This window comes from Mesorhizobium sp. ESP6-5 (genome assembly GCF_020164695.1).
Classification (GTDB): domain Bacteria; phylum Pseudomonadota; class Alphaproteobacteria; order Rhizobiales; family Rhizobiaceae; genus Mesorhizobium; species Mesorhizobium australicum.
Map to the genome: position 1 here is coordinate 337617 of NZ_JAIUGR010000004.1, position 54524 is coordinate 392140.

Annotated in this window: 61 protein-coding genes (2 of these 61 cut by a window edge); 29 read left to right on the plus strand and 32 right to left on the minus strand. The window is 63.0% G+C overall.

Annotated elements, in window-relative coordinates; genetic code table 11:
- Together LB524_RS08560 and LB524_RS08565 are read left to right on the plus strand one after the other, a co-directional pair.
- Positions 1-227, plus strand: the end of a protein-coding gene (locus LB524_RS08560) for a MarR family winged helix-turn-helix transcriptional regulator (RefSeq protein WP_015314456.1). 235 nt of this gene lie to the left of the window's left edge; the window shows 227 of its 462 coding nt (coding positions 236-462); its start codon lies beyond the left edge, outside the window; its stop codon occupies positions 225-227.
- Positions 228-343: 116 nt separating this feature from the next.
- Positions 344-1195, plus strand: coding sequence for a three-Cys-motif partner protein TcmP (locus LB524_RS08565; protein ID WP_015314455.1), 852 nt, complete (start codon positions 344-346; stop codon positions 1193-1195).
- Here the strand turns inward: LB524_RS08565 and LB524_RS08570 are convergent.
- From LB524_RS08570 to LB524_RS08585, 4 genes are all read right to left on the minus strand, one after another.
- On the minus strand, positions 1192-1944 hold the full coding sequence (locus LB524_RS08570) for a DUF5131 family protein (protein WP_015314454.1): 753 nt from the start codon (positions 1942-1944) through the stop codon (positions 1192-1194). The genes LB524_RS08565 and LB524_RS08570 overlap by 4 nt on opposite strands.
- A gap of 160 nt (positions 1945-2104) precedes the next feature.
- Positions 2105-3073 (minus strand): substrate-binding domain-containing protein, encoded by a 969-nt coding sequence (locus LB524_RS08575; RefSeq protein ID WP_224525272.1) that lies wholly within the window; start codon positions 3071-3073, stop codon positions 2105-2107.
- On the minus strand, positions 3070-4383 hold the full coding sequence (locus LB524_RS08580) for an ABC transporter permease (protein WP_140660159.1): 1314 nt from the start codon (positions 4381-4383) through the stop codon (positions 3070-3072). Before LB524_RS08580 ends, LB524_RS08575 begins: the two co-directional genes overlap by 4 nt.
- Positions 4380-5966, minus strand: coding sequence for a sugar ABC transporter ATP-binding protein (locus LB524_RS08585; RefSeq protein ID WP_224525275.1), 1587 nt, complete (start codon positions 5964-5966; stop codon positions 4380-4382). The genes LB524_RS08580 and LB524_RS08585 overlap by 4 nt, the downstream gene beginning before the upstream one ends.
- 221 nt (positions 5967-6187) lie before the next feature.
- On the opposite strand from LB524_RS08585, the gene LB524_RS08590 reads away from it, so the two are divergent.
- On the plus strand, positions 6188-7207 hold the full coding sequence (locus LB524_RS08590; RefSeq protein WP_015314450.1) for a LacI family DNA-binding transcriptional regulator: 1020 nt from the start codon (positions 6188-6190) through the stop codon (positions 7205-7207).
- Positions 7208-7254: 47 nt separating this feature from the next.
- On the opposite strand, the gene LB524_RS08595 is transcribed toward LB524_RS08590, so the two are convergent.
- The 4 genes from LB524_RS08595 to LB524_RS08610 form a co-directional block, all read right to left on the minus strand.
- Entirely contained in the window at positions 7255-8049 is a 795-nt protein-coding gene (locus LB524_RS08595; protein ID WP_224525278.1) for an inositol monophosphatase family protein, read from the minus strand.
- Between the two features lie 76 nt (positions 8050-8125).
- Positions 8126-9127 carry an LLM class flavin-dependent oxidoreductase gene (locus tag LB524_RS08600; protein WP_224525281.1) on the minus strand — a complete coding sequence of 334 codons (1002 nt, stop codon included), beginning with the start codon at positions 9125-9127 and terminating at the stop codon, positions 8126-8128.
- Complete coding sequence (locus tag LB524_RS08605) at positions 9124-9957, minus strand: arylamine N-acetyltransferase family protein (protein ID WP_224525283.1); 834 nt, start codon at positions 9955-9957, stop codon at positions 9124-9126. The genes LB524_RS08600 and LB524_RS08605 overlap by 4 nt, the downstream gene beginning before the upstream one ends.
- A 70-nt stretch (positions 9958-10027) precedes the next feature.
- On the minus strand, positions 10028-11197 hold the full coding sequence (locus tag LB524_RS08610; protein ID WP_015314446.1) for an AI-2E family transporter: 1170 nt from the start codon (positions 11195-11197) through the stop codon (positions 10028-10030).
- Positions 11198-11499: 302 nt separating this feature from the next.
- Between LB524_RS08610 and LB524_RS08615 the strand changes: the two genes are divergently transcribed.
- Together LB524_RS08615 and LB524_RS08620 are read left to right on the plus strand one after the other, a co-directional pair.
- Complete coding sequence (locus LB524_RS08615; RefSeq protein WP_140789958.1) at positions 11500-12066, plus strand: carboxymuconolactone decarboxylase family protein; 567 nt, start codon at positions 11500-11502, stop codon at positions 12064-12066.
- 94 nt (positions 12067-12160) lie between these two features.
- Entirely contained in the window at positions 12161-12997 is an 837-nt protein-coding gene (locus LB524_RS08620) for a helix-turn-helix domain-containing protein (RefSeq protein WP_224525285.1), read from the plus strand.
- A 49-nt stretch (positions 12998-13046) separates the two neighbouring features.
- On the opposite strand, the gene LB524_RS08625 is transcribed toward LB524_RS08620, so the two are convergent.
- Positions 13047-14108 (minus strand): LLM class flavin-dependent oxidoreductase, encoded by a 1062-nt coding sequence (locus LB524_RS08625; RefSeq protein WP_140615242.1) that lies wholly within the window; start codon positions 14106-14108, stop codon positions 13047-13049.
- 338 nt (positions 14109-14446) lie between these two features.
- Here LB524_RS08625 and LB524_RS08630 point away from each other — a divergent pair, with 338 nt between their 5' ends.
- A complete protein-coding gene (locus LB524_RS08630) occupies positions 14447-14875 on the plus strand; it encodes a DUF6481 family protein (protein WP_015314444.1) in 429 nt (142 codons plus the stop codon).
- 157 nt (positions 14876-15032) lie between these two features.
- Here the strand turns inward: LB524_RS08630 and sugE are convergent, their stop codons facing one another.
- Complete coding sequence (gene sugE, locus LB524_RS08635) at positions 15033-15347, minus strand: quaternary ammonium compound efflux SMR transporter SugE (protein WP_140789954.1); 315 nt, start codon at positions 15345-15347, stop codon at positions 15033-15035.
- 198 nt (positions 15348-15545) lie between these two features.
- The gene (locus tag LB524_RS28815) at positions 15546-15671 is read right to left on the minus strand and encodes a hypothetical protein (protein ID WP_015314442.1); all 126 of its coding nucleotides are present in this window, start codon (positions 15669-15671) and stop codon (positions 15546-15548) included.
- 211 nt (positions 15672-15882) lie between these two features.
- On the opposite strand from LB524_RS28815, the gene LB524_RS08640 reads away from it, so the two are divergent.
- The 3 genes from LB524_RS08640 (at position 15883) to LB524_RS08650 (ending at position 18292) form a co-directional block, all read left to right on the plus strand.
- A complete protein-coding gene (locus tag LB524_RS08640) occupies positions 15883-16692 on the plus strand; it encodes a transglutaminase-like domain-containing protein (RefSeq protein WP_015314441.1) in 810 nt (269 codons plus the stop codon).
- A gap of 118 nt (positions 16693-16810) precedes the next feature.
- A complete protein-coding gene (locus LB524_RS08645; protein WP_224525289.1) occupies positions 16811-17764 on the plus strand; it encodes a cation diffusion facilitator family transporter in 954 nt (317 codons plus the stop codon).
- A gap of 123 nt (positions 17765-17887) precedes the next feature.
- A complete protein-coding gene (locus LB524_RS08650; RefSeq protein WP_224525291.1) occupies positions 17888-18292 on the plus strand; it encodes a GFA family protein in 405 nt (134 codons plus the stop codon).
- A gap of 3 nt (positions 18293-18295) precedes the next feature.
- Here the strand turns inward: LB524_RS08650 and LB524_RS08655 are convergent, their stop codons facing one another.
- On the minus strand, positions 18296-19552 hold the full coding sequence (locus LB524_RS08655) for a DNA recombination protein RmuC (protein ID WP_224525293.1): 1257 nt from the start codon (positions 19550-19552) through the stop codon (positions 18296-18298).
- Positions 19553-19655: 103 nt separating this feature from the next.
- Here LB524_RS08655 and def point away from each other — a divergent pair, with 103 nt between their 5' ends.
- Genes def through truA form a run of 4 tightly spaced genes read left to right on the plus strand, consistent with a single transcriptional unit; the run spans position 19656 to position 22423 of the window.
- Entirely contained in the window at positions 19656-20186 is a 531-nt protein-coding gene (def, locus tag LB524_RS08660; protein ID WP_015314437.1) for a peptide deformylase, read from the plus strand.
- Positions 20187-20190: 4 nt separating this feature from the next.
- Entirely contained in the window at positions 20191-21144 is a 954-nt protein-coding gene (gene fmt / locus LB524_RS08665; protein ID WP_140660150.1) for a methionyl-tRNA formyltransferase, read from the plus strand.
- Positions 21141-21647 carry a GNAT family N-acetyltransferase gene (locus LB524_RS08670; RefSeq protein ID WP_140875832.1) on the plus strand — a complete coding sequence of 169 codons (507 nt, stop codon included), beginning with the start codon at positions 21141-21143 and terminating at the stop codon, positions 21645-21647. The genes fmt and LB524_RS08670 overlap by 4 nt, the downstream gene beginning before the upstream one ends.
- A 23-nt stretch (positions 21648-21670) precedes the next feature.
- Entirely contained in the window at positions 21671-22423 is a 753-nt protein-coding gene (gene truA, locus LB524_RS08675) for a tRNA pseudouridine(38-40) synthase TruA (protein WP_224525294.1), read from the plus strand.
- Between the two features lie 31 nt (positions 22424-22454).
- On the opposite strand, the gene LB524_RS08680 is transcribed toward truA, so the two are convergent.
- Positions 22455-23087, minus strand: coding sequence for a transporter (locus LB524_RS08680; protein ID WP_140615228.1), 633 nt, complete (start codon positions 23085-23087; stop codon positions 22455-22457).
- Between the two features lie 5 nt (positions 23088-23092).
- Positions 23093-24286: a succinyl-diaminopimelate desuccinylase gene (dapE, locus tag LB524_RS08685; protein ID WP_224525296.1), complete on the minus strand. Its 1194-nt coding sequence runs from the start codon at positions 24284-24286 to the stop codon at positions 23093-23095.
- A gap of 125 nt (positions 24287-24411) precedes the next feature.
- Here dapE and LB524_RS08690 point away from each other — a divergent pair, with 125 nt between their 5' ends.
- Positions 24412-25455 carry a 2-dehydropantoate 2-reductase gene (locus LB524_RS08690; RefSeq protein ID WP_224525298.1) on the plus strand — a complete coding sequence of 348 codons (1044 nt, stop codon included), beginning with the start codon at positions 24412-24414 and terminating at the stop codon, positions 25453-25455.
- On the opposite strand, the gene LB524_RS08695 is transcribed toward LB524_RS08690, so the two are convergent.
- The 4 genes from LB524_RS08695 to dapD form a co-directional block, all read right to left on the minus strand.
- The gene (locus LB524_RS08695; RefSeq protein WP_140789933.1) at positions 25355-26131 is read right to left on the minus strand and encodes a hypothetical protein; all 777 of its coding nucleotides are present in this window, start codon (positions 26129-26131) and stop codon (positions 25355-25357) included. The genes LB524_RS08690 and LB524_RS08695 overlap by 101 nt on opposite strands.
- A 69-nt stretch (positions 26132-26200) precedes the next feature.
- The gene (locus LB524_RS08700) at positions 26201-26584 is read right to left on the minus strand and encodes a DUF805 domain-containing protein (RefSeq protein WP_027143826.1); all 384 of its coding nucleotides are present in this window, start codon (positions 26582-26584) and stop codon (positions 26201-26203) included.
- Entirely contained in the window at positions 26577-26939 is a 363-nt protein-coding gene (locus LB524_RS08705; protein WP_140789931.1) for a DUF805 domain-containing protein, read from the minus strand. The genes LB524_RS08700 and LB524_RS08705 overlap by 8 nt, the downstream gene beginning before the upstream one ends.
- A 71-nt stretch (positions 26940-27010) precedes the next feature.
- Positions 27011-27865 carry a 2,3,4,5-tetrahydropyridine-2,6-dicarboxylate N-succinyltransferase gene (gene dapD, locus LB524_RS08710; RefSeq protein WP_015314427.1) on the minus strand — a complete coding sequence of 285 codons (855 nt, stop codon included), beginning with the start codon at positions 27863-27865 and terminating at the stop codon, positions 27011-27013.
- A gap of 142 nt (positions 27866-28007) precedes the next feature.
- Here dapD and LB524_RS08715 point away from each other — a divergent pair, with 142 nt between their 5' ends.
- On the plus strand, positions 28008-28856 hold the full coding sequence (locus LB524_RS08715) for an LOG family protein (RefSeq protein WP_015314426.1): 849 nt from the start codon (positions 28008-28010) through the stop codon (positions 28854-28856).
- A gap of 119 nt (positions 28857-28975) precedes the next feature.
- On the opposite strand, the gene LB524_RS08720 is transcribed toward LB524_RS08715, so the two are convergent.
- The gene (locus tag LB524_RS08720) at positions 28976-29680 is read right to left on the minus strand and encodes a pyrimidine 5'-nucleotidase (protein WP_224525300.1); all 705 of its coding nucleotides are present in this window, start codon (positions 29678-29680) and stop codon (positions 28976-28978) included.
- A 162-nt stretch (positions 29681-29842) separates the two neighbouring features.
- Between LB524_RS08720 and LB524_RS08725 the strand changes: the two genes are divergently transcribed.
- The 3 genes from LB524_RS08725 (at position 29843) to LB524_RS08735 (ending at position 32410) form a co-directional block, all read left to right on the plus strand.
- The gene (locus LB524_RS08725; protein ID WP_140615443.1) at positions 29843-30604 is read left to right on the plus strand and encodes a GGDEF domain-containing protein; all 762 of its coding nucleotides are present in this window, start codon (positions 29843-29845) and stop codon (positions 30602-30604) included.
- Between the two features lie 184 nt (positions 30605-30788).
- Positions 30789-30974: a hypothetical protein gene (locus tag LB524_RS08730; protein WP_140711699.1), complete on the plus strand. Its 186-nt coding sequence runs from the start codon at positions 30789-30791 to the stop codon at positions 30972-30974.
- Positions 30971-32410 (plus strand): GMC oxidoreductase, encoded by a 1440-nt coding sequence (locus LB524_RS08735; RefSeq protein ID WP_224525303.1) that lies wholly within the window; start codon positions 30971-30973, stop codon positions 32408-32410. The genes LB524_RS08730 and LB524_RS08735 overlap by 4 nt, the downstream gene beginning before the upstream one ends.
- A 228-nt stretch (positions 32411-32638) precedes the next feature.
- Here the strand turns inward: LB524_RS08735 and LB524_RS08740 are convergent, their stop codons facing one another.
- The 3 genes from LB524_RS08740 to LB524_RS08750 form a co-directional block, all read right to left on the minus strand.
- Positions 32639-33607 (minus strand): amino acid ABC transporter permease, encoded by a 969-nt coding sequence (locus tag LB524_RS08740; protein WP_224525306.1) that lies wholly within the window; start codon positions 33605-33607, stop codon positions 32639-32641.
- Complete coding sequence (locus LB524_RS08745; protein WP_224525309.1) at positions 33604-34908, minus strand: NAD(P)/FAD-dependent oxidoreductase; 1305 nt, start codon at positions 34906-34908, stop codon at positions 33604-33606. The genes LB524_RS08740 and LB524_RS08745 overlap by 4 nt, the downstream gene beginning before the upstream one ends.
- A 77-nt stretch (positions 34909-34985) precedes the next feature.
- Complete coding sequence (locus tag LB524_RS08750) at positions 34986-35750, minus strand: transporter substrate-binding domain-containing protein (RefSeq protein WP_083883137.1); 765 nt, start codon at positions 35748-35750, stop codon at positions 34986-34988.
- Positions 35751-36171: 421 nt separating this feature from the next.
- Between LB524_RS08750 and LB524_RS08755 the strand changes: the two genes are divergently transcribed.
- Positions 36172-36618: an Lrp/AsnC family transcriptional regulator gene (locus tag LB524_RS08755; protein ID WP_224525312.1), complete on the plus strand. Its 447-nt coding sequence runs from the start codon at positions 36172-36174 to the stop codon at positions 36616-36618.
- A gap of 135 nt (positions 36619-36753) precedes the next feature.
- Here the strand turns inward: LB524_RS08755 and LB524_RS08760 are convergent, their stop codons facing one another.
- Positions 36754-37386, minus strand: coding sequence for a TetR/AcrR family transcriptional regulator (locus LB524_RS08760; RefSeq protein ID WP_015314415.1), 633 nt, complete (start codon positions 37384-37386; stop codon positions 36754-36756).
- 104 nt (positions 37387-37490) lie between these two features.
- Here LB524_RS08760 and LB524_RS08765 point away from each other — a divergent pair, with 104 nt between their 5' ends.
- Entirely contained in the window at positions 37491-37895 is a 405-nt protein-coding gene (locus LB524_RS08765) for a VOC family protein (protein ID WP_224525314.1), read from the plus strand.
- 66 nt (positions 37896-37961) lie between these two features.
- Here the strand turns inward: LB524_RS08765 and phhA are convergent, their stop codons facing one another.
- Positions 37962-38798, minus strand: coding sequence for a phenylalanine 4-monooxygenase (gene phhA, locus LB524_RS08770; RefSeq protein WP_224525317.1), 837 nt, complete (start codon positions 38796-38798; stop codon positions 37962-37964).
- A gap of 134 nt (positions 38799-38932) precedes the next feature.
- Between phhA and LB524_RS08775 the strand changes: the two genes are divergently transcribed.
- Together LB524_RS08775 and bchE are read left to right on the plus strand one after the other, a co-directional pair.
- Positions 38933-39409 (plus strand): Lrp/AsnC family transcriptional regulator, encoded by a 477-nt coding sequence (locus LB524_RS08775; protein WP_140719184.1) that lies wholly within the window; start codon positions 38933-38935, stop codon positions 39407-39409.
- 110 nt (positions 39410-39519) lie between these two features.
- Positions 39520-41085, plus strand: coding sequence for a magnesium-protoporphyrin IX monomethyl ester anaerobic oxidative cyclase (gene bchE / locus LB524_RS08780; RefSeq protein ID WP_224525321.1), 1566 nt, complete (start codon positions 39520-39522; stop codon positions 41083-41085).
- An 8-nt stretch (positions 41086-41093) separates the two neighbouring features.
- Here the strand turns inward: bchE and argB are convergent, their stop codons facing one another.
- From argB to LB524_RS08795, 3 genes are all read right to left on the minus strand, one after another.
- Positions 41094-41987 carry an acetylglutamate kinase gene (argB, locus tag LB524_RS08785; RefSeq protein WP_023772298.1) on the minus strand — a complete coding sequence of 298 codons (894 nt, stop codon included), beginning with the start codon at positions 41985-41987 and terminating at the stop codon, positions 41094-41096.
- A 155-nt stretch (positions 41988-42142) separates the two neighbouring features.
- Positions 42143-43642: an amidase gene (locus LB524_RS08790; protein WP_140789911.1), complete on the minus strand. Its 1500-nt coding sequence runs from the start codon at positions 43640-43642 to the stop codon at positions 42143-42145.
- 100 nt (positions 43643-43742) lie between these two features.
- Entirely contained in the window at positions 43743-44174 is a 432-nt protein-coding gene (locus LB524_RS08795; protein WP_224525325.1) for an SgcJ/EcaC family oxidoreductase, read from the minus strand.
- A 181-nt stretch (positions 44175-44355) separates the two neighbouring features.
- On the opposite strand from LB524_RS08795, the gene LB524_RS08800 reads away from it, so the two are divergent.
- The 4 genes from LB524_RS08800 (at position 44356) to msrB (ending at position 47122) form a co-directional block, all read left to right on the plus strand.
- On the plus strand, positions 44356-44895 hold the full coding sequence (locus tag LB524_RS08800; protein ID WP_224525328.1) for a sigma-70 family RNA polymerase sigma factor: 540 nt from the start codon (positions 44356-44358) through the stop codon (positions 44893-44895).
- Complete coding sequence (locus LB524_RS08805) at positions 44892-45614, plus strand: anti-sigma factor domain-containing protein (protein WP_224525468.1); 723 nt, start codon at positions 44892-44894, stop codon at positions 45612-45614. Before LB524_RS08800 ends, LB524_RS08805 begins: the two co-directional genes overlap by 4 nt.
- 221 nt (positions 45615-45835) lie before the next feature.
- Positions 45836-46393: a fasciclin domain-containing protein gene (locus tag LB524_RS08810; RefSeq protein ID WP_224525331.1), complete on the plus strand. Its 558-nt coding sequence runs from the start codon at positions 45836-45838 to the stop codon at positions 46391-46393.
- A 225-nt stretch (positions 46394-46618) separates the two neighbouring features.
- The gene (gene msrB, locus LB524_RS08815; protein WP_224525334.1) at positions 46619-47122 is read left to right on the plus strand and encodes a peptide-methionine (R)-S-oxide reductase MsrB; all 504 of its coding nucleotides are present in this window, start codon (positions 46619-46621) and stop codon (positions 47120-47122) included.
- A gap of 118 nt (positions 47123-47240) precedes the next feature.
- On the opposite strand, the gene LB524_RS08820 is transcribed toward msrB, so the two are convergent.
- Together LB524_RS08820 and LB524_RS08825 are read right to left on the minus strand one after the other, a co-directional pair.
- Positions 47241-48836 carry a DHA2 family efflux MFS transporter permease subunit gene (locus tag LB524_RS08820; RefSeq protein ID WP_140711678.1) on the minus strand — a complete coding sequence of 532 codons (1596 nt, stop codon included), beginning with the start codon at positions 48834-48836 and terminating at the stop codon, positions 47241-47243.
- A gap of 85 nt (positions 48837-48921) precedes the next feature.
- Entirely contained in the window at positions 48922-50109 is a 1188-nt protein-coding gene (locus LB524_RS08825) for an HlyD family secretion protein (protein ID WP_015314402.1), read from the minus strand.
- 127 nt (positions 50110-50236) lie between these two features.
- Between LB524_RS08825 and LB524_RS08830 the strand changes: the two genes are divergently transcribed.
- Positions 50237-50971 (plus strand): TetR/AcrR family transcriptional regulator, encoded by a 735-nt coding sequence (locus LB524_RS08830; RefSeq protein WP_140615188.1) that lies wholly within the window; start codon positions 50237-50239, stop codon positions 50969-50971.
- A 95-nt stretch (positions 50972-51066) separates the two neighbouring features.
- On the opposite strand, the gene yihA is transcribed toward LB524_RS08830, so the two are convergent.
- From yihA to LB524_RS08845, 3 genes are all read right to left on the minus strand, one after another.
- Complete coding sequence (yihA, locus tag LB524_RS08835) at positions 51067-51723, minus strand: ribosome biogenesis GTP-binding protein YihA/YsxC (RefSeq protein ID WP_140711676.1); 657 nt, start codon at positions 51721-51723, stop codon at positions 51067-51069.
- Positions 51720-52358 carry a CatB-related O-acetyltransferase gene (locus tag LB524_RS08840; RefSeq protein WP_181172867.1) on the minus strand — a complete coding sequence of 213 codons (639 nt, stop codon included), beginning with the start codon at positions 52356-52358 and terminating at the stop codon, positions 51720-51722. The genes yihA and LB524_RS08840 overlap by 4 nt, the downstream gene beginning before the upstream one ends.
- A gap of 122 nt (positions 52359-52480) precedes the next feature.
- A complete protein-coding gene (locus LB524_RS08845) occupies positions 52481-52855 on the minus strand; it encodes a hypothetical protein (protein WP_224525337.1) in 375 nt (124 codons plus the stop codon).
- A gap of 116 nt (positions 52856-52971) precedes the next feature.
- Here LB524_RS08845 and LB524_RS08850 point away from each other — a divergent pair, with 116 nt between their 5' ends.
- Positions 52972-53436, plus strand: coding sequence for a MarR family winged helix-turn-helix transcriptional regulator (locus tag LB524_RS08850; protein ID WP_140660130.1), 465 nt, complete (start codon positions 52972-52974; stop codon positions 53434-53436).
- Positions 53429-54524 carry the 5' portion of an HlyD family secretion protein gene (locus LB524_RS08855; RefSeq protein WP_224525340.1) on the plus strand. The gene runs 197 nt beyond the window's last position, so 1096 of the gene's 1293 nt are visible here — the first part of the coding sequence; its start codon is at positions 53429-53431; its stop codon lies beyond the right edge, outside the window. Before LB524_RS08850 ends, LB524_RS08855 begins: the two co-directional genes overlap by 8 nt.

A 54524-nucleotide genomic window follows, 5' to 3' on the forward strand; every position in this document is an offset into this window, starting at 1 on the left:
CCGCGACGGTGAAGGGCGTCATCGACCGGCTGAAGGCGCGTGGCCTGGTCGAGCTGTCCCGGCATGAGGTCGACAAAAGGCGGCTGCTGGTCAATCTGACGGCCGAGGGTCGCGACGCGATCGAGCGGCTGATCCCGCTTGCCCACGAGATCACCAGGGAAACACTGGCGCCGCTCTCGGCCAAGGAGATCGCCACCTTCACGAAGCTGCTGGCGAAGCTGGCATAGGGCGATCCTGCCGCGAGGATGGCCCGGCTAGCAAGGTTTTATGTAATATAGCGATAGGAGAGGAGGTCGCCTCCGGAGAATGTGGTTGGCTCGCCACTTGTCGATTGACACTAAAGATGGTTGGATCGATCAAAACGGGGGTGCTGGTGGGACAACTTATTCAAGGCGACGATGGATCGCCTGTAGAGGAGGTCGGCGCCTGGGCCAAAACCAAACACGAATATCTATGTCGTTATGTCGACATCAGTCGTGGTGTCCGATCGAAATGGCTCGATCACGGAAAGGCCGGAGCAACTCTGATTGATCCGTTCTGTGGACCGGGCAGATGCAAGATTCGCGGCACCAATGAGTTCATCGATGGCGGAGTTGTTGCTGCCTGGAAGAAGAGTGCAGACGGCCAAACGCCATTCTCTGCGGTATATATCGGAGACATCGAAGCCGAGCGGGTTGAGGCTTGCGAGAAACGGCTACGTGCGCTGAACGCCCCAGTCGTAGCTTTCACAGGTAATGCTGTGGCCACCATCAAGACGGTCGTCAGCGTTGTGAACCCTCATAGCCTGAACTTCGCGTACCTGGATCCATACAACCTGGAGACACTGAATTTTGAGATGATCAGGACGCTGTCAGGCCTTCGGTACGTCGACATGCTTGTACATGTCAGCCAGATGGACCTGCAGCGGAACCTCGACAAATATTCGTCGGGCGACTCAACGGTGTTCGATGCCTTCATTCCTGGCTGGCGTGACACCATCAAAGCGGGGAACGTCAGCGCAACACGTCAGGCAATTCTGCGTTATTGGTCCGAGCTTGTTGGACGACTAGGCGTGTGGCCCTCCTTGGAACCCAAACTAGTAACCGGGCCGGGCAACCAGCCGCTATATTGGCTTCTGCTGGCCGCCAAGCATGAGCTCGCTCTAGCGTTTTGGAAGGTGGCTGCCAACAAGCAGAGGCAAGGCAACCTTTTCTAGGCGGTAGCTGCCGGCATCTCATCGTAGATACGACCGTTGAGCATACGGCCGGCGGCTTTCTTGTTGTTGCCTCCCCACTGCTTGAAAAAGAATGCCGTGCCCGCGTGTCGGCACATTGTTTCGATCTCGCCAACCCAGCGAGGATCCATATACCGTGCCCCTGGCCCGCTTTCACCGCCAACAATCGCCCAATGAATATTGACGAGATCGGCACCGGCTACAGATCCAATCAATGGCTCCAGAGAAACAAAACGGATTGCTGCTGGCACTCGGCGAAGGTCGTCGAGTCTATCCAGCACTCGATGGTCTTCAACGCTGGTTCCGAGCCAGACATTCGGCAGAACAGGAAAGTCACCCCGTGTTAGAACCTTAGCCATGACTTCCGGACGCTTCGTTAGAATCTGATACGTATGCCGCGGCGTCTCTTCCATCACAGTCCATACCTGCCGAATGAAATCGGCTGGCACATCTACATGAAAGAGATCGGACATCGAATTCACGAAGACGCGGCGTGGTTTTGACCAAGTTGCGGGGATCGACAGCGATTTCGGATCGGTGATGACCTTACCGGTCCACTTCGCTCGACCACCCGTCTTGCGTGTTAAACCCTGGTACTTGTTCATGCCCATGGCATCTAGTCGTGCCGCCATGCGCATCGCGTAGCAGTTCCTACAGCCGGCGGTCAGGATCGTGCAGCCGGCCACAGGATTCCACGTTGCGTCGGTCCATTCGATTGAAGTCTCAGCCATAGGAAGATTCTCCTTCACGCTGATGGTTAATTCAAGGTGATGAAGCTTCCGTTATCGAATCAGGCGGCTGAGGAAGGTCCGGCCACAGCTGTCCCACCAAGAAGCAGGAGAGCTATGGCCGAGTTCTAAACACCGGAGCCACCTTCTCCGGCAACAGCACTCACAGGCCGTTGTCCTTCAGCACCTGGGCGGCGTTTTCCTTGGTGATCTTCTGCGTCGGCAAGGTGATGGTCTTTTCCACCTTCTCGCCGTTGAGGAACTTGATCGCCTGGCGCAAGCCTTCCGCGCCTGGGGTGACATAGGTGAAGGTCGCCGTCAGCTCGCCCTTGTTCACCATCTGCACGCCTTCGTTGGGCAGGCCGTCGATGCCGATGAACTTGATGTCCTTCTCGCGGCCGACATCCTTGGCGGCCAGATAGGCACCGTAGGCCATCGGGTCGTTGTGGCCGTAGACGAGATCGATCTTCTCGCTGGTCTTCAGCGCGTTGGCCATCAGATTGTAGGCCTGGTCCTGCTTCCAGTCGCCCGACTGCTGGTCGAGCAAATATTTGATGCCCGGTTCCTTGTCGGTGAATTCATGGAAGCCGTCATGGCGGTCATGCGCCGGCTGGGTGCCCATGCCGCCCCAGATCTCGACGACATTGCCTGCTGCCTTGCCCTTGCCGCCGAGCAGTTCGACGGCGTATTCGCCGGCCGCGCGGCCGATCAGCTTGTTGTCGCCGCCGACGAACTGCGTGTAGTCCTTGGTGTCGACATTGCGGTCGAGCACGAAGACCGGGATCTTGGCGTCGATCGCCTGCTGCACGACGCCGGTCAGGCCGGCGGATTCTTTCGGCGAGACCAGCAGCGCGTCGACTTCCTGGCGGATCAGGTTCTCGACGTCGGCGACCTGTTTCTCCGTCTTGTCCTCGCCGTCGGTGATGATCAGCTCGACCTCCGGATGCTTGGCGGCCTCGGCAATGATGTCCTTGTTGAACTGGGCGCGCCAGGGCTCGATGGTGGTCACCTGCGAAAAGCCGATTTTCCACTTCTTGTCCTGGGCGAAGGCATGGCCGGTGGAGAGCAGTGCCGTGGTGGTCAGCAGTGCCGCGCCGAGTGCGGCAAGCTTCAGCATGTCACGTCGTTTCATTTCTTGTTTCCTCCGAGATTGAGAGACGGTGTCTCTTGCGACGGCCGTTTTGCGGCGGCCGTTTCCTTGTGCGCCGCCCCGGGCAGGCGCAGATAGGCCATGAGATCGCCAGCATTGCGCTCCTGCACGAGCACGGTGCCGATGATGATCATCCCCTTCAGCACCAGCTGAAGGTTCGAATTGATGTTGTGGAGCTGCAATATATTGGACAGCAGCCCGAAGATCAGCACGCCGCAGAAGGTGCCTGTCAGGCTGCCGCGTCCGCCCATCAGGCTGGTGCCTCCGATGACCACGGCCGCGATGGCGTCGAGTTCCAGCCCGGCGCCGGCATCCGGCTTGCCTTGCCGGTACTGCGCCACGTAGAGGACCGCGGCGATTCCGGCGAGCAGGCCTGATATGGCATAGGTGGCGATCTTGACGCGGCCGGCGGCGATGCCGGAGAGCCTGGCCGCCTCCTCGTTGCCGCCGATCGCATAGACATAGCGGCCGAAGGGCGTGAAGCGCAGCACCGCGCCATAGATGACAATGGCGCCGAGGAAGAACAGGCCGGGCATCGGGATGACGCCGAACACCAGCGAGCGCAGCAGCTCGAAATCGGCGGTTGCGTTGGAACCGGTATAGACCGGCAGCACGGCATTGTTCTGGCCGGCGGTGAGCCGGGCGATGCCGAGCGCCGTCACCATCATCGCCAGCGTGACGATGAACGGCTGCAGCCGCCCGCCAACGATGATGAAACCGTTGATGGCGCCGAACAGCAGGCCGACGCAAGGCGCCACCAGCAGCACGCCGAGAACGCCGAATTTGGGCTCGATCTGCGGCAACAGGTACCACAGCGAAAGACAGCACAGGACGACGCCGACGGTTGCCGGCGTGACCAGCCCGCGAACGGTGTCCAGCCTGACATCGCGAACGGCGGCATCCGCGCCGGCGCGGGACTTCTCCACATTGAGGAAGATGAAGCGCGTGACGACGAAGCCGAGGCACAGCGCGACCAGCGCGACGGTCGGCACGCCGAGCACGACACCGGGCGTCACGCCCGGAACCGTCAGCAGCATTGCGCACACCACCGAGCAGATGGCCATCAGCGAACCGACGGAAAGGTCGATGCCGCCGGTGATGATCACCGCGGTCATGCCGGTGGCGATCAGCCCGGTGGTCGATACCTGGCGCAGCACGTCGAGCAGATTGCCGTAGGACAGAAAGATGTTGTTGCCCTTGGAACTCACCGGCGAGCCCAGCACGCCGATAAGGAAGATGGCGATCAGGCCCCAGTAGAGCTTGGTGCGGGACAGGAGTTTCAGTGCGGTCATGCGGCGGGTCTCGATAGGGTCCGGCGCGGTGCCGCGAGGCGCATGATGGCCTCCTCGCTCGCCGCGTCGCGCGAAAGGATGCCTGTCTGGCGGCCGTCGGCCATCACCAGGATGCGGTCGGAAAGATGCAGCAATTCCGGCAGCTCGGAGCTGATGACGGCGATGGCCAGGCCATCGCGCGCCAGCCGGAAGATAAGGTCGTAGATTTCGCGCTTGGCGCCGACATCGATGCCGCGCGTCGGCTCGTCGAGCAACAGCACCCTCGGCCTGGTCGCCAGCCACTTGCCGATGACGACCTTCTGCTGGTTGCCGCCCGACAGCGTGCCGGCAGGCTGGTCGATGTCGCGGCAGCGTATGCCGAGCGCCTTGACCGCCTGCCGCGCCAGCCCCTGCTCTCCGGCCAGTGAGCGGATGCCGAAGCGCGCCAGCGCGCCGACCAGCGGCAGCGCCACATTGTCCGATATCGAGGCCTGCAGGTGCAGGCCTTGCGTCTTGCGGTCCTCGGTCACCAGCGCGATGCCAAGGCGTCTTGCATCGCGCGGCGAGCGGATATCCACCGGCTGGCCGTCGAGCCGGATCTCGCCGCCGGCACGGCCATTGCTCGAGCCGAAGATCGCTTCCATGATCTCTGTGCGGCCTGAGCCCAGCAACCCGCCAATGCCGAGGATTTCTCCGGCGGCCAGATCGAAGCTGACGCCGCCGACCACCTGCCGCCAGCCCTGGCGGTCGGGCTTCGACAGCGACAGGTCGCTGACCGAAAGCACGGTCCTGCCGCCGGGATCCCCCTCACCTTGGGAGGATGCGAGCAGGTCCCGTCCGACCATCGCCGAAATAATGGCGTTTTCGTCGAGTTCGGCCATCGGCCGCGTCAGCGCATGGCGTCCGTCACGGAAGACGGTGACGCGACCGGCCAGATGCATCACCTCGTCGATGCGGTGCGAAATGTAGACGATGGCGACGCCGCTATCGGCAAGCTGGCCGATGATGCGGAACAGCCGCTGGCATTCGGCCGGCGACAAGGCCGAGGTCGGCTCGTCCATGATCAGGATGCGCGCCGACATCGACAGCGCCTTGGCGATCTCGACCAGCTGCTGTTCGCCGACGCGCAAGGCGCCGACGCGAGCGTCCGGATCGAGTTCGATGCCGAGCCGCTGCAGCAGGGCGCTTGCCGCGCGGCTGCTCGCCTTGCGGTCGACGATCAGCCCGGCGATCAGCTTTTCACGGCCGAGAAAGATGTTGTCGGCGACGCTGAGTTCCGGCACCAGGTTGAGTTCCTGGTGGATGATGGCGATGCCGGCATCCTCGGCGTCGCGCACGCCGGCGAAGCCGACCGGCCGGCCATCGACGCTGACCGTGCCTTCATAGCCGGTATAGACGCCGGAGAGGATCTTCATCAGCGTCGATTTGCCGGCGCCGTTCTCGCCCATCAGCGCATGGACCTCGCTGCGTCGCAGTTCGAAGCCGACATCGACGAGCGCGGCGATGCCGCCAAAACTCTTGGAAATGTGCTCGGCGCTCAGAACGATGTCCGGCCGATCCGATGCCGCATTGCGCGTCGAAGAAGGGGAACTGCTCTCTTGCATGACAATGGCGGCCTCCCTTCCGTCGTCGTCAACTCCAGGCAAACGCTAATCTAAACGTTTCGATAGTGTCAAGCCGATATCAGGTGCCAGAAGTTTGATGCATTTCGATTCTTGCTTAAAAAGACAGGATTCCGTAGGTATTGGCGGCAGAGGGGGGACGAAACGTTTCGAAAATGACAGCGTCAGGGCGAAAAAAACAGCGCAAATCGACCGCGCCCACCATGCTTCACGTGGCGGAGGCCGCGCGTGTCTCGGTCGCCACCGTGTCGGCGCTGATCAATGGTACGGCGACCGTCAGCCCGGAACTCAGCCAGCGTATCGAACAGGCAATCCGCGATATCGGCTACAAGCGCAACGCCATCGCCCGCAGCCTGAAGATGGGCACGACCCGCACCATCGGCCTGACCGTCCCGCACATCACCAACCCATTCTTCACCGCCGTCGTTTCGGTGATCCAGCAGGCCTTCGACCGCGCCGGCTATGCCGTCATGCTGTGCTGCACTGACGAGGATTTGAACACCCAGGACGACCAGATCAGGCTGCTGCTCGACCGCATGGTCGACGGGCTTATCGTGGCCCGCGTCGGTGGCGGCGCGATCCTCGAGCGGATCGTCGTCGACGCCAATGTGCCGGTCGTGTTGCTGGACCGTCTGTGCGAGGGTGTGGACACCGACGCCGTGGTTCTCGACAACCAGCGCGCGGTGTTCGATGCCATCAGCTATCTGATCAATCTCGGCCATCGGCGGATTGGCTACATTACCGGCACCTCGGATATTTCACCCATGCATGACCGGATGACCGGATATTGCGAGGCGCTCCAGGCCGCCGGCTTGCCGGTGGCCGAGGAACTGGTTCGTTCCGGCAATTTCCACGAGATCGACGGCTACAACGCGACCATGCAGCTGCTGTCGCTGCATGAGCGGCCAAGCGCCATCTTCTCGGCCAACAACCCGATGGTGATCGGCACGATGAAGGCGATCCGCGACATCGGCCTGTCCTGTCCGGAGGACATTTCGGTAGCCTGCTTCGACGATTTTCCCTGGTCCGACGTGTTCCAGCCGCAACTGACGACGGTGGCGCAGCCGGTGCAGGCGATCGGCGAACAGGCGGCGAATCTGCTGCTCGACCGTCTCGCTGGCAACAGGGACGCGCCGCCACGCAAGCTCGTCCTCAAGGGCCGTTTGATGATCCGCAATTCATGCCGCCCGCTGGGGACAGTGGTGCAGAGCGTGAGCGCCTGAGCATGCCGAAAGTGTGAAGCGGTTTTCGGGCAATTCTCGGGATTTGATCAGGGCGTGAAGACACCGGAACACAGTTCCTGCAGCTTCGAAAAGACGCCTTTGCCGCCGGTGATAATCTGTGTCCCTCTCTGCAGCACTGTCTTCGGATCCGCCTTCAGCACAGTGCCGCCGGCCTCCTCGATCAGCAGCATGCCGGCGAGGCAGTCCCAAGGGTTCATGTGTTCCTCCACATAGCCAAGCAGCCGGCCCGAGGCGACATAGGCAAGCATCAGCGCGCCTGACGCGTTGCGGAAGAAGACGCCGCCCTCGGCCAGGATCTTCTTGATCAGCACGGCGATGTTCTCGGCTTCGGCCCGGTTTGAGAAGCCGGTGCCCACCGAGCCCTCTTGCAGGCTGGTGGCCGCGCTCGTTTTGATCGGCTTGCCGTTGACGAAGGCGCCGCCGCCCAGCCTGCCATGGAAGGTCTCGCCGGTCGACGGCTCGTGGATGACGCCGACGATCGTCTCGCCATCCCTTGCGCAGGCGATCACCACGCACCAGGCCGGAATGCCGCGTACGAAATTGGCGGTGCCGTCGATGGGGTCTATGACCCAGGCATGGCCGGTCGAGCCGGCGACCGAGGCGTGCTCTTCGCCGATAATGCCGTCTTGCGGATAGTCGGCGGCGATTGCCGCGCGGATGAACAGCTCGACCTCGCGGTCGGCCTGCGAGACCAGGTCCTGATGGCCTTTGCTCTCGATGGTCAGGCTGTCGAGATCGCGGAAATATTTCAGGCCGAGTTCGCCGCCGCGCCGCGCCAGGTTGATGGCAAACTGCTCGCGTCTATCGAGATCATGGGGCAAGGCAAGGCTCGCTGTGGCGAAGGATACCCGCACTTAGCAGAGCATCGACGTCGGCAAAAGCTCCAGGCCGCCTGTTTCAGGCCGCTTGCGACAACGATCTATGCGCCTCGGCCAAAATCTCGAAGGAACGCACGCGAGCGGCGTGGTCTGATATCTGCGCCGTGACCATCAACTCGTCGGCGCCGGTGCGTCGCACGAACGCATCGATGCCTTGCCGGATTGTTTCCGGTGAGCCGACGACGGCGCAGGACAGCGCCTGGCTGAGCATGGACTTGGCCATCGGGTCGAGATCCCGGTCATAGTTCTCGACCGGGGGCGGCAATTTTCCGGGCCTGCCGGTGCGCAGATTGACGAAGGCCTGCTGCAGCGAGGTAAACAGCAGCCGCGCCTCTGCGTCGGTGGGTGCCGCGAAGACGTTGAGGCCGAGCATGACATGCGGCTTTTCGAGCTGCTCCGACGGCTGGAAGCGCGAGCGGTAGATGTCCAGCGCATGATCGAGTTCCGCCGGCGCGAAATGCGAGGCGAAGGCGTAGGGCAGGCCGAGCATGGCGGCGAGCTGCGCGCCGTAGAGGCTCGACCCGAGAATCCAGATCGGCACCGTCTGGCCCTCGCCGGGCACGGCGCGCACACGCTGGCCTTCCTCGGCCGGCAGGAAATAGCCCATCAGCTCTACGACATCCTGCGGGAAATTGTCGGCGCCAGCCTCGAGATTGCGGCGCAGCGCGCGCGCCGTGTTCATGTCGGTGCCGGGAGCGCGACCGAGGCCAAGGTCGATGCGGCCGGGAAACAGGGCGGCGAGCGTGCCGAATTGCTCGGCGATCACCAGCGGCGCATGGTTGGGCAGCATGATGCCGCCGGCGCCGACACGAATGGTTTTGGTGCCGCCGGCGACATGGGCGATGACGACCGATGTGGCCGCGCTGGCGATCCCCGGCATATTGTGATGTTCGGCCAGCCAGTAGCGCTTGTAGCCAAGCCGCTCGGCGTGGCGGGCGAGATCGAGCGAATTGGCGAGCGATTGCGAGGCATCGCTGCCTTCGACGATCGGCGACAGGTCGAGAACGGAAAGTTCGGTCATATACTGGTCTCCACGATCTTCTTCTCGCGCACCTGGGCGTCGAAGGCCTTGCGGTCGGGAATGGTGATGCCGAGCTGGCCTTCCAGCGTGTCGGCAAGTTCGGCGGCGGTGGCGATCTGCTTCTGCTCGGTGCGGCCATCGACGTGATGGATCGATAGGCGATCGCCGCGCAGCGCATAGCGCCGGTCGGGTGCGGCGCGGGCCGCTATGACGGAAGTGAGGAAATGCGATGCCGGGTTGTTCGACAGGAAGTAATTGGCGACGGAATAGTCGACCTCATAGTGCGGCTGCAGGTCGAAGCGATACAGCGAGCGCCAGTCGCCGCCGATCAAGGCCTGCAGGCGGAAATGATCGCCGGCCTCGACGATGCGAAATGTCTCGTGCGGCGTTTTTTGTTCCCGGCCGGGCTTCAGCAGCAGCGGCGCCGTAAGCGTCAGGCCGCCGAATCCGACGTCGGCGATATAGGTGTGGCCGTCAAGTTCGACGCGCAAAAGCATGTGGCTACGCGCCGTGATGGCGTCCTCGCTCTGACCCCAAAGCACACGCGCGGCAAGGCCGCCGACCTTGAAGCCGAGCGCCTTCAGCGCGTGCATGAAGAGGAGATTGTGCTCGAAGCAATAGCCGCCACGCCCACCAAGGACGATCTTGCCCTGCAGCGAGGCGACATCCAATCCGACCGGGCGTCCCAGAAACGGATCGATATTCTCGAACGGGATCGCCTGCGGATGCAGGAAATGGAGCGTCTTCAGCGTGTCGAGCGAAGCGTGTCCGGAACCGGCATGGCCGATCCGGGCGAAATAGGCGTCGAGGTCGAAGGGAACGTCATTCATCGGGAAGGGCACCGGGCACTGATCGGCCGGATATAGGCATTCGATCCCGCCGTCGCAAACCGTGCGCCGGTTATCCGGCTGCCGCAGCGTCCTGCTCGTCGGCTTCGTCCTCAACGACCGCCGTGTGTTGGGCGGCGAGAAAATTGCCGACATGGCTGAGGCTCTCGAAGTGATCGCAGAACACCTTGACGACGACCAGCAGCGGCACCGCCATCAGGGCGCCGACGAAGCCCCACAGCCATGACCAGAACGCGATGGCGATGAAGATCGCCACGGCGTTGATCTCGAGCCGCCGCCCGACCACCATCGGCGTCACGAACTGGCCTTCGATGATGTCGCACAAAACAAGGAAGGCAGGCGCCAACAGGGCATAGGCGATCGTGTCGAAGGTGATGAGCGCGATGACGGTGACCAGGACAAGCGTGATCATGGCCCCGACATAGGGTAGGAAATTGAGCAGGGCGGCCGCCGCGCCCCAGACCAAGGGATTGGGCATGCCGAGCGCCCACAGGCCGAGGCCGATGACCGTGCCGAGGCCAGTGTTGATGATGGTGACGGTGAGCAGATAATGCGAGATTTCCCGCTCGACGTCGTAGACGACGCGCAGCGCCCGCTTCTTTTCGGTGAGGCTGGCGAAGGACTGGATGATCTTCTCGTAGAACATCGTGCCCGAGGCGAGCAGGAACAGCGACAGCACGAAGATGATGGTCAGGCTTGTCCCAGCCGACAGGATGTTGCTCGCCGCCGACGAGAAGAAGCCGGACTGCGCTACCGCGACCTTTTGCACACCCGGTTCCTGCGATGTCTCGGTCAGCCCTTCGATCTGGTGCGCGATGTCCATGATCCTCTCGAGCGGCCGTCGCAACTGCGCCAATCGCTCGGTCAGCTGCTGGCCGATGGACGATGTGTTGTTGATGAGATCGATGACAGGCCCACTGAGCACATAGCCGGCGCTTGCGAAGACGAAGATCGACACAAGCACCAGAAGCGTCGCCGAAACCACTTCGGGAATGCCGCGCTTGCGCAGCAGCCGCACGATTGGGGTCAGCGTCAGCGCCAGCAGGAAGGCTAGGATGACCGGCATGAAAAAAGCGCGCGCGAAATAGAGCGCATAGACGGTCATGAACAGGAAGATACCGATGAGCAACGAGCGCATGAGACGCGTATCGGCACGCGCCGCCACTCGCGATTCTTCGGCTTCGGCAACGCCTGCGCCCAAAGCGGTGGGTTCGGCCTTCATCGCGATCCCCTCGGCGGGCACATCACAACTGATGCAATCCGCAGACGGAAACGCCAGCGCGGCTTCAAGGTTCCGTTAGCCGGCACTGACGGCGTGGCCGCCTTCGAGCGGCGGCGCCGTCAATATAGCTCAAACCGACGGCTCGGCTGCGAGCGTTCCACGATTACATGCCGTGTAATTGAGTCCGGGCAGGCGGCGGGCCTAGTACGGGAGCAGGCCTTCGCAGCCCAAGGGCTCGCAAGGCCGGCGCGGCGAGGATGTCGCCGGCACGATTACGCCCACCCCTGAAAGAGGACATCACGATGCAAAGATTTACCCTTCAAACAACCGAGTCGGCGCCGGAGAAATCCAGGCCCGCGTTGAAGGCGCTTGAGGAGAAGTTTGGCTTTCTTCCGAACGTCATGGCGACGATGGCCAACAATCCGGTTCTCCTCAACGGTTTCGTCAGCAGCTTCGGCAGTTTCCACGGCGGAAGCTTCGACGAGATCGAAAAGCAGGTGCTGCTGCTGACCAACGCGGTCACCATCAAATGCCCCTGGACCGTCGCCGCGCATTCGACATTCGCCATCGAGGATGGGATTGCGGAAAGCGAAGTCAAGGCGATCCGGGATGGCAGGTTGCCGACGGACCCAAAATATGCGGCACTCTCGGCCCTGACGAGGGCGCTGATCGAAAACAAGGGAAACGTGAGTGACGCGGACATCGATGCGTTTGCTTCGGCGGGCTATTCGAAAGCCCAGATCCTGGAAGTGGTAACCGGCGTCGGCGTCTCCACCATGGCGGCAACCACCACCAACATGGCCGGCACGCCGATCGAAGAGCGCTTCCAGCCGCAGGCATGGTCTCCCGCCGCCGCGATTGCCGCCTGACCCGATCGACGGCGCATGGATCTTCTGGTGCCATGCGCCGTCGCTGCGTGATTGCATCGCGTGTATCGTTCGAGGGACTGCGAGGACAGCGGGCATGAAGACCAACTCCAGAACGGCCATGACACCCGACCTGGGCACGCTCTTGCGTTACTGGCGCGATGTGCGTGGCAGAAGCCAGCTTGATCTATCCCTCGAGACGGGCATTTCGCAAAGGCAGATCAGCTTCATCGAAAGCGGACGCAGCGTTCCCGGCCGTGAGACCTTGATGGCGATCGCGGGGGCGCTCGATGTCCCTTTGCGCGAGCGTAATGCCCTGCTTTTGGCGGCGGGCTACGCGCCGATGTTTTCGGAAGGCGCCTGGAACTCCATGGAAATGAAGAGCGTCACCGATGCCCTGACGCGCATCATGCGCCAGCATGAACCCTATCCGGCGCTGGTCATGGACCGGTACTGGAATGTGCTGATGACCAACGAAGCCGCACCGCTCTTCTTCGGCTGTTTCCTCGACATGGCCGCGCGCGAAGGGCCGCGCAACATGCTCCACCTCATGTTCGATCCCAAAGGCATGCGCCCGTTCGTCGCCAATTGGCCCGACGTGGCGCGGAGCCTGTTTGAGCGGGTCTATCGCGAATCCATCGGCCGCGTCGTCGACGAAAAGACCAGGGAGTTGCTGGCGGCGCTGCTCGCCTACCCGGACGTGAACAGCGATTGGAAAAATCCGGTGGCGATCGGCTTCATGCCGGTCATTCCGCTTGGCTTCATCAAGGACGGTCGCCGCCTGGACTACTTTTCGATGGTCACCACGGTCGGCACTCCCCAAACCGTCGCCGCCCAGGAACTGCGCATCGAGTGCCTATTCCCAGCCGACGAGGCGACCGAAATCCATCATGCCGCGATGATGGATGCGGCCCTACACCGGGCAACGCGATAAGCATCCTCATCCAGGGCTCATGGAATGAGGCTCGCGGGCCTCCTTAAGTTCACGCGACAGGCGCCGCCACGGTCGGCGCGGATTTCGCGGTTTCCTTGCGTACGATCGGCGCCACCTTGGTGCCGTAGAGCTCGATCGCCTTCATGATCTTGGCGTGCGGCATGGTGCCGATCGCCATCTGCAGCAGGAAGCGGTCATTACCGAACACCCTGTGCTGGGTCACGATCTTTTCCGCCACCTGCTCCGGATTGCCGACGAACAGCGCGCCGTCGGGATCACGCGACTGGTCGAAATGCGCGCGCGATGTCGGACCCCAGCCGCGCTCACGGCCGATGCGGTTCATCACCTCGGCCTGGGGGCCGTAGAAGTCGTCCGCCGCCTGCTCGGTCGTGTCGGCGATGAAGCCATGCACGTTGATGCTGGTCGCCAACCCCGTCGGATCGCCGCCGGCGCGCTTGGCGGCCTCACGGTAGAGGTCGAACAGCGGCGCGAAGCGCGCCGGTTCGCCGCCGATGATGGCAAGCGCCAGCGGCAGGCCGAGCGCGCCCGCCCGAGCGGCCGATTGCGGCGTTCCGCCAATGGCGATCCAGACCGGCAGCCTGTCCTGGAAGGGCCTGGGATAGACGCCGCGATCGTTGATCGGCGCGCGCAGCCTACCCGACCAGGTAACCTTCACCTGATCGCGGATGGCCAGCAGCAGGTCGAGCTTTTCGGCGAACAGCTCGTCATAGTCTTCGAGGTTGTAGCCGAATAGCGGGAAGGATTCGATGAACGAACCTCGCCCAGCCATGATCTCGGCGCGGCCGCCCGACAGAAGGTCGAGCGTGGAAAACTGCTGGAAAACGCGCACCGGATCGTCGGAGGACAATACCGTCACCGCACTGGTCAGCTTGATGCGCTTCGAACGCTCCGCCGCCGCGGCCAAAGCCACGACCGGTGCCGAGGCGGCATAGTCCGGCCGGTGGTGTTCGCCGAGGCCGAAGACGTCGAGCCCGACCTGGTCGGCAAGTTCGATCTCCTCGATCAGGTTGCGCAGCCGCTCATGCGGACCGATGGCGCCGGGACCCGGCACAGGGCTCACATCGGCAAAAGTGTAGAGACCGAGTTCCATTTGGATGTCATCCCAGTGTGTTGATTGTTGCGCTAGGGTCGGATGATTTCAGCTCTGTCCGACCTGAAATCTGAATCCGACTCTAAATCGAAGAGATAGAACCCGATGTCCGAAAACCGCTTCACTTCACCCTTTTCGGCATCATGCTACCAGAGGTAGCGACGCGTCCGTCGCGCCGCCAGAGGCTGGCTGGTGAACAGTGCATGTCGATTTCGACGGAAAATGCGTCTCCCGGGTGCAACATCCCGGAATTTCATGGCTGGCATGCCGTTTTGGCGCTTGAACTCCCGGTTTTCGCGCGTATGTAAGCGTCGCGAATAGACTTCAAGGAAGTGGACTTGGCTATCTACAGGGAAAAAGACATTTTCGAGCGGCGCAATGCCGCGACCGAGGCAAAGAAGGCGCTTCTGGAGCGCTTCAAGTCAAAGCCGGCAGCAGACGATCCCGCGGTGCTGGCACGACAGGCCGAACGCAAGGCGATCCTTGCGGCTCGTGAGATCCGCGAGGCCGAGAAGGCCAAGCTGAAGCAGGAAAAGCTGGCGCGCGAGGCGATTGAGAAAGCCGAGCGTGAGGCAGCAGCCGAAGCTGCGCGCATTGCCGCCGAAGAGGCAGCGCAAGCGGATGCCAAGCTTCGGGAAGCTGAAGAGAACGAGCGTATTGCTCGTTTGCTTGCCGATGAAGCCGAGCGCAAGGCAAAGCGCGACGCACGCTATGCTGCACGCAAGCAGCGCACCGGCAGGACACCGCCCGGCTTTACGGGTCGCTAAGAGCGCACTCGCCTCGATGGATGATGAATGAGGGACGCGCCAAGGCGCGGCCCTTTTTCGCGTTTGTCGCTGTTGCCCACGGGAAGCCTCCCTGCATTCAGGGATGTCGATTCATGGATGTCAGCTCGGTCGATAGCGTCAGCGGTGGACAGGCCATTCAGGCCGCGAATTTCAGCCCCATGATGCCGCTGACGATCAACGCGATGCAGCCGAGCCTGATCGCCGTCGCGGGCTCGCCCAGCAGCCAGACGCCGAGCAGCGCCGTGCCGACGGTGCCGATACCGGTCCACACCGCATAGGCTGTGCCGACAGGCAGGGTCTTCAGCGCCAGGCCAAGCAAGGTCAAGCTGACGATCATCGACGCGACCGTGAGCACGGTCGGAACAAGCCTGGTGAAGCCGTCGGTGTATTTGAGCCCGATCGCCCAGCCGATTTCGAACAGACCGGCGAAGAACAGAAGAATCCATGGCATCGGAACGCTCCATCCAGAACATCCGGCCGAAAGGTCTTCGGATGCTCAATCAAACAATGGGCGGGCCGTCCCAACCGGATTTCGGGAAATGCGAGGTCGTCCCCGCATCGTCGATATAGGGTGTCTGAACGCCCAATCAACAATTCGCCGGCGGCATGTCGGACGCCGCCGGTGAAATCCATGCACGCTCTGCGATATCTACTTTTCCTTGATCCTCGTCGCCTTGACCGGCGGCGCCTTCAGGGCCGGAGCGGCTACAGGCTTCTTGGCGTCTTTCTTTGGTTTGCGGGCTTCCTTGCCTGCCTTCATCGCACCTTTAGCCATGATTCGTTCCTCCAGTTGCGGGAAACGGAGTGAAACAAGACAAACGCCAGACTGCAAGAGGCGAGTGCCTGCTGCCGGCGCTGGCAGGCCGCTTTCAACCGGTTTCTAAATTGCTCGTAAACCCCGGCAGTCCATGCCATGCTTGTCTTCGCACTGCAGCATCGACCCGTGCACCGCCGGGTGATCGTCAGGCAGGCCCGTCAGGACGACAATGCGGATCCATATCGGCTGCGAGATGAGCTTCGACTTTCCGCAGGAAACGCCGCTCATCTCAATGCTCAATGTCCACTATTCCCGCGCCTCCGATCTTGAGCGCCCGGATTTCCTGACCTCCAACCCGCCAGTGCCGATTGAGAGTTATCGCGACAGTTTCGGCAACTGGTGCAACCGGCTCGTCGCCCCGCCCGGGCGTTTCACTTTCGGTACGGATGCGGTGATCCGCGACTCCGGCACGTTCGAGATGGGCGAGTTGATGGCGTGGCAGCATGAGGTGCGCGACCTGCCGGCTGAAACGCTGCTGTTCCTGCTGCCCAGCCGGTTTTGCGAAAGCGACCTCTTGGCAAGCGAGGCATGGCGGCTGTTCGGCCATATGCCATCAGGCATCCCGCGCGTGCAGGCGGTGTGCGATTTCGTCCACAACCACATCGTCTTCGACTACGGCAACGCACGGGTGACGCGCACCGCCGCGGAAGCCTGGCGCGAACGGAGCGGCGTGTGCCGCGATTTCGCGCATCTTGCCGTCACGTTTTGTCGGGCACTCAATATCCCGACGCGCTACTGCACAGGCTACATCAGCGACATCGGCATGCCGAAGCCTTGGGCGAGCATGGATTTCTGCGCCTGGATGGAGGTTTATCTCGGCGGCCGCTGGCACGCTTTCGATCCGCGCAACAACGCGCCACGCATCGGCCGCATCCTGATCGCCTCCGGCCGCGACGCGGCGGATGTGCCGCTAACCCATATCTTCGGGCCAGGGTTGCTTGCGGGCTTCAAAGTGTGGACCGACGAGATCCAGGAATAGCCGGCCTTCCCGTCAGCAGGTTTCGAACACATTGAACGACCCGACGATTGGCGCGTTGTGATGGCTGTGCAACTCCGCGGCAGAGCCGCTACACTGCCTCGAAGAGGATAAAACCTGCATGGCTGGGCACGGCGGCTCCAGAACGGTTATCTACGCGGCGCTCGCCGGCAATCTCGCCATAGCGTTGACCAAATTCGCCGCCGCCTTTTTCACCGGCAGTTCGGCCATGCTGTCGGAAGGCGTGCATTCGCTGGTCGATACAGGCAATGGCGGCCTGTTGCTCTACGGCATGCACCGGGCGGCACGCCCCGCGGACAGCTCGCACCCGCTCGGCCATGGCCGTGAACTCTATTTCTGGAGCTTCATCGTCGCCCTTCTGGTCTTCGCGCTGGGCGCTGGCGTGTCGTTCTACGAGGGCATCATCCACATCATGGCGCCGGAGCCGGTCGCCAACGCTAAAGTGAACTACATCGTTCTCGGCCTGTCCTTTCTGTTCGAAGGCAGCTCCTGGCTGGTGGCGCTGAAGGAGTTCCGCAAGCAGAAGGGCAAGCAGGGCTGGCTGCAAGCCGTGCAATCGAGCAAGGACCCGAGCGTCTATACGGTGCTGTTCGAAGACAGTGCAGCCCTTCTCGGCCTGGCCGTCGCCTTTGCCGGCATATTGGCTGCGGAGATTTTCAAGATGCCCGAACTCGACGGCGCCGCCTCGATCGGCATCTCACTCATCCTCGGCACGACCGCAATCTTCCTGGCGCGTGAAAGCAAGGGCCTGCTCATCGGCGAGCCGGCCTCACCCGAGGTGCAGAGGAAGGTGCTGGCGATCGTCCAGCAGGATCCGGCGGTGCAGCGGGCGAACGGTGTGCTGACGGTGCATATGGGCCCGGAAGAAATCGTTGCCGGCCTGAGCATCGAATTCGAGGACCATTTGTCGGCGCCGGAGATCGAGGCCTGTGTCGAGCGCATCGAGGCGCGGTTGAAGAAGGAGATGCCTGAGATCACGCGGCTGTTCGTCAAGCCGCAGACGTCAGGCACCTGGGAAAAGCGGCGCAAGCTGATCGAATCCGCGTCCGGATAGATTCGAGTACGAACTTTGCGACACCGCGGTCCACTTTTCGGTTTGGCCTCTGGACCAGCGCCCCGCCGTTGCCTCGTGTCTCCGTGCCGCTAAAATCAGCCGATCGAAGTTGGAGGAATGACAATGAAGATCGACGGCGGCTGCCATTGTGGCGCCATCACCTACGAGGCGGAGGTCGACCCGGAGAAGACCTCGATCTGCCATTGTACCGATTGCCAGCAACTGACCGGTACGGCATTTCGCGTTACCGTTCCTGCGACGGAGGATCACTACCGGATCACCAGCGGCGAACCGAAGATCTACATCAAGACCGTGGCGAGCGGCGCCAAGCGAACGCAGGCTTTTTGTGCCGACTGCGGCTCGCATCTCTATGCGACATCGGTCGGCGACGGTCCGAAGGTCTATGGGATCAGGGCCGGGACCTCGCGGCAGCGCCAGAACCTGGTCCCGAGACACCAGAAATGGCACCGGTCGGCGCTGCACTGGCTTCCGGAATTCGAGGGTATGACGACGGTCGAAGAGCAGTAGCGTTCAGTCGTCGCCTTCGACGACCCTCAATCTCAGCTGCCCGGTCTTTGAATCGGCAGCGCGCGGTGCGGCCTCCACCTTGGCAGGGGCGCCGCCGTGCGGGGCGTCGGGCTCGCCTTCTCCGAATTCCAGCGCCTCGATCTTCTGGCCACGCTTGGTCACTTTCGAGGTCGAGACGAGTATGTCTTCGATGTCCTTGGCCGACTGGCCGAAATGGCCCTGCAATTTGCGCACCCGCTCGTCGACACGCTGGACGTCTTCCATCAGCCTGATGACTTCGCCCTGGATCAGATGCGCCTGCTCGCGCATGCGCGCATCCTTGAGGATCGCCTGGATGACCTGGATCGACAGCATCAAGAGCGAAGGCGAGACGATGATGACGCGGGCACGGTGCGCCTTCTGGACAACCGCTTCGAAATTCTCGTGGATTTCGGCGAACACCGATTCCGACGGCACGAACATGAAGGCGGTGTCCTGGGTTTCGCCCGGCAGCAGGTATTTTTCCGAAATGTCGCGGATATGGACCTCGATATCGCGGCGGAAGGCCTGGGCCGCGACCTTCTGCAGGTCGGCGTTATCGGCGGCCCGGATGGCATTCCACGCTTCCAGGGGAAATTTGGCATCGATGGCAAGCGACGGCGCGCCGTTCGGCATTTTCACCAGGCAGTCCGGCCGGCTGCCGTTCGACAGCGTCGCCTGGAATTCGTAGGCGCCGTGCGGCAGGCCGTCGGCGACGATCGCCTCCATGCGCGACTGGCCGAAGGCGCCGCGCGTCTGCTTGTTGGAGAGGATCGCCTGCAGCTGCACGACCTGGCCGGCCAGCGACTGGATGTTGCCTTGCGCGGTGTCGATGACCGCCAGCCGCTCCTGCAGTTTCGCCAGGCTCTCATGCGTGGACTTGGTCTGCTCGGTCATGGTCTGGCCGATGCGGCCGGTCATGGCGTCGAGCCGCTGGCCGATCGACTGCGTCAATTCGGCTTGGCGGGCGCCGAACACTTCGGCGATGGCGCCCATGCGGCCCTGCATCTCGGCCTGGGATTGCAGAATGCCGGCCATCCGCGCCTCGGCGTCGCGGGCATGGTCGGCGGCTTCCGCTGCGGCGACCGCGCGCGCCTTGGCCGAGCGCCACAGCGCGATGACGAGCGCCACGAACAAGCCGAGAAACAGCAATGTGGCGACGGCCAAGACGTGGCCGAGCGTGATAGTCGAGGCGCCGAGCCGTGCGGCGGGCTCCGAAAGGATGGTGCGCAGATCATTCATGTGGACAGCATAGCCGATTCGGCGGTCTGGCACAGATCAAAACGTGAACGAGGCGCAGGCGCACCGGTTGACGCCTTTCTATTGAGGTCTTAGGTGAAACGCCATGCCGATCAAGCCGCTTATCATTCTTCCCGATCCCATCCTGCGCCAGGTCTCCAAGCCGGTGGAGCGCGTCGACGCGCCGGTACGCAAACTGGCCGACGATATGCTGGCAACCATGTATGACGCACCCGGCATCGGGTTGGCGGCAATCCAGGTCGGCGAGCCTCTGCGCATGCTGGTGATCGATCTCGCCAAGGAAGACGAAACCCCGGCGCCACACGTCTTCATCAACCCGGAAATTCTCGAAAGCGCCGACGCGCGGTCCGTCTACGAGGAAGGCTGTCTGTCGATCCCTGATTACTATGCCGAGGTCGAGCGCCCGGCTTCGGTGAGGGTCAAATATCTGGACCGTGACGGCAAGCTGCAGGAGATCGAGGCCGAGGGGCTGATGGCAACCTGCCTGCAGCACGAAATCGACCACCTCAACGGCGTGCTGTTCATCGACCACATCTCGAAGCTGAAGCGCGACATGGTGGTGAAGAAGTTCAAGAAGCTCGCCAGGGACAAGGCGCCAGGCAAGCTGGTGGGATAGGGCAATGCCCCTTCGCGTCATCTTCATGGGCACGCCGGAGTTTTCGGTGCCGACGCTGCGCGCCATCGCCGAGGCTGGCCACGAGATTTCAGCCGTCTACACGCAGCCACCGCGCGCCGCCGGCCGGCGCGGGTTGGAACTGACGCCGTCACCGGTGCAGCGCGAGGCCGGGCGGCTTGGCATCGAGGCGCGAACGCCGGCATCGTTGAAAAGCGAGGCCGAGCAGGCCGCTTTTGCCGACCTCGGCGGCGATATCGCCGTGGTCGTCGCCTATGGATTGCTGTTGCCCAAGGCAATTCTTGACGCACCCCGGCTTGGCTGCGTCAACGGCCACGCATCGCTTTTGCCGCGCTGGCGTGGCGCCGCGCCGATCCAGCGCGCCATCATGGCTGGAGATACCGAGACCGGCATGATGGTGATGCGCATGGAGGCGGGGCTGGATACCGGCCCGGTGGGACTGGTTGAAAAATGCGCCATCGGCCCCGATATGACAGCCGGCGATCTGCATGATCGGTTGATGAGTGTCGGCGCTGCCCTGATGGTGGAAGCGTTGGCGCGGCTGGAACAGAACACCCTGGCATTTACCGCGCAGGCGGCCGAAGGGGTGACTTACGCCAGGAAAATCGATAAATCCGAGACGCGCGTGGAGTGGACACGGCCCGCGGCCGAGGTTCACAATCACATTCGTGGCCTGTCGCCGTTTCCCGGCGCCTGGTCCGAGATTGAAATTGGCGGCCGTATGGAACGGCTGAAACTGCTTCGCTCGACGCTATCCGAAGGCGTGTCGCCTTCGGAAGATTTGGGCGAGTCGGGAGGAATTCTCGATGACCGGCTGACAGTCGCCTGCGGAAAAGGCGCGGTCAGGCTGGTCGAAGTTCAACGTGCGGGCGGAAAGCCCGCCGCCGCGTCGGAATTCCTGCGCGGAGCCAAGATCGAAAAAGGACTGAAATTCTCATGAGCATGATGTCGATACGCGCGGCGACGCCGCGGGACCGCGAGGCCATTCGCCTCGTCGAGGAACACGCTTTCGGCCAGCAGGCGGAGGCCGGACTGGTCGACGCGTTGGTGACCGGCGGTGACGCCGTCGTCGAACTGGTGGCGGAAGAGGACGGCCAGGCCGTCGGCCATATCCTGTTTTCGCGGCTGTTCGTGCAGAACGGTGGCAAGAGCTTTGCCGCCGTGGCGCTTGCCCCGCTGGCGGTGGAGCCGTCCTTTCACGGCTCCGGCATCGGCGGCGCGTTGATCCGCGAGGCCCATATTCGGCTCAAGGACGCCGGCGAGACACTGGCCGTCGTGCTGGGCGATCCGGCCTATTACGGCCGTTTCGGCTATAGCCACGCCCGCGCAGAAAAGTTCGAAAGCGAATACCAGGGCGAGGCGCTGCAGGCGCTGGCCTGGGGCGAAGCTCCCGAATCCGGCAGGCTGGTCTACGCCTCCGCCTTCACCGCTCTCGCCGCCTAGGCGGGGGCGTATAGCCGACCGGCATGCCGCGTTTTCGCCTCGATATCGAATATGACGGCAGCCTGTTTGCCGGCTGGCAGCATCAGGCCGACCAGCCTTCGGTGCAGCAGGCGATCGAGCAGGCGATCGAGAAATTCTGCGGCGAGGCGGTCCGGCTGCGCGCCGCCGGCCGCACCGATGCCGGCGTGCACGCGACCGCGCAGGTGGCGCATGTCGACCTTGCCAAGGCGTGGCCCGACGACAAGGTGCGCGATGCCGTCAATGCACACCTGCAGGCGGCCGGCGCGCGCATAGTGATCCTGAAGGCCACGATCGTCCCGGACGATTTCGATGCCCGTTTCTCCGCCATCGGCCGGCACTATCTCTACCGCATCCTCAACCGGCGGGCGCCCTCGGCGCTGGACAAGGGTAAGGTGTGGTGGGTGCCGAAGCGGCTCGATGCCGCCGCCATGCACGAGGCGGCGAAGCTCCTGCTCGGCCGGCACGACTTCACCACCTTCCGCTCGACGCAGTGCCAGGCTAACAGCCCGATCAGGACATTGGAGCGGCTCGATGTGAGCCGGGCGGGCGATGGCCTGATCGAGGTGAGGGCATCGGCACGATCCTTCCTGCACAACCAGGTGCGCTCGATGGTCGGCTCGCTGAAGCGGGTCGGCGACGGCGGCTGGACATCGGACGACCTCAAGGCGGCGCTCGAGGCGCGAAACCGCGCCGCCTGCGGCCAGGTGGCGCCGCCCGACGGGCTTTTTCTCATTGGCGTCGATTATCCCGGGTAGAACCCTGGTTCTCCCGGGTAGAACCCTGGTTCTATCCGGGATAAAGCCCGGAAAGGCTCTGGCCCCCGACATCGTCCGGCACGGAGATGCCAAGCAGCATCTGCAGTCCGAACAGCACCAGCAGCGAAGCGACGAACATGCCGACGAAAACGGCGGTGCCGAAGGCAGCGCCCCTGCCGATCGTCGCGTTGGTCATGCGCCAGGTCAGCACCATCGACAGGGAAAATAACAGCAGCGACACAAGGCTCGAGACCTGGCTTGCCGAGGACAGGAAAAGCCTGATCAGCGCGGAAGGCAGCATCAGCCAGGCAGTGATCGCCGAGGCCCAGTTGCTGGCCACGACATAGTGGACGAAGCGCCCGCCAATGCCGGCGCGCCGCGCCACCAAGGCGAGCGCCACCAGCGGCAGTACCCAGGAGCCGATATCGACTGTCGCCAGTCGCACCAGCATGCTGAAGCGGCCGGCGAAGGCATCGGGATCGCCGATCTCGTTGGCGATGCCGACCCAGCCGACGATCAGCGCCGGTGCCGCGACGATGATGGCGAAGAACGAATTCCAGAAGCCGTCGGCCGTGAGGTCGAGCAGGCGCAGGCCGTCGGCCTTGCCGAGCATCAGCCGCCAGGCGCCGGTCAGCGAAGCTTGGGTTTCGTCCGCCGAAAGCATGCTGATCAGCCCTGTCCGAACCAGTCGTCGATGAAGCGCTGGTAGATCCGCGTCAGCGTTTCCAGATCGGCGATGGCCACGCGCTCGTCGACCATGTGCATGGTCTTGCCGACCAGGCCGAATTCGACCACCGGGCAATAATCCTTGATGAAGCGCGCATCCGATGTGCCGCCGGAGGTGGATAGCGCCGGCTTTTTGCCGACCACCGCCTTGACCGAGCCGCTCAGCGTCTCGACCAGCCTGTCGTCGCGGGTCAGGAAGACATGGCTCGGCCGGTCGCGCCAGACCAGCTCATAGTCGACTGGCGTCTTCTTGCCCGGCCGGTATTTCTTCCGCCCAGCCGCCTGATCGAGGCGGTTGTGGATTTCCGCCTGGACCGTCTCGGCCGTCCAGCTGTCGTTGAAGCGGATGTTGAAGGTGGCGGTTGCCTTGGCGGGAATGACGTTGGTGGCCGGGTTGCCGACATCGATGGAGGTCACCTCGATGTTGGTCGGCTGGAAATCCTTGGTACCCTTGTCGAAGACGGGATGCAGCAAGGCGTCCACCAGGCTCATCAGGCCGCGCACCGGGTTGTCGGCAAGCTGCGGATAAGCGGCATGGCCCTGGCGGCCATTGACGGTAACGCTACCCGACATCGAGCCCCGCCTGCCGATCTTGATCATGTCGCCGAGCGTGTCCGGATTGGTCGGCTCGCCGACGATCGACGCGTCCCATTTCTCGCCTTTGGACGCGGCCCAATCGAGCAGCTTGACCGTGCCGTTGATGGCCGGCCCTTCCTCGTCGCCGGTGATCAGCAGCGAGACCGAGCCCTTCGGGCCGCCATTTGCCTCGACATGGCGCGCCACCGCGGCGATGAAGCAGGCAATGCCGCCCTTCATGTCGACCGCGCCGCGGCCATACATTTCGCCATTGGCGATGTCGGCGGCGAAAGGCGGATGCGTCCAGGCGGCTTCGTCGCCGACCGGCACCACGTCGGTATGACCCGCGAACATCAGATGCGGGCCATTGCCGGAGCGCCGTGCATAGAGGTTCTCGATGTCGGGCGTGCCGTCTTCGGAGAACACCGGCCGATCGACCAGGAAGCCGAGCGGCTTCAGCATCGCCTCCAGCGCGCTCAGCGCGCCGCCTTCGGCTGGTGTCACCGAGGCACAGCGGATGAGAGAGGCAAGGTTTGCGGCGGGGTCAGTCGGCAGCGTCATGGCAAAACCGATAGTCGAAAGCGAATGGCCTGTCACGGCCAGACATAGGGCCAAGCCAATGGCCGACGATACCGCCGACATTATGGTTTTCATGTCGTATAGTTCTGGCTGATGCGGAGTAAGAGATGGCAAACGGCGAAAAAAGGATCGTCATTGCCGGCGCCGGCAGCATTGGCTGTTATGCCGGCGGCTGCCTGGCGCTCGCCGGGCGGCGGGTTGTCCTGCTTGCCAGGCCGCGCATCGAGGCAGCTCTGCGGCAGGGCGGATTGCGCGTCAGCGACCTCGAGGGCCGCGATCGCCTGATCAAGCCGGCAGAGCTTGCCGTCACCGCCGATCCGGCCGCGTCCTTGCCGGGGGCCGATGTGATCCTGGTCACCGTCAAGAGCGGCGCGACGCGGGAAATGGCGGCACTCATCAAGGCCCATGCCCGTCCCGATGCCGTGGTGGTGAGCCTGCAGAACGGCGTCGACAACGCCGACAGGCTGCGCGCGGCGCTTGGCCCGCGAACGGTGCTGGCTGGCATGGTGCCGTTCAATGTCGTGCAATCAGCCGATGGAGAGCTGCCGTTGCGCGTCCACCGCGCCAGCGACGGCAAGGTTATGGTCGAAGAAGGCAATGTCGGCCTTGCCGACCTTCTCGACACCGAAGGCCTGGCTGTCGAAACGCGTGGCGATATGAAGGCCGTGCTGTGGGGCAAGCTTCTGATGAACCTGAACAATGCGCTGGTGGCGCTGTCGGGCCTGCCGCTGGCAACTGAACTCGCTGACCGGCGCTGGCGGCTGATCCTGGCCAGCCAGATCGACGAGGCCTTGCTGGCGATGAAAGCCTCCGGCATCGAGCCGGCGCGGATCGCCGGCCTGCGCCCGACGCTGCTGCCGAAGGTGCTCAGGTTGCCCGACTGGCTGTTCAAGCTCCTGGCCCGGCGCATGCTGGCGATCGATCTCGAGGCGCGCTCGTCGATGTGGGACGATCTGCAGCGTGGCCGGTCGACCGAGATCGACGACTTGCAGGGCGCTGTTTTGCGGCTCGCTGAAAAAGCCGGTACGCCGGCGCCGACGGTCCAGCTTATCAGCGCGCTGGTGCGCGCGGCGGAAGCCGAGCGGCTTGGCTCGCCGGGCCTGGTGCCGGACAAGGTTGCGGCGCCGCCGGCCGGCCGTCGATCAACGTGATCTTCTGCCAGATCTTGCGCGACAGGTTGGACGCCAGGTTCTCGATGTCGTTGACGCCGTCGATGACGACGGCGTCATTGACGGATTGGGCGAACAGCGCCGCGATCTTGCCGGTGATCGACAGCATTTCGGAGCAATAGTCGAGATAGCGCGCGAGATCCGCAGCATTGGTGAGACGGGCCGGCGAATGCGCCGTCGGCTTGAAGCTGGCCGACAGCGCCGCCGGATCCTTGGTCAACTGGTGCATGTCGATGACATGGATCAGCGATCTGAGGCCGTGCAACTGGCGAAACACCTGCTTGCGCTTGATGCGCTCCTCGGTGCGGATCAGGGCCAGGAAGCCGAGCACGGCGAGGATGATCATGTTGATCGTGGCTTCGATGCCTTGCACCGACTGCACCGCGTCGTCGGCCTGGGAGATGTGAATGAGCGGCAGGATGGTGCCGACGAACAGGAAGATCAGCGCGCCCGCGATGACGGCGGCGACGATGATGCCACGCAGCCACCAGATAGGCGCTTCCAGGGCCTTGGCGGCCTTGGCCAGATCGCGCGACAGCGACACAAGTTCGGCGGCAACGCCGCGCAACCCGGCCTCCGGAAAACGGTCGGCCACACGCCCTTCCAGCCGCTCGGCGGTTTCGATGATCAGTTTCGGATCAAGCGTGCGGTAGCGCATGGCGATCCGATCGGCCCCCTAGGGCATGATGCCGAAAAGTGTGAAGCGGTTTTCCGACGACGTCATGCTCTATTTCTTTGATTCTGCCGGCTCGTTGGTGCGCCGGCCATAACGGTTGGGTCCAGGCTGCCCTGGAAACAGGCACAACACAAGGAAGGCGACGATCGAGACGACCGGCACGAACAGGATCAGCGCGGCGATACCCGGCTTGTCGAGGTCGTGCAGCCGCTTCACCGCCAGCGCGATGTTCGACCACAGCGAGGCGATGAAGGCGATGAAGAAGATGAACGACCACATGTTGCTCTCGGCCGAACCCTCCGGCACCAGCGTGAAGCGGTACAGCGGAAATGCCTGGATGATGGCGACGAGCAACCCGCCGAGAAAATAGGCCGCGCGGCTGACGCGGCCCGAGGTCTTGAAGAAAAGCCAGTTGAGATCCGATCTTTCAGGCAAGCGGGTCCGATCCATATTGATTGGCACCCCTGGTGCCTTCGAGAATGCCGAGTTCGACCAGCAGCCAGATGCCGCCGATGACGGGTACGAAGCCAATCAGCGTCCACCAGCCCGACTTGTTGCGGTCGTGCCAGCGTTTGGCATAGAGGGCAATCGCGAAATAGATCGATGCCAGCGCGAAGAGGATGCCGATGATGCCGATCTGGGCACCGCTGGCCGTGGTGACACGCGTGCCGAGGATCGCATCGAGAATGAAAGCAATAACGCCGATAACGATGAATACGCCGATGCCAGCCCAGAACTTGCCCCGGTTGATACGGCCATCAAAGCTTGTGAGCAGATATTTCCAGTCCATGTCACCCCTCCAGTTGAGCCAGCGCGGCCGATTGTCGCGCCGGCGGAAGGTGCGCCTGCCCGGCGGAAAGATCAATCGCGCAGCAATTCGTTGATCGAGGTTTTGGACCGGGTCTTGGCGTCGACCCGCTTGACGATGACAGCGCAGTAGAGACCTGGGCCCGGCTCGTTGTTTGGAAATGCCTTGCCCGGTAGCGAGCCGGCGACGACCACGGAATTCGGCGGCACCTCGCCATAGAAGATCTCGCCGGTGGCGCGGTCGACGATCTTGGTCGACTGGCCGATGAAGACGCCCATGCCCAGAACGGAGCCTTCGCGCACGATGCAGCCCTCGACCACTTCGGAACGCGCCCCGATGAAGCAATTGTCCTCGATGATGGTGGGGCCGGCCTGCATCGGCTCCAGCACGCCGCCGATGCCGACGCCGCCCGAAAGGTGGACGTTCTTGCCGATCTGGGCGCAGGAGCCGACCGAGGCCCAGGTATCGACCATGGTGCCGCTATCGACATAGGCGCCGACATTGACGAAGGACGGCATCAAAACCGCGCCCGGCGCGACATAGGCCGAACGGCGCACGATCGACGACGGCACGGCGCGGAAGCCCGCCTTCTCGAAATCGACGGCGCCCCAGCCGTCGAACTTGGACGCCACCTTGTCCCACCACACGGCCTCGCCGGGGCCGCCCTTGATGATCTCCATCGGATTGAGCCGGAAGGAGAGCAGCACCGCCTTCTTCAGCCACTGGTTGACATGCCACTTGCCGTCGGCCTGCCGCTCGGCGACGCGGGCGGTGCCGCGGTCGAGCAGGTCGAGTGCCGACTGGATGGCGTCGCGCACCTCGCCGCGGGTCGCGGTCGAAATGGCGTCGCGTTCCTCGAAGGCCCTGTCGATGGTCTTTTCGAGGCTCGCCAGATCGGGCTTCGACATGAATTTGCTCCATTACCAAGCTGTTAAGGGCTGCGCCTTAACCTGTTTAAAAGTCGCGCGGACCCTATGTTAAGGTGGAATGGGGGTCAATCGCGCCAGCGTCATGGGACGGCGCAAGTAAAGGAATGGACGGGTGGATTCGATGACTCCCATGGAAAAGGCGGGATGGACGCCGCTGCCGCACTCGGATGAGGATCTGGAGCGGTCGAAAAGCGTGCCGGACACGCCGCAAACGCGGGCCGAGACCTACCGCCTGGCCTGGAACGATCCCGACTTCATGACCCGGCGCGAGCTGCGCGCCGTCAGGCTGCAACTGGAACTGCTGAAGCCGGAAATGATCCTCGCCGAGCGCGGCATTCGTTCGACCGTGATCCTGTTCGGCGGCGCGCGCCTGCCGGAGCCCGGCGGCGAGGCCTGGGCGGCCAAGAACGAGATGCAGAAGAAGAACCTTGAGGAAAACAGCAAATATTACGAGGAGGCGCGCAAATTCGCCCGCCTCTGCTCGCAGCAGTCGGCCACGTCATATTATCGCGAATATGTGGTGGTGACCGGTGGCGGTCCGGGCGTCATGGAAGCGGGAAACCGCGGCGCCGATGATGTCGGCGCGCCGTCGATCGGGCTCAACATCGTGCTGCCGCACGAGCAGGCGCCGAACCCCTATGTGACGCCGGAGCTCTGTTTCAACTTCCACTATTTCGCCATCCGCAAGATGCACTTCGTCATGCGCGCCAAGGCCGTGGCGGTGTTTCCCGGCGGCTTCGGCACGATGGACGAGTTCTTCGAGACGCTGACGCTGATCCAGACCGGACGCATGGAGCGCGTGCCGGTGATCCTGTTCGGCAAGTCCTTCTGGAAGCGGGCGATCGACCTCGACTTCCTCGCCGAGCAGGGCACGATCAGCCCGGGCGACCAGGACATCATCGATTTCGTCGACACAGCCGACGAAGCCTGGGGCATCATCAGCCGCTTCTACAAGCTAGGGAGTGAGTGAGTGAGTAGGCAATGGGAATTAGTGAGTAGGGATTAGTGAGTAGGGATTAGTCAGTAGTGAGCGAGCGAAAGGTGTGCTCCTCCACTACTCACTACTCACTACTCACTACTCACTACTCACTACTCACTACTCACTATTCCCGTCAAAAATTCCGCGAGATCGTCGGTGACGTAGTCGACGTCGTCTTCCTGCGCCGGGTCGCGTTCCCAGATTTCCGAGAAGGTCGGCTCGAAATTGCGCGGCACCACGAGAACCGTCGTCATGCCCAGCGACTTCGGCACGGCCAGGTTGCGGGCGAGGTCCTCGAACATCACCGCATTGTGGCCGGTGACGGCGTGCAGTTCGGCGAACTTCTCATAGGTCTGACGCGCCGGCTTGGGATTGAGGCCGGCAGCGACGATATCGAAAATGTCGTCGAAATGGTCGAGGATGCCAAGTTGGCGCGCGGTGCGCTCGGCATGCCTGCGGTCGCCATTGGTGAAGATGAATTTGCGGCCGGGAAGCTGGCGGATGGCGGTGCCGAGAACAGGATCGGGCACCAGCCACGAATAGTCGATGTCATGGACCTTCTCCAGAAAGTCGTCGGGATCGATGCCGTGGCACGTCATCAGCCCGTTCAGCGTCGTGCCGTATTCGCGATAGAGCTCCTTCTGCAGCTTGCGCGCCTCCTCGCGCGGCAGCGCCAGCAGTTCCCCGACATAGGCGGTCATCTTGACGTCGATCTGCGAGAACAAATTCGAGTGATGCGGGTAGAGCGTGTTGTCGAGGTCGAACACCCAGTCGGTGACATGGGCGAAGCGGGCGGGATCGGGAAGCGTGGTCATGCGCTCCTTATGGCATGAAACAGGGATTCTGAAAGGGACTTTATCCACAACTTATGCGCGTCGAGAGTGGCGGAATGGCCTCACGATTCAAATTTTAGCCATCCCGGAAAGGTGGCCTTCAGGGCTTGCTGGCACAGAGACAAGTCCTGTGGGGAGCCCGCGATGAATAGCATTATTCTCAAATCCGCCGCCATCGCCTTCGCCTCCGTCGCTGCCTCGCTCCTGCTGACATTGATCATAGTCCCAGCGATGGGATTCCCGGTCACGCGCACGATCTGGCTGACGTCGACGGTCTGTCCGCTGGTCCTTGCCTGGACGGCATGCGCCGGCACGTTCTGGCAGAGCGACAGGTTGAAAAATGCCCATCGCGAATTGGCCCGTGCCCATGCCCAACTCGCCGCGGCGCACCGCCGCCTGGCGGAAAAGGCGAGCCGCGACGACATGACCGGCATGCTCAACCGGGAAAGCTTCTTTGCCGCGTTGGACGGCTCCCGGCGCAAGTCCGACCGCGGCGCGCTGCTGATCATCGACGCCGATCATTTCAAGAAGATCAATGACAATTTCGGTCACCTGACCGGGGACGACGCGCTGCTGTTGATCGCCAGCGCCATCGAGCGCGGCGTGCGCAGCGGCGACGTGCTCGGCCGGATCGGCGGCGAGGAGTTCGGCGCGTTTCTGACCGGAGCCACGGAACAGGAGGCCAAGCGCGTTGCCGAACGGATCCGTCGCGAGGTCGAGCTGATCCGCTTCCGACCCGTCGATGAGCGAACCATTCCGTTGACCGTTAGCATCGGCGGCACCGTGTGCGGCGAGGATGTCAACGTATCGGACCTGATGCGCGCTGCGGACCGGCGCCTCTACCAGGCCAAGCATGCGGGCCGCAACCTGACGATCCTCGATACCGACATTTCCGAAGCCGCATGAGCGGGTTGGCCAGCACACCCGGCCGGTTAAGAAATCTCTAACCCTGTTTGCATCCGGTTGTGCCGCTTGTCAGGCTTTTTACCGCCTTGAGGCCATGCTTGGCACGATACTGGCTTCCGTGACGATGCGTGTGCCGTTCGGGGAACGTCATGCGCGCATCGAAGCCCCAGCCGAGAGGCCTGTCATGAGTTTCTTCATCAAAAAAATGCCGCGCCGCACGCTCGTGCAGGCGCTGATCGCCCTGCCTGCCCTGTCCTTGTTCCGCAAGCTGCCTGATGCCGACGCCATCCATGGCGGTTCATCCCGGGCCGACCCCGACGAGATCGTCGAGGTCAATGGCTGGATCCTGAAGCGGAGCGACCTGGCATGATCTTCGACAGCTACGAGGCGTATCGCGCCGCCAATTTCGCGCCAAAGGTCTGTGTCCTTGGTTCCGGCCCCGCCGGCACCACGATCGCCAGGAAACTTGGCGCGGCCGGCATCCCGGTCGTGGTGCTGGAAGCCGGCTCGCGGGAATTCAGCGACGAGTCGCAGGATTTCTACCGCGGCACGACGGTCGGCGATTCCTACTTCGATCTCGATATCACGCGGTTGCGGTTCATGGGCGGCAGTTCCAATCACTGGGCCGGTTGGTGTCGCGTGCTCGACAAACAGGATTTCGAGCCGAAAGCCTGGGGACCGGACACCGGCTGGCCTATCCGGCGCGCCGACATCGAACCCTATCTTGCGGAAGTGCGCGATATCCTCGACCTTCCAGATTTCCGGCCAGATGTGCCGATCTCGGACGACATTCGCTGGGTGCAGCTGATCAAGAGCCCGGCGGTCCGGTTTGCAGAAAAGTTCGGCGGCCAACTCGACCAGAGCAAAAACATCGCCGTCGTGCTCAACACCTACGCCACCGAGCTTGCCGGAGATGGCAAACGCGTGACCGGCGCCAGATTATGGTCCAACGGGCAGGACGCCGGCTCGTTCAGCGCCGACTATTTCATCGTCTGCACCGGCGGACTGGAGAATTCCCGGCTGCTTTTGTGGTCCAACCGGCGCTCCAACGGCGGCGTCGTGCCGAACGCGACGGCGCTTGGCCGCTACTGGATGGAGCATCCGACCTTCGAGGGCGGCAATGCCATCCTAGCCGACGACGGCGCGTTCGAGGTCGATGCCGTCAAGGAGGCCTTCTTCTCGCCGATGGCTGCCGCGATGGAACGGCTCAGGATCATGAATTTCGGCATCAGGCTGATCGAGACTCCCTATCCGGGCGTCAAGAGCCTGATCGCTGATCTTGCCTGTACGGCGCCGCACATGGCGGAATGGGTGTCGGGCAAGCTCGACCAGAACCTGCGTTGCGCCGCTCAGCTTTATGTCGCCTGGGAACAGGCGCCGCTGGCTTCGAACCAGATCGAGCTGTCGAAAACCGAGGTCGACCATGCCGGCGTGCCGCGCATCGAACTGCACTGGAAGAAATCGGAACTGGAACGCCGCACCCTTCTCGAAGGCTTAAGGCTGTTCGGCACGACGCTTGCCCAGAAGAACCTGGGCCGGGTGCGCATTGCCGACTGGATCTCGAAGGGCGACGATTATCCGACCAACGAAGAGACGGCGGGCCACCATCATATGGGCGGCACGCGCATGGGCACCGACGTCACCAGGAGCGTGGTGGACGCCAACTGCAAGGTGCATGGCATGGACAATCTCTATGTCGGCGGCTCTTCGGTCTTTTGCACGTCGGGACAAGCCAATCCAACGACGACGATCACCGCGCTCGCCTGCCGGCTGGGTGAGCACCTGAGCAAGGTGGTCACGGTCTGAGCGCAGTCGTCGTCCCTGCTCGGATCACCACCCGTTCTGCCGACGCCAAGGATGGCGCCGGCAGAGGCTCAAAAGCCGTAGAGGGCGATGCGCACCAGCACGGCGGCGACGCCGAGCTTGCCACCATTCGGCGCTTCGTCACCGCCGCGCTCGACCTGCAGCGCGACCAGCTTGTGCGGCTGAAGGCCGAGGCATCGCAGCCGCGCTGATTTTAGGCGTCAAACCTACCTAGCGGTCCGATCGGCCGAAGCGCCGTTCGAGATAGGCCTGGCCGAATTCCAGCGCGATCGACAGGATCCAGTAGATCATCGAGGCCGTGATCAGCATCTCGATATGGCGGAACTCCGTCTGGCCCATCGTGCGGGCGAGATACATGATCTCCCAGACGCCGACGACCGACACCAGCGAGGAATCCTTCAGCATGGCGATGAACTGGTTGCCGGTCGGCGGGATGATGACGCGCATGGCCTGCGGCAGGATGACCAGCGCCATGGTCTGGCCGGGGCTCAGGCCGAGCGCCGTGGCGCCTTCGCTTTGGCCGCGCGGGATGCTTTCGATGCCGGCGCGGAAGATCTCGGTCATGTAGGCGCCATAACACAGCGACAAGGCCACGATGCCGGCCGGCACCGCGCCGATCACATAGCCGACCTGCGGCAGGCCGAGATAGATGATGTAGATCTGCATCAGCAATGGCAGGCCGCGAAACAGCGACGTGTAGAAGGTGGCCAGCCCGTAGACGATGCCGTTGCCGGTCAGTTTGGCGATGGCCCCGACAAGCGCGATGGTCGTCGCGATGAGAATCGAGATCGCCGAAATGTAAAGCGTCGTGGTGACGCCCTGGGTGATCAGGAAGCCGACCTTCCTGGCAATGAAGGCAAAGGAGAGGTCGAAGGAATAGAAGAACAGCATCAGCAGCGCGAACAGCTCGATCCAGACGCCGGCGATCTGCTGGCGTCGGGGCAGGAGCAGCAGCAGCTTGCAGTTCACCAGAACCAGGAGCGCGATCAACACGGCCGAGAGGGCGCGCGACAAGGCTGGATTGGCCTGCAACCAGTCGGATGCAAGCGGCATCACCGAGCCGATCCAGCTCGACTTGATGCCCATGGCGTAGAGGGCCGCGGCCAGCAGCGCGGGAAAAAGCGCGGCCGCCGCGTGGCGGGCAAGCCCTGGATGGGAGAGCATCAGCCTGCCGATCATGCCGTCACCTTGTCCTTGGTGGTGGCGCGGCGTTCCCGCCACCAGTCCTGCGCCTGCAGTTTCCAGTAGGTGAGCTGCGCGGCGGCCAGGCCACCGGCGCCGCCGGCCCAGCTCAGTCCGAATGGCGCGAACTGCCGATACCGGTCCGAAGCGCCCAGAATGCCCTCGGCGACTACTTTTCCGGCAATCGCCGTGGTGTTGAGACCATGGCCACCGAAAGCGGTGCAGTACCAGACGCCTGATTGGAGCTCCCCGATCTGGGGCATCAGATGCCGGGCATAGGACATCAGCCCCGACCAGGCCAATTCGGTCTTGAGGCCGGCAAGCTGCGGGTAGGTGCCGACCATTTCGCGGCGCAATTCGCGCGCCAGCGCGTCGGCGGAAGCGGCGCGCGTGGTGATGCGCCCGCCCCACAAAAGGCGATTGCCGCTCTCGACCAGACGATAATAGTCGCCGGCCCGCCTGTTGTCGCCGACGGCATCGGTGGTGGCGATGGCTTGCGCGATGAGGCGGGGAGCCGCCTCGGAAACCATCACATAGGTCGCGATGGGCAGAAAGGCGCGGTAGAGCTGGCCGAACACCGGGCCGGTATAGCCGCCGGTCGCGAGCACGATCTGGGGCGCCCGAAGCGTGCCCTGGCTCGTGCGCAGCATCTTTTGCGGTCCCGACAGGTCGCATTGCACGACCTCGGAACTCTCATGGATCTTGCCGCCCAGCCGCTCGATCTCGTCGGCCAGGCAACGCAGATAGTTGAGCGGATGGATGTGAAAGGCGTTCGGGTCGCGCAGGCCCTGGTGGTAGCGAGCCGACTTCAGCACCGCGCGCACATCTTCGCCGCGCAGATATTGAAGCTCGTAACCATGGTCGCGTGCCATCTGGTCGGCATAGGCCTTCAGCGCATCGCCGCCGTCGTAGCGCAAGACGCTGAGCAGGCCGGCACGCGGCTGGGCGGCCGATATTCCGAGCGCCTCGATGGTGTCGCGCACGAAGTCCATGCCTTCGATCGACAGCCGGTGCAGGTCGCGCGCTGCCTCCCCGCCGACACGTGCGGCGATAGTGTCGCCGCCGGTGGCGAAGCCGGGTGTGACGAAGCCGCCATTGCGTCCCGAAGCGCCGAAACCAACGACCTGGGCTTCCAGCGCGACGACGTGCAGTCCGGCGCGCGCCAGTTGCAGCGCTGTCGTCAGCCCGGCCAATCCGGCGCCGACGACGGCCACGTCACATCGCGCCTCGCCTTTGAGCGGGGGCCGCGTCTTCCGGTCGGTCAGGGTGCGGGCGTAATAGGTGTCCGGATAGGCCATGGCGACTTTGCGGTGAGGGCATTCATGAGGCGAGGTGACGCCCGCCGGCTGCCGAGGAGGCAGCCGGCGGAATGACTTTACTTGGCGCTGTAGTCCTTGCCGTACCACTTCGTGGTCAGCGCGGCGAGCGTGCCGTCCGTCTTCATCTCGGTGATGATGCCGCCGACCTTCGCGGTCCACTCAGGATCCTTCTTCTCGGCGATGACGACGAGCGGCTCGCGGAAGGCGTACTCGCCTTCCAGGATCTTTACGGGATAGCCGTTCTTGATGGCATTCTGCGCTGTCTGTTCCGGCGCGATCACGGCATTCAGGCGCACGCCGTCGCCAAGCCGCAGGTCATCGAAGGGAAGCATGGAATCCGCGTAGGTGCGGATCTCGCCCGGCTCGAGCTTGTATTCGATGGGAGCCAGGCCAGGCGCGTCGATTTCGAGCTTGCGGCGAATGAAATCCTCCGAGGTGGTGGCAGTCTCGACGCCGATGATCTTGCCGTTGAGATCGGCGACCGACTTCGCGCCGCTGTCCTTGTGCAGGACATAGACGTAGGGGCTGTAATAATAGATGCCGACAAAGTCGATCACCTTGGAGCGGGCTTTTGTCGGCGTGACCGATCCGACGCCAAGGTCGTAGCGTCCCTGCCAGCGCCCGCCGGTCAGCGTCGCCCAGTCGGGCGTTTCGAACGAGACCTCGACGCCAAGCCGCTTGCCGATCTCGCGCGAGACATCGATGTCGAAACCGGCGAGTTCGTTGCTGTCGTTGAGAAAGCTCTGTGGAGGCCAGGCCGCGTTGGTGGCGATGACCATCGCCTTTTTCGACGTGACGCGGTCCAGGGTTTCACCGGCCATGGCTGCCGTCGTGATGGCGAATGTCGCGGCGGCAAGAACGGCCAAATTGAGCAGTTTTTTCAAAGTTATCCCTCCCTTGTGGTTGAACTGATAGGTTGAGTGGCCGACGTCGAACCTCAGCGCTTCAGCTGCAGGTGCAACCGGATCGGTTTCGGACTTTGCCCATCACAGCCGAAGCTGATTCCTCCTGACGGACCGGCGTTCGTGACTCCAGACAGTCAGGTCGCAAAAAGAAGGGTTCCACCCGGCGAAATGCGGGATATTGGCGATCGCGCAGTCATTGCGTCCCTTGGGATGACAAAGTGCCGGATAGTTGGCCTTGTTCCGTTCGCCGCTGCCAGTATTGCGGATTGTCGCGAGGGCTGTTCAGCCGATAGGATCGCGCGGTGGTTACTAGCGGATCGAGCGAGAGGTTTTGTTTGTGGAATTGACCGAGAAGGATCGTCAGTTGCTCGCGCTGATGCAGAAGAACGCGCGTGAGCCGGTCGCGTCACTGGCACGGCAGCTCGGCGTGTCGCGGACAGCGCTGCAGGAGCGGATCCAGAAGCTGGAGGCCGGCGGCATCATCGAAGGCTATACCGTGCGGCTGGCCAAGACGGTGGCCCAGAACGCCGTCCACTGTTTCACCCTCGCCTCCCTGAACAACAAGAGTTATCCGGACGTCTCCAGAAGGATCAAGGCGATGCCCTCGATCCAGGCGGTCTATGCCATAACCGGTGAATGGGATCTGATCATCCACCTTGCCGCCGAGACGCTTGAGAAGCTGAACCGGGAGGTGAATGCCCTGAATGAAATCAGCGGCGTCGTCAAAACCGCTTCCCACGTGGTGATGGAGACGAAGTTCAACCGGACCATCTACGCTCTGTAGGAATGGCGGAATGTCCCGGCGGCCGGCCGTTCCACTGGAACTTGTCGATCTGGTAGCCGGTGCGCATCACTGTTTGCAGGTCGAAAGGCACATGGTGGTGTCCTCGACCCCTGCAAACGTGGGCAGGGGACGCGACTAGTTCGGCTGGACTCCGTAGACGGCCAGAAATGCCTCCACCGAGGCATCCGCGTGGCGTTCCAGTTCGGCCTTGGAGCGCCGGTTGCCTCCCGTGAACATGGCTTCATTCATGGGGATCCAAAGAAGCATTCCAAAAAGATGGCTGGCTGCCAGATAGGGATCACTTGTTTGTATCAGTCCTCGACTGGTGAGTTTTTGAAAGCAGGACGCCGTCGAGGCAAGCATGCGCTCAAACCCCTTTTCGTACCAAGCGCGGCCAAGCTGCGGCATTCGATCCGCGTTGGCGATGATCAAGCGCCGCAGCTTCAACAACTCTTCATCCATGAGAACCGCTATCAGACGTCGGGCAAGCTGCTGCAGGCCGCCTTCCATGAATTTCGCCTCGGAAAGCAGCGTCGTCACGGACTCGATGATGTCATTGACCTGGGTAGCGGTTGACAGAACGACTTCGCCAAACAGCGTCTCCTTGTCGGTGAAATGCTTGTAGACGGTCTGCTTGGAGGCCCCCGCCTTGGTGGCGATTTCCTCCATGCTGGTCCCGTCATATCCCTTGCTGGTGAACGCCGCTGTGGCCGCCTGGATGATCTCACGATCCTTGCGAGCCGATCTGGTCTCACCGTCGATTTTCATGGCGCCCTCTTAACCAGTACTAGACGGTACCGTTCTCTCGTGGTAGCCCCATGAAACGGTACTGGACTGACTAGTACCTGTCAACGAAGGCAAGGCTTAGACCGATGACCAAGATGATCTTCATAAATCTGCCGGTGCGGGATCTGCAGGCAGCGACCAATTTCTATCTCGCGATCGGGGGCACGCTCAATCCGCGGTTCTCGAACGACCAGGCCAGTTCGGTCATGTTTTCCGACGCGATCGGGGTGATGTTGCTGACGCACCAGCATTACTGCCAGTTCACAACCCGCCAGATCGGCGACGCCAGGCGTGACAGCCAGATGCTGATCGCACTCACCGCGAGCAGCAAGGACGAGGTCAATGCCACGATCGAGAAGGGCGTCGCGGCCGGCGGCCGCGCCGATCCCAACCCCGCTCAGGATCTCGGCTTCATGTTCAACCGCCACATCGAAGACCCTGACGGCAACGTCTGGGAGCTCCTGTGGATGAACCCCGCTGCCATGCAATAGCCCAGCGCGATCAAAGCGTCCAAAGCGCGTCGCGTTGAGACAGATTCATGCGACGCGCTTTATGTTTTAGACCGTCGCCGGGTCGAGCGCCGGCTGGCTCTTGCGGCGCGAGACGATCGCTTCGAAATCCGCCGTCTGGAAGGCATCGCGCAAGGCGTCGAAGGACGGCAACACGAAATAGGCGCGCTGGAACTTGTCGATCTCGTAGCCGGTCCGCATCACCGTTTCCAGGTCGAACGGCACATGGTGGGCGTCCTTGCTCTCGACAGCAAACTGCAACTCGGTGAACGACGACATCAGACCGGCGCCAAACGCCTTCAGCTTCTGGCCGTTCTCCTGCATCAGGCCATATTCGGCCGTGTACCAGTAGAGCCGGGTGATCATCTCGTCGCCGCCCAGCGCAATGATGTCGCCGGCCTTCTTGCCATACATCTGCATGAAATCGGCGAACACCGGCTGCGAGAGAACCGGCACATGGCCGAAGAAGTCATGGAACATGTCCGGCTCGACGACGTAGTCGAGTTCCTGCTTGGTCCGCAGCCAGTTGGTGACCGGGAAGCGGCGGTTGGCGAGGTGGTCGAAGAACGGTGCGGCCGGGATGAGGCCCGGCACGGCGACGATTTCCCAGCCGGTCAGCTTGCGCAGTTTGGTGCTGACGTCCTCGAAATCGGGGATGCGGTCGAGCAGGCCGAGCTTCTCGACGCCGTCGAGATAGGAGTGATGGGCGAGCTTTTGCGTCAGCTTGGTCTGGCGGTCGCACAGCGTGCGCCACACCGCCTGCTCCTCGGTCGAATAGTCATAAGCCTGCGCCACGGTGAAATCCGCGCGGCACACCGAATAGTCCCCGCGCAACCCTTGCGCCGCGCAGTCGCGGGCGTATTCGGCAACGCTCATCGTCGTCATGGGTTTTCTCCTCGCACCAATGGTTGACGTGCCGCAAGACTAACCCGATCTGCCGAGGCAATTCGGTTTTGATGGTGGCTCCTCCGCCACATTCGAGATACTATTCACTCACAATTCACGTGGGAGGAGTGAAAATGCCTCAATTCGACGATTTCGAGATCAAGATGCTGGATGTCCTGCAACGCAACGGCCGCAAACCCGTTTCCGAGCTGGCGCAGGAGGTCGGCCTCTCCACCACGCCCTGCGCCCGGCGCTTCGAGGCGCTGCAGGAAGCCGGCATCATCAAGGGTTTTGCCGCGGTGATCAGCCGCCGCGCCGTCGGCCTGACGGTCGAGGTATTCATCCAGGTGCGCCTCGTCAGCCACAGCGACGGCTCGCCCGAGAGCTTCATTGCCGCCGTTCAGCACATGGATGAGGTGTCGTCGTGCTGGACGATGACCGGCGACCACGATTTCCTGCTGCATGTCATGGTGCCATCGGTCGACGAGCTCAACGCCTTCGTCATGCATCGGCTGATGCGGCTCGACGGCGTGCGCGACGTCCACACGCAACTGGTGCTGCAGAACATCAAGGGACCCGGCCACGTGCCGCTCGCCCATCTCAGGCGGTGATGCGCATCCGCGTTTCTGCGGAAAAACTGCAAGCAAACTGCTGAGCTCGGCCCTTTCGGCGACCAGCTCTCCAACCAGCATGCACGGACCATTCCTCCCGGAGGTCCGCCATGAAAATCGTCCTGATCAATCCGCCACACACCGCCATCGGCAGCCGCGTGCCGGACGATCACCTGCCGCCGCTTGGTCTGCTGGCGATCGGCGGCCCGCTGCTCGACGCCGGTCATCAGGTGCGGCTCGTCGATGCCGAGTTCGGGCCGATGCCGCTCGCCTCGGTTGTCGCGGAAGCCCTGAAGGACTGTCCCGACTTCGTTCTGATCGGCCATTCCGGCTCGACCTCGGCACATCCGACCGCCTTGTTGATCGCCGGGATGGTCAAGGCGCGCGCGCCGGCGACGATCATCCTCTATGGCGGCGTCTTCCCCACCTATCACTGGCGCGACATCCTGGCGTCAACCGACGCCTTCGACTTCATCGTGCGCGGCGAGGGCGAGGCGACCGTGGTGGCGCTGGTCGAGGCGCTGGAGATGCGCCAGCCGCCGGCAAGCGTTGCCGGCATCGCCTGCCGCGACGATCTTGACCGTCCCTTCGCTACGCAAGCGGCGATGACTATCGCCGACCTCGACGCCTACCGCGTCGGCTGGGAGCTGATCGACCACCGCAGATACAGCTACTGGGGAGGCAAGCGTGCGGTGGTCATGCAGTTTTCGCGCGGCTGCCCGCATCTGTGCAACTATTGCGGCCAGCGTGGCTTCTGGACCCGCTGGCGGCATCGCGACCCAGTCAAGTTCGCCAAGGAGATTGCCTGGCTGCACCGCGAGCATGGCGTCGAACTGATCAACCTGGCGGATGAAAATCCGACGGTTTCTAAAAAGGCATGGCGCGCCTTTCTCGAAGCCTTGATTGCCGAGAACGTGTCGGTGCTGATCGTCGGCTCGACCCGCGCCGACGATATCGTGCGCGATGCCGATATGCTGCACCTCTACCGCCAGGCCGGTGTCATCCGCTGGCTGCTCGGCATGGAAAACACCGACGAGCAGACGCTGCAATTGATCCGCAAGGGCGGCAGTACCTCGTCCGATCGTGAAGCGATACGGCTGCTGCGGAAGCACGGCATCCTGTCCATGGCAACCTGGGTCGCCGGCTTCGAGGATGAGGGATTTCGCGATCTGTGGCGCGGCTTTCGCCAGCTCCTCGCCTATGACCCCGACCAGATCCAGGCGCTCTATGTGACGCCGCATCGCTGGACGCCGTTTTTCCGCATCGCGCGGGATCGCAAGGTCATCCAGAGGGATGCCCGCCTGTGGGATTACAAGCACCAGGTGCTGCAGATGACCCGGCTGAAGCCGTGGATGCTGTTCTTCTCGGTCAAGCTGATTGAGCTCGCCGTGCAGTCGAGGCCGAAGGCGCTGGCGCGCATCCTGTTCCACCCCGATCCCGAGCAGCGGCATTCGATGCGCTGGTACACGCAGATGGGCCGCCGCGTCTGGTTCCGCGAGATCTGGAGTTTTCTGGTGACCGACCGCCGGGTGAAAGGCGGCCCGACGCTCGCCGAATTCTGGGGCGCACCGCAGGACACCGAGGAGGAATCGATGGTTGTCCGGCGGCCAGGTACAAAGCCGGAGCTTCCCGCAGCCGTAAATCGCGGCCCGTCAGGCAGAAGATTAGCCGGCTGACAAGAGCATTATGGCACGATCAGTGTGCCGGCGCCGTGTTCGGTGAACAGTTCGAGCAGCACCGAATGCGGCGTCTTGCCGTTGAGGATGACGACGCCTTCGACGCCACGCTCGATCGCCTCGATGCAGGTCTCGACCTTGGGGATCATGCCGCCGGAAACCGTGCCGTCCTTGATCAGCGCCTTGGCCTCGGCGACCGTTAACTCGTCGATCAGCTTCTTGTCCTTGTCGAGCACGCCCGGCACGTCGGTGAGGAACAGCAGGCGCGAGGCCTTGCATGCGCCGGCGATGGCGCCGGCGAAAGTGTCGGCGTTGATGTTGTAGGTATGGCCGTCGCGGCCGGGCGCGACCGGCGCCAGCACGGGGATCATTTCGGAGCGCGCCAGAAGGTCGAGCAGCGTGCGGTCGACCTCGACCGGCTCGCCGACGAAGCCGAGATCGAGCACGCGCTCGATGTTGGAATCGGGGTCGATCATCGTCTTGCGCGCCTTTTCGGCGAACACCATATTGCCGTCCTTGCCGCACAGGCCGATCGCCCATTCGCCCTCGGCGTTGATCAGCGCGACGATCTCCTTGTTGATCGACCCGGCCAGCACCATCTCGACGATCTCGACCGTCTTCTGGTCGGTGACGCGCAAGCCGCCCTCGAACTTGGATTCGATGCCCATCTTGGCCAGCATGGCGCCGATCTGCGGTCCGCCGCCATGGACGACGATTGGGTTGACGCCGGACTGCTTGAGCAGCGCGATGTCGCGGGCGAAGGCCTTGCCGAGTTCGAGATCGCCCATGGCATGGCCGCCATATTTCACCACGACCGTCTTGTGCTCGTAGCGCTGCATGTAGGGCAGCGCGCGCGACAAGAGGGCGGCCTGCATTTCGGCGGTGGCGGCGACGTCCGTCATTGGCGTGGTTCCCTGGTATTTGGTTTTATGCATGTCGTTGTCCCAAACCGCTGGGCACTTTTGGGCGACATGCATCAGGTAAGGACGGCGGCGTCTTAGCCGGAATTGACGCGAGCCGCAAATGGCATTGCTGTCATAGTCGGTTCACGGTGTCGTCATTGTGACGGCACCATCAGCGGCGCCCGCCGCGTCAGCCAGCCCGAGATTTTCTCCATCTGCGCGGCGAGCGACAAAAGCGTTTCCTCATCGCCCGGCCGGCCGGCGGCCTGGATGCCGAGCGGCAGGCCGGCGTCCGTGACATGGACGGGGAGCGCGATCGACGGCTGGCCGCTGACATTGTGGATCGCCGGCCAATGCGTGAACCAAAGGCTCTTGTCCATCAACTGGCCGAACAGCGGTTTGATCCTGAGCAGCGCGGTGAGGTGCAGCTTGTCGAGCAGGTTTTCGATCAGTTCGTCGGCGCCTTTCGGATCCATGGCGCCGCAGGCGAGCGGCGGGTGCGCGATAACAGGCATCAGAACCGCGTCATAGCGCGCGGTCTCCGTGATCAGTTGCCTCGAGGTGGCATGCAGGCGCTGCAGGCCGGCATAGGTTTCGCCGGCCGAGATCATCTCGCCCAACCGGCCAAGCACGCGCGTGGCGCGCTCGATGTCGCCCGTCACCGAGCGGCCGACGCGCAGCGCTTCACCCCGCAACGAGCCGGCGACGGCGGAGGCGACCGTTGTGCAGAAATCGGCGAAGAAATCGCGGCCGATAAAAGGCAGATCGATGTCCTCGACCGAATGGCCGCCCTCGCGGGCGAGTGCCACGGCAATGTCGAGCGCCTTCAGCGTCTCGGCCGAAATTGGCAAGCCCAGCGGCGACTTGCGGTACACCGCCAGCGTGAGCTTGCCGGGATCCCGCGCGGCAGCAGCGGCGAACGAGCTTTTTGGCGGGCGCGCGGCATAAGGCGCGAGCGTATCGGGACCATGGGTGAGGTCGAGCAGCAGCGCGCAGTCGCGCACCGAGCGAGTGACGGCGTGATCGACGACCATGCCGTACCAGCTTTCGCTCACCAGTGGGGACAACGGGACACGGCCGCGCGAGGTCTTGAGGCCGACAAGGCCGCTGCAGGCAGAAGGCACGCGGATCGAGCCGCCGCCATCCGACGCATGCGCCACCGGCACGACGCCGGCGGCAACCAGGGCTGCCGAACCGCCCGACGAGCCGCCGGTGGTGTGGCCGGTATTCCAGGGATTGCGGGTGACGCCAAAGGCCTTGGATTCCGTCATCAGCCGCAGCCCGTGCTCGGGTGACGTCGAGGTGACGATCGGAATCAGCCCGGCGGCGAGATAGCGTTCGGTCATCACCGAGTTGAAATCGGGCACCCAGGCCGGAATGCGGCTGCCGCCATGCGAGGGCACGCCCTTGATGGCGATACCGAGATCCTTGATGGCGAAGGGGACCCCAGCCAGCGGCAGCGAACGGTCGATGCTCTTTGCCCGGGTCCGTGCCGCCTCGTAGAGCGGCTCGGCCGTGGCATTGATTTCGGGGCGGGTGGCCTCGGCACGGGCGATCGCCGCTTCGGTCAACTCGATCGCCGATAGTTCGCCCCTGCGCACCAGACCGGCAAGACCGGTTGCGTCTTCTTCCCAAAGGATTCGTTCGACCGACATGTGCGCTCCCCCATTGCTGCCAAGCTAGTCAGCGGCAATTCCCTTGGCAATCCAGGCTGATAGTGTCTCAGTTTGGAGTTTGGCGGCGACTTTTAAACGGCTATCTCCCGGCGTTGGAAGGGGGCGCAATCGCCCCCGGAACAATGTCGGTGTTTTGGGCAATCTTTATCCGCCAGCCCGACTGTTCTTCCTTCAAAACCAGAAGCAGAATGCCTTCTCGTTTTCCGGCGGATGAGCCGTCCGGAGCGGATGCGCCGGTCAGGATCCATGAATAGTGCACCGATGCAATGCCGGAAGACAATTCAACAACTGACGAGACAACACCCTTCAATCGGCTGTCACGAAACATGGTTTCATGAGTTGCGCGGTGCGCCCTTTCGATCTCGGTGCGGTTCTTCCACCACATGCCCACGACATTGACGAAATTGGCGTCGTCGGCGAACAACGCCGCGAAGTCGTTCATATCGTGTCTATTCCAGGCATCGGCAAAGGCAGTGGCGACATCCTCAGGTTTGGCGAGCACCAATCCCATGACAAATCTCCCTTGCTTCGGCTGAAGCGTAGCATGTCGGGGGAAGCGCCTCAAACGCGATTGCCAGCTTTTGACTTCAAACCGGGACACTGTCTCGGGGCAGGTGTGCGGACGCCGAACTTTAGGTGCACAGCATATTTCCGGCGTTGCAAATACAGCGCAATTGCCTAATTTGGCGCGCATGACGCCGCAGGACATTACCAAGCTGATCGTCCGGACATCGATGAGAGATCGGGCAGCGTTCGATCTGCTTTACCGGCACACCAGTGCGAAACTTTTCGGCGTATGCCTTCGTGTATTGAACGACCGGGGAGATGCTGAAGAAGCGCTGCAGGAAGTCTTCGTCAAGATATGGACGAAGGCGGATCGCTTTGCTGTCTCCGATCTGAGCCCGATCTCCTGGCTGGTGGCAATCGCGCGCAATCATGCGATCGATCGCATCCGAGCGAGGCGCAAGCCCGCCGCCGATATCGATGCCGCGCTCGACGTGGCCGATCCGGCGCCGGGACCTGAAGCGATGGTGGTGGCGGGCGACGAGACCGAGCGGATCCATCATTGTCTCGATGAGTTGGAGAAAGACCGGGCGGCGGCCGTCCGGGGCGCCTATCTCAAGGGCGAAAGCTATGCCGAACTGGCGGAACGCCATGGCGTGCCGTTGAACACGATGCGCACCTGGCTGCGCCGCAGCCTGATGAAACTCAGGGAATGTCTGGAAAGATGACGCTGGCAGAGGACAACGGACCGGAACGTGGAGGCGACGAGCTGTTCGCCGCCGAATACGTTCTTGGCGTGCTGCCGGTCGAAGAGCGGCAGATAGCCTCCAGGCGCATCGACGCCGAGACCGATTTCGCGCGGCTGGTCGACGGCTGGGAAGTTCGCCTGTCGCCGCTGGGCGCGGCCTATCTTGAAATCGAGCCGCCGGCTTCGGTGAAGCCGGCGATCGACCGCCGGTTGTTTTCATCCGCCGCCACCACGCCTGCCGAGCCGCGCGCAAGCCTGTGGTCCAGCCTCGCCTTCTGGCGCGGCCTTGCGGTGGCGGCTGTTGCCGCGCTGGCGCTTTACGTCGCCGTCCCCTATGTCAACCGGCCGGCTGAACAGCCGCAGGCGCGACTCGTCGCTTCGCTGGCCGCCGACGGCAGTGACGTCAAATATCTCGCCGTCTATGATTCCGAACGGCATGAAGTCAGCCTTTCGCATGTTTCCGGCGCGCTCGCCGCCGGCAAGGACTTCGAACTCTGGATGATCGAGGGCAAGAACGCGCCGATCTCGATGGGCGTCATCCCGGCCGGTGCGACGGCGCATATTGGCGTCTCGCCCACCACGCAGCGGAAACTCGCGCAGGGCGCCGTGCTGGCCGTCAGCCTCGAACCCACCGGCGGTTCGCCGACCGGGCAGCCCACCGGGCCGGTGGTTGCCGCGGGCGATTTGAAGGGCATCTGATCGAGCCTTCGCACCGGCGGCGCCTGGATAGAACAGGCTCAGTCTATCTCCGTTCCATATGTCTAAATGGACCGGTAGCCGGCGAATTGCCAAGGCAGAAAATACATCCACAGTGAAAATAAATCAAAAATCCGCGAAATATTCTGAAACTCACGCATCTGTGTTCCGTATCTCCTTGCGTCCCCAAAAATGGGAAGAGAAACCCAAGGAGTTTTGATACAATGCGTAGATTCGCCACCCTTTTGCTCGCCGGTACGATCGCTGTTTCCGCGCTTGCCACGGCTGCTTATGCTGAAAACCCGATGGTCGGCGGCGCCGCCATGTTTGCCAACAAGACCATCGTCGACAATGCCGTCAATTCGAAGGATCACACGACGCTGGTCGCCGCCGTCAAGGCGGCCGGTCTTGTCGAGACCTTGCAGGGCGCCGGTCCGTTCACCGTCTTCGCGCCGACCAACGAAGCCTTCGCCGCGCTGCCGGCCGGCACGGTCGAGACGCTGCTCAAGCCCGAGAACAAGGACAAGCTCGTCAAGATCCTGACCTGCCATGTGATCGGCGCCAAGGCGATGGCGGCGGATGTGATGTCCATGGCCGAGGCCGATGGCGGCACGCACAAGGTCAAGACGGTCGGCGGCTGCGAGCTGTCGCTGAAGGCCGACGGTGGCAAGGTCACCGTCACCGACGAGAACGGCAATGTCGCCAATGTGACCATCGCCGATGTCGAACAGTCCAACGGCGTCATCCACGTCATCGACAAGGTTCTGCTCCCGAAGATGTGATCGGGCGGAAGATGTAACGAGGCGCTTGTCGCGGACGAACCTGCTGCAAGAGCTCTCCGTCGATCGCGCCGTCTCGCTCCCGTGATCCGCAATCGACGCGCGTGCTCCGCGCCGTCCACGATCGAAAGTGGACGGCGCGGAGTGTCGTTTGGGGCAACCGTCACCGGCTTTTGACTTTCGGGCGGCGGCATAGTTTGGCAAAACAGACGACAGGAGGAACTGGTCATGAACCGTCGCGACTTTCTTTTGAGCGGTGCCGCCGCTATCGGCGTCATCGGAGCCGCGGCAGCAATGCTGCGCATGGGCAGCCCGCAGGCCGCGCAGACCGCCGAAAAATTCGAGGTCGCCAAGACCGAGGACGAGTGGAAAGCCATCCTGTCGCCGGCCGCCTTCAACGTCCTGCGCAAGGAAGGCACCGAATATCCAGGCACCAGCCCGCTGCTCAACGAACACCGCAAGGGCATCTTCGCCTGCGCCGGCTGCGACCTGCCGGTCTATCCCTCGGAGACGAAATTCGATTCCGGCACCGGCTGGCCGAGTTTCTGGCAAGAGATCGCCAATGGCATCGGCAAGACCGAGGACCGGTCGCTGGGTATGACCCGCACCGAAGTGCATTGCCGCCGCTGCGGCGGTCATCTCGGCCATGTCTTCGACGACGGTCCGGCGCCGACCGGCCTGCGCCACTGCATCAATGGGGTGGCGCTGACCTTCAAGCCCGCCGCCGCCTGAGGACCCAAAGGCAATAAAAAAACTCCGGGCTTTGCGGCCCGGAGTTTTTTGCGTGGGTCGGAGCTTTCGGGCGTGGACTGGAGGAGCTTCCCGAAAACCGCTGCCACGATTCCTTGCTTCAGTGCCCGCCGCCTCCGCCGCCACCGGGCGCGGCCGGCTTCCTGATCAGCATGGTGAAGAACCCCAGCGTCCCGAACAGCACGGTCAGCAGATAGAACACATCCATGAAGGACAGCAGCGCCGCCTGCTGCTGGACCATGCCCGACAGCTTGGAGATCGCGGCACTGGTGGCGTCGAGGCCGGTGGTCTGCTCGAAATTGAGCGTCATGTTCTGCAGCTTGGCCTGCGCGGCGGCACTGCCCCACTGCACATGCTCGGAGAGCCGGGCATAGTGGAAGGCATTACGGTCGATCAGCACGGTGTTGATGAGGGCGAGGCCGACGGCGCCGCCGAGGTTGCGGGTCAGGTTGAACAGTCCCGACGCATTCTTCAACCGGTCCGGCGGCAAAGTGCCGAGCGCGATGTTGTTGATCGGCACCATGCACAGCATCATCGAACAGCCGCGCAGGATCTGCGGGATGAGCAGCTCGTAGAAATCCCAGTCGGCGGTCAGGTGCGTCATCCACCAGGTACCGGTGGCGAAGCCGAACAGCCCGATCATCATCATCAGCCGCAGGTCCATCTTGCTCGACAGGAAGCCGGAGATGGGCGCGGTGACGAACATGGCCAGGCCGCTGACGAACAGCGCTTCGCCGATCATCATCGAATCGTAGCCGCGGATGCGTCCGAGGAAGACCGGATAGAGATAGGTCAGGCCATAGAGACCGATGCCGATGACGAAGGAAAACAGCGAGCCGAAGGCGAAGTTGATGTTGCTGAACGCCTTGAGGTCGACGATCGGCTCCTCGGCGGTGAAGACACGCCAGAAGAAGATCACCGCGCCGATGGTCATGACGATGGCGCAGATGAAGACGCCCTGGTCCTGCAGCCAGTCATTGTTCGGGCCTTCTTCAAGCACGTATTCCATACAGCCGAGGAAGGCCGCCATGCCGGCCAGGCCCCACCAGTCGAACTTCGAGAACAGCTTGAGATTGGGCTTGTCGAAATCGATCAGCGACCAGGCAGCGGTCGCCACGAGGATGCCCGGCACGACATTGACCAGGAACAGCCAGTGCCAGGAAAAAGCGTGGCTGATATAGCCGCCGACGGTCGGGCCGATGGTCGGCGCCAGTGTCGCCACCAGGCCGATCATCGGCGAGACGATGGCACGGCGCGAGGGCGGGAAGATGGTGAAGGCCGCGGCGAAAACGCTCGGGATCATGCCGCCGCCGATGAAGCCCTGCACGGCGCGGTAGACGATCATCTGGTCGATGTTGGTGGCGGTCGCGGCAAGGGCGCTCGCCGCGGTGAAGCCCGCCGCCGCGACGGTGAACAGCACGCGTGTCGACAGCATGCGGCTGAGGAAGCCCGACAGCGGGATCATGACCACCTCGGCGATCAGGTAGGCTGTCTGCACCCACGGGATCTCGTCGGAGCTGGCGCTGAGGCCGGCCTGGATCTCGGCCAGCGAGGCCGAAACGATCTGGATGTCGAGGATCGCCATGAACATGCCGAACACCATCGCCAGGAAAGCGATGACGCGGCGCGTCGAAATCGTGTCGGGGGCAGCCGGCATTGCCGGCGGCGATCCTGCGGTGATGGTTGCGGTTGCCATTTCCTGGCCCTCCTTGGGGCCCCGTTGAGGCAGGCCGGGCGGCTCGGTGCTTCAATCAGCCACCAAGCCGCCCTCCGAAAAGCGATCAGTTACTGGTGGCGGCAGGCGCGGTACGGCTGTCGACGGCGACGACGACGCTCAGGCCCGCGCGCAGCTTGCCGGTCTTCAGCGCATCGGCCGGTACGTCGATGCGGACCGGAACGCGTTGCACCACCTTGGTGAAGTTGCCGGTGGCGTTTTCAGGCGGCAATAGCGAGAACACCGCGCCCGAGGCCGGCGCCAGCGAGGAGACGGTTCCCTGGATGGGCTGGCCGTCGATGGCGTCGACCGAGATGTTGACCTTTTCGCCGGGCACGAGCCTGGCAAGCTGCGTCTCCTTGAAGTTGGCGACGATGTAAAGCTTGTCCATAGGCACGACCACGGCGAGCTTTTGGCCGGGGCTGACCAGATCGCCCTGTTCGACGGAGCGGTTGCCGACGACGCCGTCATAAGGCGCCTTGAGCACCGTGAAGGAGAGGTCGCGCGCGGCCTTGTCGCGGCCGAGCTGCAGGGATGCCAGCGTGCTGGCGGATTCCGCGCGCTGTGCCTCGAGCACACCGATATTGGCCTGCGCGGCGGCGATCTGTGCGTCGGCGCCGACGAGCGCGGCATTGGCCTGGTCGAGCGCGGTCTGGGCGTCGTCCAGCTGTGCCTGCGTGCCGACATGGGTCTTGACCAGTTGCGCGGCGCGCTGCTGGGCCCGGCCGGCATTGTCGGCGGCGGCCCGATCGGCGACCTTCTGCGCCTGCGCCTGCTGAAGCGAGGCTTGCGCGGCCTTGGTCTGCGCGTCGATGCGGTCGAGCGTCTTGGCCAGCGTGGCGATCTGCGCCTCGGCCTGGGCGACGGCGATCTTGTAGTCGCCGGCGTCGATCGTCAGCAATGGATCGCCGGCCTTGACCTGCTGGTTCTCGCTGACGAGGACCTGGTCGACATAGCCCGAAATTTTTGGCGAGACGAACGCCATGTCGGCCTGGACATAGGCGTCGTCGGTGGAGATCATGAAGCGGCCCGTGGTCCAGTAGTCATAGCCATACCAGGCGCCGCCGCTCAGAAGGGCAAGGCCGATGATCGGCAGCAGGAAGGAGCGCACCGAGCGCTTTTTCTTGGCCGGCGCTTCCGCCGGCGGCGGTGCGACGACCGGCTGGAGGGGAATTTCCGGAGCTTCCGTCGCCGGCGCGACCTTGGCGTTGGGGAAAGGGCGGACTTCGGCTGATGTTGACGCGGTCGAGGACATGACATCTCTCTAAAGTTATAATACTGAACCGTTCGGTTCGATCAGGCCGTTGACATAGCGCGTAAAGAAGACCATATCAAGAGGCAATCGAACCGATTGGTTCGAATTATTTCGAGGTCCGACTTTTATGGTTGAGATTGTACGCAACAGCGAAACCGATCCGTGCGAAGACCTGCTGGACGGTCTGCGCCGCGGCCGCCCGGCCGCTGGACAGGACCCGGTCAAGCGCAGCCAGATCATCGATGGCGCCCGTCGTGTCTTCATCGAAAAGGGCTTCGAGGCCGCCTCGATGAACGACATCACCCGCGAGGCCGGGGTCTCGAAGGGCACCATCTACGTCTACTTCGCCAACAAGGAAGAGCTGTTCGAAGCGCTGATCGAGGAAGAGCGCGGCACCATCTTCAAGAACATGTACGACATGCTCGACCGCGCCGACGACTTGCGCCAGACGCTGGTGAAGTTCGGCAAGGTTCTGTCGATGAAGATCACCTCGGCCAGGGTCATCCAGGCGCAACGCACGGTGATCGGCGCCTCCGACAGAATACCCGATATGGGCGCTCGCTTTTACGAACGCGGACCCAAGCGCGGCCATGACAAGGTGGTGACGTTCCTCAACGCCGCCATCGAGCGCGGCCTGCTGGAGATCGACGATGTCGACCTCGCCGCCTATCAGTTCACCGAACTGTGCCTGGCCGGTCTTTTCCGGCAGTGCATCTTCGCCTATCGCACCAAGGCCCCGACCCAGGACGAGATCGACCACATCGTCAGGTCGGGCGTCAACATGTTCCTGAAGGCCTACGGCACCGAAAGGCTGGCAGAGGAAGAAAGCCACGAGATGATTGCAATCGAGGCGAAACCTTAGAAGCAATCCAGGAAATTGCGTGCAGGTTTCCGTCCGAATGCGAGAAAACAGGGAGATAGAGCTGCCCGTTCTGATGGCCGACCTATCCCAGCTTTTTACCCGCCATTGGCGGCGAGCACGATCGCGGCCTGCAATTCCTCCAAGCCTTCGCCTTTTTCCGATGACGTCGCCAGCACGAACGGGAACGCCGCGGGACGCTTCTTGATCTTGGCCAGCGTCTCCTCGATCAGCCGCGGCACGCCGGCGGCCTTGATCTTGTCGGTCTTGGTCAGCACGATCTGGTAGGACACCGCCGCCTTGTCGAGCAGCGACAGCACTTCGTCGTCCTTGGCCTTGATGCCGTGGCGGGCATCGATCAGCACATAGACCCGCTTCAGCGTGACCCGACCCTTGAGATAATCGAAGACCAGCTTGGTCCACTCGTCCACCTTCTCCTTGGGCGCGGTGGCATAGCCGTAGCCCGGCATGTCGACCAGCGCCATTGGCGGCAGGTCGGTGCCCTCGCCCGAAAATCCATCCGGCACGAAATAGTTGAGCTCCTGCGTGCGCCCCGGCGTATTGGAGGTGCGCGCCAGGCCCTTCTGGTTGACCAGCGCATTGATCAGCGACGACTTGCCGACATTGGAGCGGCCGGCAAAGGCGATCTCGGGCGGCCCTTCCGGCGGCAGGAACTTCATGGCCGGCACGCCGCGGATGAAGATCCACCCGCGCGTGAACAGGTCGGTGCTGATCGCGGTGTTGGGAACGTTCAAGCTGCTGCCTCCAGAAGAGAAATATCGGCGCCTCTGATGGCGTCGAGGTTGCGGCCGATCTTGTCCACCGGCCAATCCCACCATGCCACCGCCAGCAGCCGCCGGATCGTCCTGTCGTCGAAACGCATCTTGACCACTTTCGCGGCGTTGCCGGCGACGATCGCATAGGGCGGCACATCGTGCGTCACCACCGATTTGGCGGCGACGATGGCGCCATGGCCGATTTCCACGCCGGGCAGGATCACAGCCTCCATGCCGATCCAGACATCGCTGCCGACCATTGTGTCGCCGCGCACTTCCTTCGACCACGTGGCTGGGTCAAAACCGTTTTCCCAGCCATGACCGAAGATGTTGAACGGATAGGTTGAAAAGCCGGACATCGCGTGGTTGGCGCCATTCATGATGAAGCGCGCGCCTTCGGCTATGGCGCAGAACTTGCCGATGATGAGCTTGTCGCCGATGAAGGGATAGTGATGCAGCACGCATTTTTCGGCGAACTTGTCCGGCCCGTCGGGGTCGTCATAATAGGTGAAGTCGCCGATCTCGATATTCGGCACTGTCACCAGAGGCTTCAGGAAGCCGACGCGTGTGTGCATCGGGATCGGGTGCTTGATGCCGGGGTTGGGTCCGTCCATGTCGAAGTCCGTCCAGGAAGTGACAGCCACGTGGATCCGCAATCCGCGCGCCTGGTCAAAATAACGTGATCCGCCCTATAGCACCAATCGGCTGACGAGCGAGCCTTCCTTGCTCGCCATGCTCATTTGTTGCCGCGGCAGATCACGATCGGATTGGACAGCGCGCTGTCGAACCCACTGCCCTGATAGACCTGAACGTTCGACGCTCCGGGCGGCAGCATGAAGCTGCCTTCGACGACCTTCTGATCGCCGGCCATCGTGTGGAGATCCCAGCTAAACGTGCAGAACTGCGGCGGCGCCTTGGTTTCGACGTGGCTGCAATTGAGCTGCGCGCCGCCCAGCATGGCGGCGCCGCCACAACTGACCGCATCCTTGGCAGCCGCGGCGCCGGGGCACCCAATGAGAGCCGTGACGGCCGCGATCCCAATCCAATTCATCGCCAAATCCTTGCCGGCAAATCCACATCGCCAGGCGGCCTTTGCGGTGCCGTGGCCCATGCGTTTTTTCCTGCCCGAGGCTTAATCGGTCTTGCGCGGGGCGTCCAGCAGGATTATGTGCATGATGATAATAAGCATGCTCACGAAAAATTGTCCATCGACCCCGATCTCCTCCCATGCCCTCTTCCCCCAATATCAGCTTCGTGCTGCACGACGTTGCGCGTCTGCTTCGCAAGCGGTTCGAGCAGCGGTCGCGCGCTTCGGGACTGACCCGCGCCCAGTGGCAGGTGCTGGCGTACCTTTCGCTGCATGAAGGCATCCACCAGAACAAGCTCGCCGACCTTATCGAGATCGTGCCGATCACGCTCGCCCGGCTGCTCGACAAGATGGAGGCCCGCGGCTTCATCGAGCGCCGGCCCGATCCCGCCGACCGCAGGGCCTGGCTGCTTTACCTGAAGCCGCAGGCCCGTCCGCTGCTCGAGATCATGCGCGGCAACGGCCAGAAAACTCGAGACGAGGCCTTCGCCGGCCTTTCGCCTGAAACACAGCAGCGTCTGCTGCAAACCCTAAGCTTGATCAAATCCAATCTGCTCGCGGCTTGCACCCAGCCGGCCGTCGACCGGGAGAAAATACATGGCTGAATCAACATACCCCAAAAAGCCCGCCGGAGACGAGACGCCAGCGGGTCGGACAGACCAGATCATCCGGCTCGACAATGAGCGGGAGCAGCGGCGAGCCAACGTCGTCATCGACAATGACGAGCTGGAAGCGCCGGTTGCCCTGGAGCCTGCGGCACTCGAGGCTCCGGCCAAGGAGCCGCAGCCACGGCAGACCCCCGCCGCCGTCGCCCCTCCTGTTCCGGCCAAACCGAAGCGCAGCCTGACACGGCCGGTCCTTTTTGCGCTGCTTCCGGTCGCGCTCGTCGTCGGTGGCTATTACTATGTCACCGGCGGCCAGCTGATGACGACCGACAATGCCTATATCCAGGCCCAGTCGCTCGGCGTCTCCACCGACGTCTCCGGCACGGTGGAGGAGATCGACGTGCATGAGAACCAGGCCGTGAAGAAGGGCGACGTGCTGTTTCGCCTGCGTCCGGCCTCCTTCGAGACCGCTCTCGCCGCCGCCCAGGCCCAACTCGGCACCGTGCGCAACCAGGTGCTGACCCTGGAGGCGAGCTACCAGCAGTCGCTGTCGCAGATCGAGCAGGCGCAAGCCGACATCCCCTATTATGAGGCCGCCTTCCAGCGGCAGCAGGATCTGCTCAAGACCTCCACCGCCTCGAAGGCGTCTTTCGACAGCGCCCAGCACGACCTCGTCGCCGCGCGCCAGAAAGTGTCCGTCGCCAAGGCGCAGGCGCAGGCCACGCTGGCCCAGCTCGGCGGCGACGCCAACCAGCCGGTGGAGAAGAACCCCTTCTACCTGCAGGCCAAGTCGGGCGTCGACGATGCGCAGCGCAACCTCGGCGATTCCGTGGTCAAGGCGCCGTTCGACGGCATCGTCACCAATGTCGACGCACTGCAGGTCGGCAAGTACCTGCCGGCTTCGCAGCCGGCGTTCAGCCTGGTCTCGTCGACCGACCTGTGGATCGCGGCCGAGCCGAAGGAAACCGAGCTGACCTATGTCAGGCCGGGACAGACGGCGACGATCAGCGTCGACACCTATCCGGGCGCCGTGTGGCACGGCACCGTTGCCTCGATCAGCCCCGCCTCCTCGTCGAGCTTCTCGCTGC

Excerpts from the sequence above, each read along its gene's own strand:
- LB524_RS08565 (WP_015314455.1), top strand. The coding sequence starts at position 344 with ATGGTTGGATCGATCAAAACGGGGGTGCTGGTGGGACAACTTATTCAA.
- LB524_RS08570 (WP_015314454.1), bottom strand. The coding sequence starts at position 1,944 with ATGGCTGAGACTTCAATCGAATGGACCGACGCAACGTGGAATCCTGTG.
- LB524_RS08575 (WP_224525272.1), bottom strand. The coding sequence starts at position 3,073 with ATGAAACGACGTGACATGCTGAAGCTTGCCGCACTCGGCGCGGCACTG.
- LB524_RS08580 (WP_140660159.1), bottom strand. The coding sequence starts at position 4,383 with ATGACCGCACTGAAACTCCTGTCCCGCACCAAGCTCTACTGGGGCCTG.
- LB524_RS08585 (WP_224525275.1), bottom strand. The coding sequence starts at position 5,966 with ATGCAAGAGAGCAGTTCCCCTTCTTCGACGCGCAATGCGGCATCGGAT.
- LB524_RS08590 (WP_015314450.1), top strand. The coding sequence starts at position 6,188 with ATGCTTCACGTGGCGGAGGCCGCGCGTGTCTCGGTCGCCACCGTGTCG.
- LB524_RS08600 (WP_224525281.1), bottom strand. The coding sequence starts at position 9,127 with ATGACCGAACTTTCCGTTCTCGACCTGTCGCCGATCGTCGAAGGCAGC.
- LB524_RS08605 (WP_224525283.1), bottom strand. The coding sequence starts at position 9,957 with ATGAATGACGTTCCCTTCGACCTCGACGCCTATTTCGCCCGGATCGGC.
- LB524_RS08610 (WP_015314446.1), bottom strand. The coding sequence starts at position 11,197 with ATGAAGGCCGAACCCACCGCTTTGGGCGCAGGCGTTGCCGAAGCCGAA.
- LB524_RS08615 (WP_140789958.1), top strand. The coding sequence starts at position 11,500 with ATGCAAAGATTTACCCTTCAAACAACCGAGTCGGCGCCGGAGAAATCC.
- LB524_RS08620 (WP_224525285.1), top strand. The coding sequence starts at position 12,161 with ATGAAGACCAACTCCAGAACGGCCATGACACCCGACCTGGGCACGCTC.
- LB524_RS08625 (WP_140615242.1), bottom strand. The coding sequence starts at position 14,108 with ATGGAACTCGGTCTCTACACTTTTGCCGATGTGAGCCCTGTGCCGGGT.
- sugE (WP_140789954.1), bottom strand. The coding sequence starts at position 15,347 with ATGCCATGGATTCTTCTGTTCTTCGCCGGTCTGTTCGAAATCGGCTGG.
- LB524_RS28815 (WP_015314442.1), bottom strand. The coding sequence starts at position 15,671 with ATGGCTAAAGGTGCGATGAAGGCAGGCAAGGAAGCCCGCAAACCAAAG.
- LB524_RS08640 (WP_015314441.1), top strand. The coding sequence starts at position 15,883 with ATGCGGATCCATATCGGCTGCGAGATGAGCTTCGACTTTCCGCAGGAA.
- LB524_RS08645 (WP_224525289.1), top strand. The coding sequence starts at position 16,811 with ATGGCTGGGCACGGCGGCTCCAGAACGGTTATCTACGCGGCGCTCGCC.
- LB524_RS08650 (WP_224525291.1), top strand. The coding sequence starts at position 17,888 with ATGAAGATCGACGGCGGCTGCCATTGTGGCGCCATCACCTACGAGGCG.
- LB524_RS08655 (WP_224525293.1), bottom strand. The coding sequence starts at position 19,552 with ATGAATGATCTGCGCACCATCCTTTCGGAGCCCGCCGCACGGCTCGGC.
- def (WP_015314437.1), top strand. The coding sequence starts at position 19,656 with ATGCCGATCAAGCCGCTTATCATTCTTCCCGATCCCATCCTGCGCCAG.
- fmt (WP_140660150.1), top strand. The coding sequence starts at position 20,191 with ATGCCCCTTCGCGTCATCTTCATGGGCACGCCGGAGTTTTCGGTGCCG.
- LB524_RS08670 (WP_140875832.1), top strand. The coding sequence starts at position 21,141 with ATGAGCATGATGTCGATACGCGCGGCGACGCCGCGGGACCGCGAGGCC.
- truA (WP_224525294.1), top strand. The coding sequence starts at position 21,671 with ATGCCGCGTTTTCGCCTCGATATCGAATATGACGGCAGCCTGTTTGCC.
- LB524_RS08680 (WP_140615228.1), bottom strand. The coding sequence starts at position 23,087 with ATGCTTTCGGCGGACGAAACCCAAGCTTCGCTGACCGGCGCCTGGCGG.
- dapE (WP_224525296.1), bottom strand. The coding sequence starts at position 24,286 with ATGACGCTGCCGACTGACCCCGCCGCAAACCTTGCCTCTCTCATCCGC.
- LB524_RS08690 (WP_224525298.1), top strand. The coding sequence starts at position 24,412 with ATGGCAAACGGCGAAAAAAGGATCGTCATTGCCGGCGCCGGCAGCATT.
- LB524_RS08695 (WP_140789933.1), bottom strand. The coding sequence starts at position 26,131 with ATGCGCTACCGCACGCTTGATCCGAAACTGATCATCGAAACCGCCGAG.
- LB524_RS08705 (WP_140789931.1), bottom strand. The coding sequence starts at position 26,939 with ATGGACTGGAAATATCTGCTCACAAGCTTTGATGGCCGTATCAACCGG.
- dapD (WP_015314427.1), bottom strand. The coding sequence starts at position 27,865 with ATGTCGAAGCCCGATCTGGCGAGCCTCGAAAAGACCATCGACAGGGCC.
- LB524_RS08715 (WP_015314426.1), top strand. The coding sequence starts at position 28,008 with ATGACTCCCATGGAAAAGGCGGGATGGACGCCGCTGCCGCACTCGGAT.
- LB524_RS08720 (WP_224525300.1), bottom strand. The coding sequence starts at position 29,680 with ATGACCACGCTTCCCGATCCCGCCCGCTTCGCCCATGTCACCGACTGG.
- LB524_RS08725 (WP_140615443.1), top strand. The coding sequence starts at position 29,843 with ATGAATAGCATTATTCTCAAATCCGCCGCCATCGCCTTCGCCTCCGTC.
- LB524_RS08730 (WP_140711699.1), top strand. The coding sequence starts at position 30,789 with ATGAGTTTCTTCATCAAAAAAATGCCGCGCCGCACGCTCGTGCAGGCG.
- LB524_RS08735 (WP_224525303.1), top strand. The coding sequence starts at position 30,971 with ATGATCTTCGACAGCTACGAGGCGTATCGCGCCGCCAATTTCGCGCCA.
- LB524_RS08740 (WP_224525306.1), bottom strand. The coding sequence starts at position 33,607 with ATGATCGGCAGGCTGATGCTCTCCCATCCAGGGCTTGCCCGCCACGCG.
- LB524_RS08745 (WP_224525309.1), bottom strand. The coding sequence starts at position 34,908 with ATGGCCTATCCGGACACCTATTACGCCCGCACCCTGACCGACCGGAAG.
- LB524_RS08750 (WP_083883137.1), bottom strand. The coding sequence starts at position 35,750 with ATGGCCGGTGAAACCCTGGACCGCGTCACGTCGAAAAAGGCGATGGTC.
- LB524_RS08760 (WP_015314415.1), bottom strand. The coding sequence starts at position 37,386 with ATGAAAATCGACGGTGAGACCAGATCGGCTCGCAAGGATCGTGAGATC.
- LB524_RS08765 (WP_224525314.1), top strand. The coding sequence starts at position 37,491 with ATGACCAAGATGATCTTCATAAATCTGCCGGTGCGGGATCTGCAGGCA.
- phhA (WP_224525317.1), bottom strand. The coding sequence starts at position 38,798 with ATGACGACGATGAGCGTTGCCGAATACGCCCGCGACTGCGCGGCGCAA.
- LB524_RS08775 (WP_140719184.1), top strand. The coding sequence starts at position 38,933 with ATGCCTCAATTCGACGATTTCGAGATCAAGATGCTGGATGTCCTGCAA.
- bchE (WP_224525321.1), top strand. The coding sequence starts at position 39,520 with ATGAAAATCGTCCTGATCAATCCGCCACACACCGCCATCGGCAGCCGC.
- argB (WP_023772298.1), bottom strand. The coding sequence starts at position 41,987 with ATGACGGACGTCGCCGCCACCGCCGAAATGCAGGCCGCCCTCTTGTCG.
- LB524_RS08790 (WP_140789911.1), bottom strand. The coding sequence starts at position 43,642 with ATGTCGGTCGAACGAATCCTTTGGGAAGAAGACGCAACCGGTCTTGCC.
- LB524_RS08795 (WP_224525325.1), bottom strand. The coding sequence starts at position 44,174 with ATGGGATTGGTGCTCGCCAAACCTGAGGATGTCGCCACTGCCTTTGCC.
- LB524_RS08800 (WP_224525328.1), top strand. The coding sequence starts at position 44,356 with ATGACGCCGCAGGACATTACCAAGCTGATCGTCCGGACATCGATGAGA.
- LB524_RS08805 (WP_224525468.1), top strand. The coding sequence starts at position 44,892 with ATGACGCTGGCAGAGGACAACGGACCGGAACGTGGAGGCGACGAGCTG.
- LB524_RS08810 (WP_224525331.1), top strand. The coding sequence starts at position 45,836 with ATGCGTAGATTCGCCACCCTTTTGCTCGCCGGTACGATCGCTGTTTCC.
- msrB (WP_224525334.1), top strand. The coding sequence starts at position 46,619 with ATGAACCGTCGCGACTTTCTTTTGAGCGGTGCCGCCGCTATCGGCGTC.
- LB524_RS08820 (WP_140711678.1), bottom strand. The coding sequence starts at position 48,836 with ATGGCAACCGCAACCATCACCGCAGGATCGCCGCCGGCAATGCCGGCT.
- LB524_RS08825 (WP_015314402.1), bottom strand. The coding sequence starts at position 50,109 with ATGTCCTCGACCGCGTCAACATCAGCCGAAGTCCGCCCTTTCCCCAAC.
- LB524_RS08830 (WP_140615188.1), top strand. The coding sequence starts at position 50,237 with ATGGTTGAGATTGTACGCAACAGCGAAACCGATCCGTGCGAAGACCTG.
- LB524_RS08840 (WP_181172867.1), bottom strand. The coding sequence starts at position 52,358 with ATGGACGGACCCAACCCCGGCATCAAGCACCCGATCCCGATGCACACA.
- LB524_RS08845 (WP_224525337.1), bottom strand. The coding sequence starts at position 52,855 with ATGGGCCACGGCACCGCAAAGGCCGCCTGGCGATGTGGATTTGCCGGC.
- LB524_RS08850 (WP_140660130.1), top strand. The coding sequence starts at position 52,972 with ATGCCCTCTTCCCCCAATATCAGCTTCGTGCTGCACGACGTTGCGCGT.